Source organism: Mesorhizobium sp. CNPSo 4688 (assembly GCF_057784295.1).
This window is the reverse complement of sequence record NZ_JBWLUY010000003.1, coordinates 443,936-492,239: the sequence shown is the minus strand read 5'-3', so window position 1 is coordinate 492,239 and position 48,304 is coordinate 443,936. Positions and strand designations below refer to the sequence as shown.

Here is a 48,304-nt window from a genome sequence, read left to right as displayed (position 1 = left end):
CTTCTTGCCCAAACCATGTGGCGGCAACAGCGGTTCCACGATTTGCCATTCTGCTTCGCTCAGATCGTAGCGTGCCATCATCGCCTCCTAATCAAAGGCGTTGAATCACTGCTTCAATGGCCATGCAAGGGTTGAGTACGCGCCCTAGGGTCTCCGCGACGGAGCTTCGCTCCTGCTCCGCCCTAGGATGACGAAGCGATGAATCAGGCCGTCCGTTACTCGATCTTACTGGACCGCGCCCACCAGCACCTGCTGGCCACCGCGGATCGAAACCCAGCGGCCGGTGTTGTCGATCGCCTGCCGCTTGAGGAAGCGGTAGCCGGTGGCGTCCCAGATCTTCACCTTGTCGGTGAGATTGTCGAGGACGTAGTCGCCCTTGTCGGTGCGCACCGTCAGCACCGCATGGCCTTCGCCGTCCGGCTTGCGCACGACGGTGATCAGGAGATCGGCCAGCGACACGCCCGAGCGGGAGAGCTGGCGGCGCTTTTCCAGCACATAGTCCTCGCAATCGCCGACGCCCTTGTCGGGATAGGCCCAGACTTCGTCCTTGCCGTAAATGTCGTAGTCGCTCATCGGCTTGACGGCGGCGTTGATCCTTGACGTCACGTTGATCAGCTTGCGCATGAAGGCGTCGGTCATCGCAGCCGGGTTGAGATTGCTTGGCCGGATCGAGCATTCGCCCGGATTGGACTTGCAGAAATCATAATGGCCGATCGGCTGCGAGGTCATGCCGCCGGTCGCCATGGCGCCGCCCGCCGATGCCGGCGCCGCCCAGCATCCCAAAACCGCCAGCCCTGTTGCCGCACACAAGCGCAGCGTCCGTGCCATCGCTGAGGAAGTCATTGTCCCCGTTCGCCCTTGTTGTTAACGAAAGGTTAAAGGGGATTTACACTCCGTGTCAATTATGGGGGGAGCTAGATTCTCCGGCATGGTTACCCGCGCCCGCCCGACAGCGTCTATTGTGCAACAGAACGCCTCTGGCGTGCGAAGTCGCCCCGCTTTTGCAGGCAATGCACGCCGCCACAGCTGTATCGAGCCTCAACCCTTGGCGGAACGAACCAGCCTCGGCTTGACCGCCACACGGTTCTGGCGGCCGTAGCTGGTGATGAAATCGACAATGCGCGGCACGATTTCCGAGCGGAAACGCGAGCCGTTGAAGACGCCGTAATGGCCGACGGCCGGCTGCATGTAGTGGGCATGCCGGTCGGCCGGAATGTTGGGGCAGAGGTCGTGCGCGGCCTGGGTCTGGCCGAGCCCGGAAATGTCGTCGTTCTCGCCCTCGACCGTGAACAGCGCGACGTTGCGGATCGCCTTGGTGTCGACGATTTCGCCGCGATGCATCATCTCGCCCTTGGGCAGGGCATGGCGCACGAACACCGTGTCGACGGTCTGCAGATAAAACTCCGCCGTCAGGTCCATCACCGCCAGATATTCGTCGTAGAAGTCGCGGTGCTTCTCGGCATTGTCGCCGTCATGCTTGACCAGGTGCATGAAGAAGTCCTTGTGGGCGATGATGTGGCGGTCGAGGTTCATGCTCATGAAGCCCGACAGCTGCAGGAAGCCGGGATAGACCTCGCGGCCGAAGCCCGGCACCGGCCACGGCGCGTTCATGATGACGTTGTCGCGGAACCAGTCGATGCCCTTTTCCTTGGCCAGAAGGTTGACCGCGGTCGGGTTGCGGCGGGTATCGATCGGCCCGCCCATCAGCGTCATGGTCGAGGGGACGAAGGGATCGCCGCGTTTTTCCATCAGCGCCACCGCCGCCAGCACCGGCACCGAAGGCTGGCAAACCGCCATGACATGGGTGTCGGGTCCCAGCGCATGCAACATGTCGATGATGTAGTCGATATAGTCGTCGAGGTCGAAATGGCCGTCGGTCAGCGGCACCATGCGGGCATCGACCCAGTCGGTGATGTGCACGTCGGCATAGGGCAGCATCGCCTCGACCGTGCCGCGCAGCAGCGTCGCATAATGGCCCGACATCGGCGCGACGATCAGAAGCTTGGGGTCGGCCTTGCGCCCGGCAGGCACCGATCGTTCGAAGCGGGTGAGGTTGCAGAACGGCCGCGACCACACAGTCTTTTCGCTGACCTCGACGCTTTTCCAGTCGACCACGGTCTTGGTCAGGTCGAAATGCGGCTTGCCGTAGCGGCGCGTCGTGCGCTCGAAGAGTTCGGCGGTGGCAGCCACCGAGCGGCCCCACGGCGTGTGCGAAACCGGGTTGAGCGGGTTGGTGTAGAACAGCCGCACCGCATCGGCATAAAGCCGCGCGGGCTGCAGGGCGGCATGGTTCATTTCGTAGAGCTGGTAGAACATCAGGTACTCCGCAGCTGCCGTGATCGAAGGGACGACGGACAGCGCCGAGCCTTGAATGTCTCGCGCGGAGGTTAACAAGATATTGCTGCGATGCAATACGTCACGTGGCGTGACATATGCCGTTCTTTGGTCCAAGGCGTTGAGAATCCGCTTCGAACGGGGCCAGCCGGCTCAATGTGCAGCTGCGAAAGCCGCAGCTGTTGGATATACGGGGCAGGATGCGTCCGGCCCGGATGGGCCGGACCTGGACAGATTTAGACGCGCGCCATGCACACGGAAGTATGGCCGGAGCCGATGAAGCCGAGCTGGCCAGCGGCGCCCTTCGACAGGTCGAGCATGCGTCCCTTGATGAACGGGCCACGATCGTTGATGCGCACGATGACACTGCGGCCGTTGTTCTGGTTGGTCACCTTCAGCCTGGTGCCGAAGGGCAGGCTGCGATGCGCGGCGGTCATTGCCGACGGATTCATGCGCTCGCCATTGGCGGTCCGGGAGTGCAGCGCGTACCAGGAAGCACGGCCGCATTGGCCGGCGGCGGAGGAGGCGGATGCGCCGACCATCAGGCCAGCCGCTATCGTTACCGCGACAAGCGCGGTCTGGTTCTTCTTGTTCACTTGGGAGGCTCCTTTTACAGACCCCAGCCGGTAAGTGCTGAATAAGGCAGGAAATGCGGCAAGTGTCTGGCGGTTCCGTGGCGCTGGCACACGTTTGGAGTCACTGGGAAACAGTTTGTTAGGGATATTTCGCAGCCGGCTGCCGTATCGCTGGCGATATTTCGAGCGTCTTCACAGATGCCTTGAGCAAGACAAGACGTTATATTGCAAGTAAAAGAACACGCGATTGGACACCGTCCTTTCGCTCTTTCATCACGGCCATGGCGCAGTTGACAATCGACTTGGGAAAGGAATCTCGGCGATGAGACTGTTCAGGTATCTGCTGGCCCTGATTGTATTGGCCATCGGCGCGCTGTGGTCGCTGCAAGGCCTCGGCGTGGTCGGCGGCAGCTTCATGACCGGCCAGTCGCAATGGCTTTATATCGGCATCGTCACCATGCTGGTCGGCCTGCTTGGCCTCGGATGGGCGAGCCGCTCGCGGGGGTGAGTAGGGCCGCCACCGACGGTCTCTGACGCACGATCATTCGCGATTGGCGGGAGCCTCCCAACCTTCGTCATCCTAGGGCGGAGCAGCCGCGAAGCGGCGTCGCGAAGACCCTAGGATCCATGCCGTTGCATCGACCGAAGAATGCAGCGGGGCAGATTTCTGGACCGTGGCGGTGCTCAGGAGTCCCGGCATGGATCCCGGGGTCTGCGCCGCGTCGCTTCGCTCCTTGCTTCGCCCAGGATGACGAAGAAATGAGCCTTACTGCCAATCACCAAGCCATGTGGTTTCGACCGGCATCCACCAAAACCTTGCGCCGAATGAACTACCCGAACAGCTGGTCCAGAATCCTGCCTTCCAGGCGGGCGAGCTCGACGGAACCGCGCCGACGCGGCCGCGCCACCGGCACGTCGAGGTCGAGCGCGATCCGGCCTTGGTCGATCACCACCACCCGGTCGGCAAGCGCAACCGCCTCGGCGACGTCATGCGTGACCAGCACGGCGGTGAATTTCTGCTCGACCCAGATGCGCTCCAGAAGCTGCTGCATTTCGATCCGGGTCAGCGCGTCGAGTGCGCCGAGCGGCTCGTCCAGCGCCAGGATCTGCGGCTGGCCGATCAGCGCGCGCGCCAGCGCCACGCGCTGCTTCTGGCCGCCGGACAGCACCGACGGCCATTCGTCGGCGCGATCGGCAAGCCCGACCTGGCCCAGAATCTCGAGCGCGTGCCGCCTGGCGTCCGCACCGGCGGCGATGCCGGTCAGCCCGACCTCGACGTTCTTCACCACGCTGGCCCAGGGCAGCAGCCGCGGCTCCTGGAACATGAAGCGCGTGCGGCTGTGTCCCTGCTCGTCCGCGCCGAATGTCAGGGATCCGCCCGTCGGCCGGTCGAGCCCGGCCAGCAGCCGCAAAAGCGTGCTCTTGCCGCAGCCGCTCTTGCCGATGACGGCCACGAACTGTCGACCGGCACGTCGAGATCGATGCCGTCGAGCACGATCTTGTCGCCGAAGCGCTTCTCAACGCCGTTGAAGGCGAAGGCCCGCGGGCTTTCGATCGCTTGCGCCGGGCGTGACGGCTCCGGCGCGGCGACGAAGGAGCGGACGGCGGTGAGGCTGGCGGCGGGCATCGATACCTCAGGCGTTCTGGAAGGCGGGATGCCAGCCGAGCGACAGCCGCTCGAGCAGGCGGGCAAGGCTGTCGGCAAGCTTGCCGAGCAGCGCATAGATCAGGATCGACAGCACGACGACGTCGATGAGCAGGAATTCGCGCGCCTGCATGGCCATGTAGCCGAGACCGGAACTGGCCGAAATGGTTTCGGCGACAATCAGCGTCAGCCACATGATGCCAAGCGCATAGCGCAGGCCGACGAAGATCGCCGGCAGCGCGCCGGGCAGGATCACCTGAAAAAACAGCGCGCGGCGGTCCATGCCGTAGACCCGGCCCATCTCGACCAGCTGCGGGTCGACGCTCTGGATGCCGAGCAGCGTGTTGACGTAGATCGGGAAGAACACGCCGAGCGCCACCAGGAAGAGTTTTGCCTCTTCGTCGATGCCGAACCACAGGATGACCAGCGGGATCAGCGCCAGATGCGGAATGTTGCGGATCATCTGCAGCGTCGTGTCGGTCAGGCCGCGGCTCAGCGCCGACAGCCCATTGGCAAGGCCGAGCGCAAAGCCGATCGAGCCGCCAATGGCAAAGCCGGCCAGCGCGCGCGCCGTGCTGACGCCGATGTTTTGGATCAGCTCGCCCGACAGCGTCAGCCGCCAGAAGGCCTCGGCTACCGCGCTCGGCGCCGGCAACACATTGGCCGGCATGACGCCGCCACGGCTGGCTGCTTCCCAACCAACGATCACCAGCGCCGGCAACAGCCAGCCGATGCCGTTCTGTTTGACGCGCTGCGCAAAACTCATGACGAAGCCTGCAGGCGGTTGGCGCCGTGGAAGCCGACGGCGAATTCATTGGCGATGTTTTCATGCGCCTGCGCCCGTTTGGTCCCCAGCCCAAGCCGCGGGAACAAAAGCTCGGCGACGCGGTAGGCTTCCTCGAGATGCGGGTAGCCGGAGCCGATGATGGTGTCGATGCCGATCGCCTGGTATTCGCGGATGCGCTCGACGATCTGCTCCGGCGAGCCGACTAGGGCGGTGCCGGCGCCGCCGCGCACCAGGCCGACGCCGGCCCACAGATTGGGCGAAACCACCAGCTTGTCGCGGCGGCCGCCATGCAGTTCGGCCATGCGCCGCTGTCCCACGGAATCCATTTCCTTGGTGAAGCGCGCCTGGGCGTTTTCGATCTGCGCATCGGTGACGTGACTGATCAGCCGGTCGGCGGCGCGCCAGGCTTCGTCCTCGGTCTCGCGCACGATGAAGTGCAGCCGAATCCCGAAACGCAGTTTGCGACCGCGCCGTTCGGCCTTGTTGCGCGCAGCAGCCAGCTTCTCTGCCACCTGCGCCGGCGGTTCGCCCCAGGTCAGATACATGTCGACGAGATCGGCGGCGAGCTCCTGGCCTGCATCCGACGAGCCGCCGAAATAGAGCGGCGGCCGCTCCTGGCTCGGCAAAAGGTCGAGCCGGCCATTGTCGACACGGTAGTATTTGCCGTTGAAATTGATGCTCTGGCCCGACACCAACGCCCGCCAGATGGTCAGGAATTCCTGCGCCTGGGCATAGCGCTCGTCATGCGGCAGGAAGACGCCGTCGCCGGCAAGTTCGGTCGGATTGCCGCCGACCACGACATTGAGCAGCAGGCGGCCATTGCTCAGCCGGTCGAGCGCCGCGGTCTGGCGCGCCGCGAAGGTCGGCAGCGTCACGCCCGGTCGCAGCGCGACCAGGAATTTGAGCTTTTCGGTCAGCGCTGCAAGCCCGCTGGCGGTGATCCAGGAATCCTCGCAATTCTGCCCGGTCGGCAGCAGCACGCCGGGAAAGCCGAGCCGGTCGACGGCCTGTGCGATCTCCTTGAAGTAGGCGAATTCCGGCGGGCGCTGCTGCTGCTCGGAGCCGAGGTAGGAGCCGTCGCCATGCGTCGGAATGAACCAGAAGAAATCGAGCGGCCTGGCTTGCGGAGTGGCTGGAGCGGTCATGGCGACATCCTCAAAACGGAAACGGCAAAAGGCGCCGGACGTTTCCGCCCGGCGCCGCACGCGAAAAATCAATTGCCCGGTGCGGTCCAAACGGCGTCGGAGATGCGCACCGCATTCGGGATCAGCTTGAGCTTGTAGAAGCGGTCGGCGGTCGCCTGCTGGCCGGCGATGATATCGTCGGTGATCGGGAAGATGCCGAATTTGCTGCGCTTGGCGGCGATGGTCTGTGCGTCGAGCGGCACGCCGGTCACCTCATGCAGGGCCGCGGCCACCTTGTCGCGGTTCGCGTCCGCCCATTTGGCAGCCTCGCCGAGTGCCGCGATCGTCGTGGCGACGACCTCGGGATGCGCCTTGGCGAAATCCTTGTTGCCGAGAATATAGCTGTTGACCTTGAGCACGTCGCTGGAGCGGGCCAGCACACGCGGCTGGTAACGTGTTTCGGCGATGGCGAAGAACGGGTCCCACACCGCCCAGGCGTCGATCTGGTCGCTGGCAAAAGCGGCGGCGGCGTCCGCAGGGCTGAGATAGACCGGCGTGATCTGGTCGAAGCCGACGCCTGCCTTGTCCAGCGCGGCGACGAGAAGATTATGGGCGCTGGTGCCCTTGCCGACGCCGACGCGTTTGCCCTTGAGCTCGGCGAGCGACTGGATCGGCGATGCCGGCTTGACGAAGATCGCCTCGCCATCGCCATTGGAGGGCATTGCCGCGACGTAGACGATGTTGGCCCCGGCAGATTGTCCGAAGATCGGCGGCGCGTCGCCGGTGTAGCCGATATCGATGGCGCCGACATTGAGCGCCTCGACCAGCGGCGGACCTGCGGTGAATTCGACCCATTTCACCGTGACACCTTTGTCGCTCAGCGCCTTTTCGACAACCTGCTGTTGCCGGGCAATGACCGGCAGGCCGGTCTTCTGATAGCCGATGTTGAGCTGCTTCAGCTCCTGCGCCGAGGCGCCGAACGATAAGGCGGCACTGGCCGCCAAAAGGCCGAGGCCGAAAACGCGTCTGGTCAGGCTGAACATGATCCCTCGCTACGGACAGGCGCCGGAAAAACCGTGCGGCCGGTTGATTGAGGGATTAGGCTAGGTAGGTCTATAAATTTAGTAGAGAAACGATTTTGCGAGTTGGCGGTATGGGGCGGAAATATTTTCTGCGGTCGAGCGGAGACAGCCGGTGCCGGCCTCTTTCTCCCCGTTCACGGGGAGAAATGCCCGGCAGGGCAATGAGCGGCAGCGCTGAAGTTGGCGATCCGCGCCTGCGGCGAAACTATTACCCAGGCTGGCGCCGCCCCTCACCTGCCTGCCGGCATCCTCTCCCCGTATAGAGACGGGGAGAGGGGCGCTAATCGCCACCCCTCACTGCGACCAATACTCCCACGCCCAGTAAAACCCTTCGTCGCGCGGCGGCAGGCGGTCGCGTTCGGCGTCGAGTTGCACCGGCGCCGGCGATTTCGGCTGCGGCTGTGGCAATTGGTTATCTCGCCAGGCGAGCAGCCAGTTGCCGAGATGGGCGAACAGCACGGCGGTGGATTGGGTCATGTCATCACTCCTTCTGTTCCGGGATCGGTGGTCCCCGCGCTGCGAAGGGAAGCAGCCGGCCAAACCGGCGAGCCCTGTTGTCATTCGCGTCCCGCCCACGGAACCAGCTGACGCTCGATCCGGCGGATGATGAATTCCAGCACGAAGGCTATTGTCGCGATCACCAGAATACCCATCACCACGACATCGGTGACGAGGAACTGGGCGGCAGACTGGATCATGAAGCCGAGGCCGCGCGTTGCTGCCACCAGCTCGGCCGCGACCAGCGTCGACCAGCCGGCGCCGAGCGCGATTCGCAAGCCGGTCAGGATCGAAGGCAGCGCGCTGGGCAGGATGACATGGCGCACGACCTGGCGCTGCGTCGCGCCGAGGGAACGCGCCGCATCGATGCGTTCCTTCGAGACGCCGCGTACGCCCGATGCCGTCGACAGCGCCACCGGCGCCAGCATGGCGATGGCGATGACCAGGATCTTTGACGGCTCGCCGATGCCGAACCAGATGATGACCAGCGGCAGATAGGCGAGCGGCGGGATCGGCCGCAGGAATTCGAGCAGCGGATCGAAAATGCCGCGACCGATCGTCGAGATGCCGATGGCCAGACCAACAGGCACGCCGATGACGATGGCCGCGACCAGTGCCGCGAAGACGCGGCCGAGGCTGGCAACGATATGCTGGAGCAGCGTGGCGTCGACGAAGCCGTCGCGGGCGACGACAATGAATTTGGTCCACACGGCGGCGGGCGAGGGCAAAAACACCGGCGACACCAGCTGCAGGCGGGCCGACAGGGCCCATGCCGCCAGCACGACCAGAATGGTAACGGCGCTGACCGCGCGGGAAGAGATCCAGCTGCGTTTAGGCCGCGGCCGCGACCACGGCACCGAGATGGCATCGGTTTCGCCGGCCTTGACGGTCGGCCGCTCATTGTACGAGGTGACGCTCATGCCGCCTCTCCTTCGAAGATCGCATCGGTCAGTTCGCCGCGCGCCGCGGCAAAGGCAGGGTCGGCCTTGATGGAGCGGATGGGCTCGCCCGCGGCATAGCGCCGGCTGAAGCCGGTCTCGAATGTCCGCACCACATGGCCAGGTCCCGGCGCCAGCACGACAATGCTTGTGGCCAGCACCAGCGCCTCCTCGATGCCGTGCGTCACCATCAGCACGCCGACCTGGGCGGCTGTCCACAAATCGAGGAGCGTCGTCTGCATGCGCTCGCGCGTCAGCGCGTCGAGCGCACCGAGCGGTTCGTCGAGCAGCAGGAATTCCGGTTCGGCGGCGAGTGCACGGGCGAGGCCGACGCGCTGGCGCATGCCGCCGGACAATTCCCAGATGCGCTTGTCGCCGACGCCGTCGAGTTTCACCAGTCTGAGCAGCTCATCGGCGCGCCGTGCCCGTTCAGCCAGCGGCACGCCGCGCAGTCGGAGCGCAAAGGCGACGTTTTCGCGTGCCGTCAGCCAGGGAAACAAGGCATCGTTCTGGAACACCACGGCGCGGTCCGGGCCTGGGCCGGTGATCGGTGAGCCGCCGATGATGGCTACACCACGCGCGGGCTCGACCAGGCCGGCGGCGACATTGAGCAGCGAGGTCTTGCCGCAACCGGAGCGGCCGACCAGCACGATGAAATCGCCCTTGGCGACATCAATCGACACCCGCTCGACGGCCGGCTGGCCGTCATAGTGAACCGAGACCTTGTCTAGGACGAGATGGGACATGGAACAGGCTCCGAAAGAGATCAGCCTGCCCCGAAACCGCTCCTCGTTTAGCGGCTCCGGGACAGGCAACACGCGGCGTCAGGGAAGAAGAAACCGCGCGTGTTCAGAGCAATTCCAGGAAAAGTGTGAAGCGGTTTTCCGTCCGGAATTGCGTGAAAACGAAAATCAGTTCGAAGCCAAGGCTTCGGTGACGTATTTCGACGACACGTATTTCGAATAGTCCGGCAGCACGGCATCAATCTTGCCCTGCTCCTTGAGGAAGGCCGACGCCGCCTCGATCGCCTTGACCGTGCCGCCGCCGAGGAATTTGTCGGAAGCCTGCTCTTCCAGCGTCGGGAAGACGTAGCCCTTGAGCAGTTGCGGCACTTCTTCCAGCTTGGCCCCGGTGATCTTGGCGATCTTCGCCGCTTCCGGCGACGACACCGACCAGGCGTCCGGCTTGGCCAGGAACGCGGCATAGGATTCGCCGGTCACCTTGACGAAGTCGCGCACGGCTTCCGGGTTCTTGTCGGCGAAGTCGGTGCGCACGATCCAGGCGTCGAAGGTCGGCGCGCCCCAGGCGGCAACCTGCGAGGAATCCAGCACCACCTTGCCGGAGGTCTTGATCTGGCCGAGCGCCGGATCCCAGACATAGGCCGCGTCGATGTCGCCGCGGGCGAAGGCGGCGGCGATTTCCGGCGGCCTGAGGTTGAGGATCTCGACCGATTTCGGATCGACATTCTCGTGCTTCAGCGCCGCAAGCAGGCTGTAATGCGTGGTCGACACGAACGGCACCGCCACCTTCTTGCCTGCGAGGTCGGCGATCTTCTCGATGCCGGACCCGTTGCGGGCAACCAGCGCCTCGGATTCGCCGATCAGGCCGACGACGAAGATGGTTTGGATCGGCAGTTCCCGGCTGGCGGCTGCCGCCAGCGGGCTTGAGCCGACATAGCCGATATCGACCGAACCGGAGGCAACGGCGGCGATGACATCGGCGCCGGAATCGAATTTGCGCCAGTCGATCGTGGCCTTGGTCGCCTTTTCATAGGCGCCGTCGGCCTGCGCTACTTTCGAAGGTTCGACCACCGTCTGGTAGCCGATGGTGATCTTGAGATCCTGCGCCTGGGCCGGGCCGAGGAAGGCCGCACCCGCCAAGGCTGCCGACGACAGAAGGATAATGCGTCGCGAAATGCTGGACATGAAAGGCTCCATGAAATGAGAAAAACCGGATGCCTGTTCATAGTCAGCTAATTCTATCGTTCTTGTAGAGTTAAATCCTTCCAAGCAAGACGGGCTTGTTAGAAAAAAGCCACCGGCCGATACCCGTCAATGAACCGTGATACTCTACACGCGGCCGTGTAGAGCCGGCGCAAACCATCAATCCGCCGGCCCGGCTGGCCGGAAAGAGGCAGCTTTTCATGCTGGTACGCCTGACCCTGATCTGCAGCGGCGCAACGCCCGCCATGCGCAAGGGGTCGTTCCCCCTCGACGAGGCGCTGGAACCGCAATCCCTGGCGCTGGCGGCAACGAAGACCCTGCGCCGTGCCGACCGGGTCTGGACCAGCCCGGCGCTACGCGCCCGCCAGACCGCCGAGGCCATGGGGCTGCAGGCCTCGGTCGAGCCGCTGCTGTCCGAGCAGGATTTTGGCCGCTGGGCCGGCAAGGGTTTCGCGGAGGTGCAGGCGCTTGATCCCAACGGCGTCGCCGCCTGGCTCGGCGATGCCGAGGCCGCTCCGCATGGCGGCGAGTCGCTGGCCGATGTGGCGCGTCGCACCGCGAGCTTCTTAGACGACATGATTCGGACGAGCGGCCACACCATCGCCGTGACGCATGCCAGTGTCATCCGCGCGGCAATCGTCCATGTGCTGGGCGCGCCGCTTGCGGCCTGCCGCAGGATCGATGTCGAGCCGCTCAGCCTCACTGATTTGCGCAGCGACGGTCACCGCTGGATGCTGCGCTCGAGCGGCATACCGGTGGCCAAACCCGCCAAGTCTGACCAGTTGCAAGGCGACGGCGCCCAGTCCTGAGCGGAGGATTGGGCATTCGTCCTCGCCCATACCGATCTTGGTCCCCGACAGCGAACGAGATTGCGCGCAGCGCCTTAGCCGAGCAAATCCATGCTGCAAACAGCCGCTGATTTGAAAACACGTTCCGCCGGTTCGAGGGTAAGTATAGTAATCTTATCGACATTGAGGAATGGAGGAGACGATGCGCGGCCACTCTGCCACCATGATCGCTCGCGGCATCCGCCTGCCTTTGCGGCCCAGCCTGTGACCTTAACGGCACAAAGCCCTGCTAAAGTGGCCTCCGCGGCGTGAAAACACAGCAAAATCAAGGTTTCTCTGCTTGTATATCATGTCACTGGAATTTATCTGTCGAAGCAGCTTGCACGCGGCGGGGAGGCACGTCAGGCGTTTCGCAACCGATGGTTTCGAGCCATCGCCTGACAGGGAAGCGTTCGGTTTATGCTCACCAAAAAAGGCAAGTACGGCCTCAAGGCGCTGGTCCATCTGGCGCAACTGCCGGCCGGTCAGCTCGCCTTCGTCGGCGACATCGCCAGCGGCAACAACATCCCGAAGAAATTCCTCGACGCCATTCTCGGCGAATTGCGCAATGCCGGCTTCGTCCAGAGCCGCAAGGGCAAGGAAGGCGGCTATCGCCTGGCGCGCCCGGCTGACGAGATCAAGGTCGGCCATGTCGTGCGCGTGCTCGACGGACCGCTGGCACCCATCCCGTGCGCCAGCCGCACCCAGTATCAGCGCTGTGAAGACTGCAATGAGGCGACATGCCAAGTCCGACATCTGATGCTCGAGGTCCGGCAGGCCATCGCCGAGGTGCTCGACCAGCGCACGCTGGCCGAGATGCGCGACATCGTCCTCGACGACCTTACGGTCGCGAGCGACATCAACGGCCTGCCGTTGACGCAGAAGGTCCTCGCCTAATCCTGAGCGTGCGCACATGAGTGTCGGGCGCACCAATTCGATCATTGTTGTCGGCGGCGGCGCCAGCGGCGTCGTGCTTGCCGCGCATCTCCTCAAATCGCCCCACCCCGATCTGCGCGTGACGCTGATCGAAAAGCGTCCGCATTTCGGCCAGGGCATCGCCTATTCGACCCTCTTGTCGGCACATGTGCTCAATGTCAGCGCGGCAGGCATGAGCGCCTATGCCGACGATCCCGGCAATTTCTGGCGCTGGCTGCAGGCGCGCGGCCTGGTGAGCCAGGAGCAGACGCCGCAGACACCCTTCTACGCGCCGCGCAGCGTCTATGCCCGCTATCTCAAGGAACTTTTGGACGAACTCGAAGAGCGGGAAAAGGAAACCGGCCGCCTGCGCCTGATCCGCGAGGAGAGCCTGTCGATCTCTCCGACCTCTTCCGGCGTCGAGGTGGCGCTGGCCAACGGCACCAGCGTGGTGGCGCATCTCGCGGTGCTTGCCACCGGCCATGACGAACAGCCCGGCGCCGGCCAGGGCCACGCCATCCGCATGGGAACCGAGGCCGATACCGCGCTCGATCCCGACGCCAAAGTGCTGGTGCTGGGCACCGGTTTGAGCATGGTTGACGCCTTCCTGTCGCTCGAACAGCGTGGCCACAAGGGCGAGATCGTCGCCGTGTCGCGGCGCGGCCTGCTGCCGTCGCCGCACCGCAAGGGCAACCCGATCAAGCTCGACGTCGCCGACATTCCGCTCGGCACCCAATTGTCCTATTTCGTCAGCTGGTTCCGCGACCTGATCCGAGAAAACCAGAAAGCCGGCATCGACTGGCGCGACGTCGTCGATGGGCTCAGGCCCTTCAACCAGAAGATCTGGCAGAACTGGCCGTCCTCGGCCAAGCGCCGTTTCGTCGAGCATACCAAGGCCTGGTGGGATATCCACCGCCATCGCCTGGCGCCGGAGGTGCATGCCCGCGTCACCGAGGCGGTGCGCACCGGCCGCATCCGGCCCGTCGCCGGCCGTGTCGTCGGCATCGCGGCGGGCGATGGCTTCGCCGTCGACATCCAGTCGCGCCACACCCAGGCGCTGGAGACGCTCCAGGTCGCCCGCATCTATGACTGCACCGGTATCGCCAGGGACATCTCGACGACGTCGAACAACGTCGTGCGCTCGCTGGTCGACCGCGGCCTGGCGCGGCCGGACCCGCTGCGGCTCGGCCTCGATGTCTCAGCCAAATGCGAAATCATCGCCGGCGACGGCACGGCTTCAGCCAAGATACTCGCCGTCGGCCCGCTGACCCGCGGCACCTTCTTCGAGATCGACGCCATCCCGGATATTCGCGTGCAATGCGCGCGGCTGAGCAAGCAATTGCTGGGCTGAAGCAATTCCCGAAAAGACTATGAATCTGACAGATCCGTATTCGGCTCGACTCGAGAGTGCTTTCCGCGATCGCCCTATGGGCTACCCGGCGGCAGGCAAAAGAATGGCCGGTGTGGAGGATGCTTGGGTTGAAAGCGTGCCGCACCGGCCATCGCGGGATTAGGCTTGGATTTTGGGATCGTCGCCCCGCACTGGCAAAGCTACATATATATTAGCTGTATCTCAATTAAGACTGAAGTCCCTGCCGTAATGGGACGTCTGGACACCATTTCTGGGAAAGTGTGAGCGCTTTCGCCGGCCAAAGCGCGTTAGCGCTTACCAGGGAAGTGCGTCAAAAATCAAAGAGAGAGGGCGCGTTCAGCCGCCCAATGCCTCGCACACCAGGCGCGCGGTGACTGTTTCCCGGTCTCACAAGTCGACCGCGACGCCCGGCAACCGCTCGGGGAATTCCATTCCCCCTCTGGCCAGTTGATTGGCACGATCTACCTTCTTTCCGCCTGCAAACGGCTGGAAAAGAAGCTACGCTGCCGCTCTGCCCCCGAGGCGGTCGCTTGATCAGGGAGCTTTCATATGAGCGAGCACAAGATCGCTGCCTCAGGCAGCACCCCCTCGGAATCACGCCTGCGTCCGCCCTATGCCTCGGTCCTAGACCTCATCGGCCAGACGCCGGTGGTCGAATTGACCAAATTCGACACCGGAAAATGCCGGCTGTTCATCAAGCTTGAAAGCCAGAATCCCGGCGGCTCGATCAAGGACCGCATTGCGCTGTCGATGATCGCCGCTGCCGAGAAACAGGGCAAGCTGAAGCGCGGCGGAACGATTGTCGAGGCGACCGCGGGGAATACCGGCCTCGGCCTCGCCCAGGTCGGCATCCCCAAGGGCTACCGCATCATCCTCGTCGTGCCCGACAAGATGTCGCGCGAAAAGATCCAGCATCTGCGCGCGCTCGGCGCCGAAGTGCGCATGACGCGCTCCGATGTCGGCAAGGGCCATCCCGAATATTATCAGGACATGGCCGAGAAGATCGCGGCGGAAACGCCTGGCGCCTTCTACGCCAACCAGTTCGCCAACCCGGCCAACCCTCTTGCGCATGAGACCACCACCGGCCCGGAAATCTTTGCCCAGCTCGATGGCAACCTCGACGCCGTGGTCGTCGGCGTCGGCTCCGGCGGCACGCTGACCGGGCTTGGCCGCTACTTCGCGAAAGTCTCGCCGAAGACCGAAATGGTGCTGGCCGACCCGGTGGGATCGGTGCTGGCGCCGCTGATCAAGACCGGCAAGATGGAAGAGGCCGGCAGCTGGACCGTCGAAGGCATTGGCGAGGATTTCGTGCCGCCCAATGCCGACCTGTCGCTGGTCAAGAAGGCGTATTCCATCCCGGACAAGCAGAGCATGCTGGCCGTGCGCGATCTCTTGTCCAAGGAAGGCATTCTGGCCGGCTCATCCTCGGGCACGTTGTTGTCGGCGGCGCTGCGCTATTGCCGCGAGCAGACTGTTGCAAAACGCGTCGTCACCTTCGTCTGCGACAGCGGCAACAAATATCTGTCGAAGGTCTTCGACGATTTCTGGCTGGCCGAACAGGGCCTGGCCGAACAGGAGCAGCATGGCGATCTGCGCGACCTCGTCATGCGCTCGCACCGCACCGGCGACACCGTCTATGTCGGCCCGGACGAAAGCCTGCTCAACGCCTATGGCCGCATGCGCCGCTCCGATGTCTCGCAGCTGCCGGTGCTGAACAATGGCAAGCTGGTCGGCATCGTCGACGAAAGCGACATCCTGGCCAAGGTCGACGGCCCCTATGACGGCCGCTGGGACCGCTTCAACGCTCCCGTCCGCACCGCCATGACCTCCAATCTGCACACGCTGCAGGCCAGCCAGACGCTGGATGCGCTTTTGCCGGTGTTCGACCGCAACGAGGTCGCCATCATCTTCGATGGCGACGAGTTCGTCGGCCTGATAACCCGTATCGACCTGATCAACCATTTGAGGCGCGCGCGATGACTGCACACACCCCGACGGGCAAGAACCGCCTGGCCTTTTCGACCCGCACCATCCATGGCGGCCAGAGCCATGACCCGCTGACCGGCGCGGTGATGGTGCCGATCTACGCGACCTCGACCTATGGCCAGCAGTCGCCCGGCGTGCACAAGGGGTTCGAATACGCCCGCAGCCAGAACCCGACGCGCTTCGCCTTCGAGCGCGCGGTCGCCGATCTCGAAAGCGGCTCGGCCGCCTTTGCCTTCGCCTCCGGTCTGGCGGCGATCTCGACGGTGCTCGAACTGCTCGACAGCGGCGCCCATATCGTCGCCACCGACGACATCTATGGCGGCTCGTTCCGGCTGATGGAGCGGGTGCGCAAGCGCTCGGCCAATCTGCAGGTGAGCTTCGTCGACTTCACCGATCTGGCCGCCGTCGAAGCCGCCATCCGTCCGGAGACAAAACTGCTCTGGGTCGAGACGCCGACCAACCCGCTGTTGCGCATCGTCGACCTCGAAGGCGTTGCATCGCTGGCCAAGCGCAAGGGTGTTTTGACGGTCGCCGACAACACCTTCTGCAGCCCCTACATCCAGCGGCCGCTGGAACTCGGCATCGACATCGTCGTCCATTCGACGACCAAATATCTCAACGGCCATTCCGACATGGTCGGCGGCGTCGCGGTCGTCGGCGACAACAAGGATCTCGCCGCCCAGCTCAAATTCCTGCAGAACGCCATCGGCGCCATCTCCGGCCCGTTCGACAGTTTTCTGGCGCTGCGCGGCATCAAGACGCTGGCGCTCAGGATGGAGCGGCACTCGGCCAACGGCCTTAAGATCGCCAAGTGGCTGGAAGCCCGCAAGGACGTCCGCCGCGTCGTCTACCCCGGCCTGCCCAGCCATCCTCAGCACGCCATTGCCAAAAAGCAGATGCACGCCTTCGGTGGCATGATCTCGGTCGACCTCGACCGCGACCTCGCCGGCACCAAACGCTTCCTCGAACGCACGCAGCTGTTCACCCTGGCCGAAAGCCTCGGCGGCGTCGAAAGCCTGATCGAGCACCCGGCGCTGATGACGCATGGCTCGATTCCCGCGGAAAAGCGGGCCGCGATCGGCATCTCCGATTCGCTGGTGCGGTTGTCCGCCGGCATCGAGGATGGCGATGATCTGATCGCGGATCTGGATCAGGCTTTGCGGGGATAAACGAGCAGGATGCGCACCGATGTCTGACGTCGGCGGCGCTAGCCGGCGAGATTGATTTTGCCGATATGCTGGTTTCAGCGCGACGCGCCTAAAACCCAGACTCGCCCCCGTTAACACAATCGGAAGCCTTTGCTTAACCCTTCGCCGCTATGTCCCTTCCGGGGAGGCGTGACAGAGTGAGTGTGATGGACAACAGCCCCGAAAAGCGCAGCGAATGGCGCGCCATTTTTTATGTGCAGGCCCGCGTGGCCATCCTGTTCGTCCCGGTCGTCGCCAGCCTTCTGGTTATCGCCGCGCTTGCCGGCAACCAGCGCAATCCCGATGCCATCGACCGCACCGTCACCGGCTCCGTGCGATAGGCGCGTTCATAGCCCGGACAGCCATAGGACTCTCATGGGACGGATCCGGCGGTCTGTGCTAGGCTAATTGTCGCCTTCGGACGTTGCCAGATCCCCAATTGAGGTTCGTCATGAACGAAGCCGACTATGCGCTTGGCTATGCGGAGGCGGAATTGCGCCGCCTGACGACGCAAGCCCAACTGATCGATCCGATAACGCGACGGTTCCTCGAAGCTGCCGGAATAGGAAAGGGAATGCGCGTTCTCGACATCGGCAGCGGGGCGGGCGATGTCGCGTTTCTCTGTCGGGAAATGGTAGGGACGACCGGAGAGGTTGTCGGCACCGATGTTTCGGTTTCCTCTGTCGAACGGGCTGCGTTACGGACCAGGGAGGCCAATACAAGCCGGGTCTCATTCAGGCATGGCGATGCGGCCGAATTGAATTTTGAACAGCCATTCGACGCCGTGGTCGGTCGTTATGTTCTCCAGTTCATGCCTGACCCGGCACGTTCGCTCAGGCGCATCGTGCGCCATTTGCGACCCGGGGGGATCGTCGTATTCCATGAACTGGATTGGGATGGTGCCCGATCGTCTCCATCGTCGCCGACCTACGATCGAGTTTGCAACTGGCTCAGCCGGACAATCGAAGCAGCGGGCGCCCAAGCACGCCTTGGCACACGTCTCGCGTCAGTGTTCGAGGATGCTGGGTTGCCAGCACCGAACCTGAGACTGGAGGCGGTTATCGGTTCTGGGCCACGAGCACAGGAGGTCGCGCATCTCGTGACTGATCTCGTTGAGACGCAATTGCCAACCATGGAAAGGCTCGGAATTGCCGCATCCTCCGAAATCGGCCATCCGACGCTACTAGACCGCATTCTTTCCGAGGCTGGTCGGAGCGGCACACTGATGGGCCGTTCCGAGGTGGGGGCTTGGGCCACCAAACCGGATTAGAGCAATTCCAGGAAAAGTGTGTAACGGTTTTCCGTCCTTGCGTAAAAACAAATACTCTAGTCCGAGCGAGCCTCAACAGGCGCGGTGCGACGATGCACTGGGCGCCGCGTCAGAAAAACTTCGGGATCGGTCCGTTCTGCGGCGTCACGTCGCCGTCGAGATCGATGAACACCTCGTCGACAAAGCACCAGGCCCAGCCTTCCGGCGGGTCGTAGCCTTCGATGACCGGATGCTTGGTGGCATGAAAATGCTTGGTGGCGTGGCGGTTGGGCGAGTCGTCGCAGCAGCCGACATGGCCGCAGGTGCGGCAGAGCCTGAGATGCACCCACATCGAGCCGCTCTTCAGGCATTCTTCGCAGCCGAGCGCGCTCGGCGTCACTGTCTTGATGCCTGTCGTGTGTCTGCATTCATCCATCATGCTCTCCTGGCCAGTTCGGGCGCTGCTGCGCTGGTTCGCGCGAGATAGGCATGCAAGGCCGCCACCACCTGGGCGCCTTCGCCAACGGCGGCCGCCACCCGCTTGACCGAGCCGGAGCGCACGTCGCCGATGGCGAACACGCCGCTGCGGCTTGTCTCCATCAACCCCGCCGCGACGTCCGCGCCGGTGCGCACGAAACCCTTGGCGTCCAGCGCCACATTGCAGTCGGCCAGCCAGTCGGTGTTCGGGTCGGCGCCGATGAACAGGAAGAGATGCTGGATCGGGCGGGTCTCGACATCGCCGGTCGCCTGGTTGCGCCAGCTGAGCGCGGTGAGATTGCCGCCTTCGCCTTCCAGCGCCACGATCTCGGTCTCGCCCAGCACCTCGATGTTGGGCTGCGCCTCGATGCGCTCGACCAGGTAGCGCGACATGGTTTCCCTGAGGCCGCCACGGCGCGCCAGCATCGTTACCTTGCGCACCTGGCTGGCGAGATAGACCGCCGCCTGGCCCGCCGAATTGCCGGCGCCGACCAGCGCCACCTCCTGGCCCGCGCACAGCCGCGCCTCGATCGGCGAGGCCCAGTAATGCACCGAGGTGCCCTCGAACTCGGCCAGATTGGCGATGTCGAGGCGGCGGTAGCGCGCGCCGCTGGCGATCACCACGGTGCGCGCGCGCAGGTTCTCGCCGTCGCCGACGGCGAGCGTGTAGCCCTCGCTCGCGGCGCCGAGCAGCTTCGCCTCGTCGGGGATGACCATTTCGACGCCGAATTTCTGCGCCTGGTTGTAGGCGCGCGCCATCAGCGCCATGCCGGTAATCCCTGTGGGGAACCCGAGATAGTTTTCGATGCGCGCGGAGGCGCCGGCCTGGCCGCCGAAGGCGCGGCAATCGAGCACGATGGTCGACAGCCCTTCCGAGGCCGCATAGACCGCCGCCGCCAGCCCCGCCGGCCCGGCGCCGACTATGGCGACGTCATAGACGATGTCTGAGTCGATCGGCCGCAGCAGGCCGATGCAGCGGGCGAGTTCGGTTTCGCCCGGATTGTGCATCAGCTTGCCGTTGGGACAGAGCACGATCGGCAAATGGTGCGGGTCGACATGAAAATGCTCGATCAGTGTTTTGGCGCACGGATCGCTGTCGGAATCGAGCGCCCGGTGCGGCTGGCCGCTGCGCCGTAGAAAGCCTTGCAGCCGCAGCGTGTCGCCATTGCCGGCCGGGCCGATGACGATCGGCCCGCTGCTGCCGCTTTCGAGCAGACCGACACGGCGCAGGATCAGCGCCCGCATGATCCGCTCGCCGAGGCTGGCCTCCTGCACCATCAGGTCGCGCAGCCGCTGCGAGGGAATGACGAAGGCCTCGACCGGCTCCTTGGCTTCGGCATTGACCAGCGACGGCCGGCTCGAAAGCTGCGCCAGTTCGCCGATGAAATTGCCCGGACCATGGGTGACGATGGTCTCGCGCCGGCCAGGCCCGACATCCTGGGTGATGTCGACCGCGCCCGACAGGATGACGATCAGCCCCGGCGCCACACTGCCGGCGGTGACGATATGCTCGCCCGCTTCATAGGAACTCGCCTCGCCGAACCGGCGCATGCGTTCGATATCGGCCTCGGCCAGGATGGGAAACATCTGGTCGCGGCGGGTGACGCTGATCGGTTGGGCGGGTGGGGCCATGGGTGAGAGCGTAGCGTCATGGGCGCCGGGTTTGAAGCGGTTTATTGGCAGCCTGACCGGAAGGGCAGGTTTGGCCCCGCGACTTCGTCTGCAGGAGGAGCAACGCTCCTTCTAAGGCCAACTAGACCGGCCACCTAGGCAGCGTTGGCAGCTGAAGCGTCTACGGCAAGCTCGTCGACTTTCTGGGCGTGCTCGGCAGCTATGTTGACCAAAGCGGCAGCTGTTTCCTGGGGTGTCCACCCTTGAGCCAATGCCGCCGCCACCAGCTCTCCAAATGCGGCCTCCAATGCGACTTCACAATTGATCTCCCGATCTTGGCTGGTCTCGGACAGGATCGGCGCTTGAACGGATTGCGTCATAACTTTGCACCTCAAGTACCGGTCTTACCGGAGTCCAAAAAAGCTCAATATGGCGATGACGATAACAACAGCCCCAACGGCCCATATGATCCTGTTCACGACGGCTCTCCCTGTTCGCACCAAAACCTAAATCGCAGGCAAGCTCCGGCTTCGAACCGCGATCTCAAACAACAGTCAGACGTGCTCCGTGTTCCCAAAAAGTCCTGCCCATAGGACCATTGCTCGTTTTATCGGACTTACGTCCTATGCGGACGAAACACGCTCTGGGCTGCCGAACGAGGCTCGGAACGTCTCGTGACCAACAAGGGCGAGTGGCGCGTGCTTCCTTGGCTGACCGGACACGGGAGACCCGGGCGTCTCGAAGCCGCTCCGGTTCGGACTGAAGTCTTAACGCTTTACGACTGAATACCCTGAGCAGGAACAAAGGCTTACAGCCGCCGTTGCCTCTGGAGATAACCTCAGGGAGGAAGAAATGGCTGACGGACCAACTGTTGTGAATTCTGGAGGAGGCGCAGGAACGGCGGTAGCGATTGTTGTTGCAATCGTCGCCATCCTTACCCTGCTCTTTGTCACCGGCGTCATCAATCTCAATGGCGGCGGTGGACAAGACGTTAACGTGAAAGTCGACGTGCCCAAGGTCGAGGCGCCCGCCGCTGCTCCCAAGGCCGAGGCGCCTGCCTCTGCGCCCAAGGTTGAGGCACCTGCGCCCGCGCCGGCTCCAGCCCCGGCTCCTGCCTCCGGCGGTTGAGCCGATCGGCTGCGGCTCCAGCGCGGGAGGAGCGCTGGAGCCAGCTTCCACCAGGGAACAAGACAATGGATGATCCACACAACAGCGTATTGGAAGCTCGGTGGCTTCTTGCCGTGCCGGCTTCGGTGCTCTTCGCGGTCTTTTTGGCCGGCCTGATCCTGACCTGAAACAGCTTTTCAACGCTGACTGGCGCGCCGGGCAACTTGCCGTTAGCTGGTGCGAACAGGCCGCATGGCCCCGCGCTGCAAGGCAAACAGTGCGACGACGAGCGCGACGTTTACCAGCGCGAGGCCGAGCAGAACGGTCAGCAATCCGCGCTCACCTGTGTGCTGCAAAAGCAGCGCGCCGATCGAAGGCGCCGCGGCCTGGGCGATCAGACTCGGCATGGCGAGCCGGCCCATCAGCTTCGCGTAGCCGCTGGCGCCAAACAGGGCGAGCGGCAACGTGCCGCGCGCGATCGATTCCAGGCCGATGCCGGCACCGTAGAACACCAGGGCGACCGGCAGTACCGGCAGCCCGGTCCAGAGCGTCGCCACACCTATGACCACGAAGGTCACCGAGGCCAGTTTGGTCCAGATCGGATGGTGATAGCGCGCGATCATCATCTCGATGGCGCGGGCGCCGACCTGGGAAGGGCCGACCAGCGCGCCGAGGCCGACCGCCGCACCGAGCGCCAGGCCCGTCGATTGCAGCACGGTCAGCAGATGCACCGACAAGGTCGACGATATGACCGCCGACAGCGTGATGCTTGCCGCCAGCGTGGCCATCAGCGGCAGGCTGCGCGGCGCCAGGCCGGTTTCCGGCGCGACAGTCGTCTGCGTAGACACTTCGGCGGGAACGCCGCGCGGCAGGATGAGCAGATAGGCCGGCAATGCCACCACCAGCTGGATCGCCGCATAGACCAGGCACACGCCGCGCCAGCCGAACGCATCGAGCAGAAACGCCGAAATCGGCCAGCACACCGTGCTGGCGAAGCCGCCAAACAGCGTCAGGCTGGTGATGGTCGAGCGGGCGCTGCGCCCATACAGCCGTCCGAGCGTGCTGAAGGCGGCGTCATAAAGGCCGGCGCCCATACCGAAACCCATGATCAGCCAGCCGGCGACGAAGACGGCCAGCGTCGGCGACATGGCCACCACCGCCTGGCCAATGCCGAGGCAAACGGCGCTGAAGGCGAGCGTCATGCGGCCACCGTGGCGTTCGATCGCGGCACCGACATACGGCGATATCAGGCCCGCGACCAAGAGCCCGAGCGACAGGCTGCCGATCACCCAGGGAAAGGGCCAGCCGGTCTGGGCCGACACGGCAGGGCCAATGACGGCCGGCAGATAGTAGGAGGAGCCCCATGCCATGATTTGCATGAGGCCGAGGGTCGTGACGATGACAGGACGACTTGGGATTGCAGGCGGTTCCGCTCAGGCGTGCTCCCGGCAAGCGCTCGGAGCGGCTATCGTCGGTGCCTTCACGAGCCCGTCAAAGCCCGCTATTTCTGACCACTCAAGAGGAAAGATCTGATGCGCATCGCCGTGTTTGATGACAATGAGGCAAGGCTTCATGTGCAGGCCCTTGCCGAGATGCTGACCCAGAGCGTCGAAGACGGCGCGCTCGTTGGCTTCGTGCTTCCTTTCGACGAGCCTCAGGCGCTGGCACATTGGGAGGATGTTTTCCGTTCGGTGAGGGAAGGCGAACGGCTTCTCATCTGTGCCGATATCGACGGCCGTGTCGTCGGCACGGTTCAACTTTATCTCTCGCCGGAGCCGAACGCGCCGCACCGGGCCGAGGTCTACAAACTCCTCGTTCACCGCGACTTCCAGCGGCAAGGCATCGGTCTCGCTCTCATGCAGGCTGTCGAGCGTGAGGCCATCAGCAGAAAACGGTCCTTGCTTCTCCTCGATACGGTCGAGGGAGGGGCCAGCGAGCGACTCTACAGGCGGCTCGACTGGCACGAGGTCGGCTCTGTCCCGCATCACTTTGTCGACCCGCATGGCCGGCCGAAAGTCTCTATCTATTTCATGAAGCATCTGCCGCTTTAGGCTTCGCATGCCGGCCGTCGATGGTGGCAGCGAGCTCACGCGGCAACGCCGCAACCGCACCCAACCTTGCCGACAGCTTTTGCCTCGGCATCGGCGACACAGCAGGCATCCGCCTCCTTTGCTGCCGGGCCGCCGCAACAGCCTTTTGAGGCATCGCCAAGTGCAGAAGACGGCACCGTACAGACGCCGGTTTCCGGCAGTACGAGTTGCACTGCATCGGCGGAAACCATGTCGCCGGCAAGCGCGGCGGCGACGGAGCGGACCTGCTCATAACCCGTCAGCAGCAGGAAGGTTGGCGCCCTGCCATAGCTCTTGATGCCGACCGTGTAGAAATCGGGCTCGGGATGGCTGAGCTCGCGGTGGCCATGCGGCGGCACATCACCGCAGGAATGCTCGTTGGGATCTATGAGTGGCCCCAGCGCCTTGACGCCTTCAAGCCACGGATCGAGGTCGAGCCGAAGCTCCCTGGTCAGCGAGAGATCGGGCCGCTGCCCGGTTGCGGCGATGATGCGGTCGACAGGGCCGACCTGACGCAAACCGCCTGCGGTCTCGCCTTCGACGATCAGACGATTTTCTTGCGCACGGATGGCGACGGTCGCAAATCCTGTTACCAGCGAGACGCGGCCACTTTCCGCCAGTTCGCGAACATCGGCACCAAGCTCGCCGCGCGCCGGCAAAGCATCGGCATCGCCGCCGCCATAGATGCGCACCAGGTCGGTGCTGCGCGTCACCCAGATGGACGCGGTGCCGGGCTCGGCCTCGGCCAGTCTGGCGAGGTCGAGCAAGGCATTGGCGGCCGAGTGCCCCGAACCGGCAACCAGCGTCGTGCGTCCGGCGTAAAGAGCGCGGTCACGGCCGAGAATATCAGGGATGCCATAGGCGATACGGCCCGCATTCTCTGCCTCGCCTTCGGCCGCGATTCCGCCGGCACCGAGCGGATTGGGCATCTGCCAGGTGCCGGAGGCATCGATGACGGCGCGGGCGCTGTCTCGCCTTGTGCCATTGGCCGTTTCGACCACCAGCATGAAGGGCCGCGTGCCGCGTGCGTTGCTCAGCACCTTGTCGGCGCCCCAGCGCGAGATGCCGACGACGCGGGCGCCGGTTTCGATCACCGGCGTCAGTCCCGGCAGAGCCGCAAGCGGCTCCAGGTAGTGCTCGACCAGCTCGCCAGCGGTGGGGAATGCCTCGGGCTCCGGCCTGTGCCAGCCATGGGCCTCGAGCAATTTTCTCGCCGCGTGATCGATGCAATAGCGCCAGGGGGTGAACACTCTGACATGGCCCCAATCCCTGAGGTTGGACGCAACGCCGCTGCCCGACTCATAGACCTTCACCGGCAGGCCCTGTTCCAAAAGGTGGACCGCTGCCGCCAACCCAACCGGACCGGCGCCGATGACGGCAATGGGCAGATCGCTTTGCGGGGTCATTTCTATACCTTCCATCATTCCGGGATTATCGAAATAACAAGCAAAAAATTACGCGGCCACGTCTCCGGTGGCGGGAGTGCAGGCGGCATCGGCACAGCATTCGTCGGCGAGGAAACCGATCAGATCCTGCATGATGGGATAGTTGGCGCGGCAGATCAGCGTCGTCGCCTGCCGCTCCTGAGTCACCAGGCCGGTCAGGATCAGCCGGTGCAGGTGATGCGACAAGGTCGAGGCAGCGATGCCGAGACTCTCCTGCAGATAGCCGACCGGCCTGCCGGCTGCCCCGGCCCTGACCAGCGTGCGATAGAGGTTCAGCCGCGTCGGATTGCCCAGCGCTTCGAGCTGTTTTGCTGCTTGTTCGAGTTTCATGGAAATACAATACGCCAGTGACCGAGGCCGTCAAGTGTTATTTCGACTGCCATCGAAATAACACGCTACTCAGATGACGCGCTTGCCCTCGGCATCGATGACGACCTCACCGTCCTCCTTTGTGAAGGCGCCGATCTGCGGATTTGGAAGGATGTCGAGGACGGCTTCCGACGGCCGCGCCAGCACGACGCCGAGCGGCGTCACCACGATCGGCCGGTTGATCAGGATCGGATGCGCCAGCATGAAATCGAGAATTTCGTCGTCGCTCCATTTGGGATCGCCGAGGTTGAGCTCGGCATAGGGGGTACCCTTCTCGCGCAGCAAGTCGCGCGGTGTCATCCCCATCGCCGCAATCAGTTCGACGAGCTTTTCGCGCGACGGCGGCGTCTTGAGATATTCGATCACCTCCGGTTCTTCGCCGGACTGACGGATGATCGCCAGCGTGTTGCGTGACGTCCCGCAATCGGGATTGTGATAGATGGTGATGGTCATTGCGCAGCTTTCATCTCTGGCTCGGGTTTGGGTACTGAAAGCAGCCAGCCGGCCAGCGCCATGGCGAGCAGCGCGCCAAGCAGTTCGGCGACGATGAAGGCCGGGACATCGAGCGGCCGGATGCCAGCAAAAGTGTTGGACAAGGCACGCGCGATGGCGACGGCCGGATTGGCAAACGAGGTCGAGGCGGTGAACCAATAGGCCGATGTGATGTAGAGCCCGACCAGCCACGGAATGGCGTCGCTTCGAAAACGCAGGCCGGCGAGGATGGTGAAGACAAGGCCAAAGGCGGCCGCGATCTCCGCGATCCACTGGCCGCTTCCGGCCCTCATGGTCTGGGAGATTTGCAGGATCGGCAGGTCGAACATGGCGTGCGCCAGGAAAGTACCTGCGATGCCGCCCGTGATTTGGGCGATGACGTAAGCGACAGCCGCTTTTGTCTGGATTTCCCGTCGCAAGGCAAAGACCAGCGTCACCGCCGGATTGAAATGCGCCCCGGAAATCGGCCCAAGAATGGTGATCAGCACCACCAGCATAGCGCCCGTCGGGATCGTGTTGCCGAGGAGCGAAAGCGCCACGTCGTCGGTCAGGCGATCGGCCATGATGCCCGAACCGACAACCGCGGCAACCAGCATGGCGGTCCCGAGTGCTTCGGCGACAAGGCGTCGTGACAAATCAGTGGCCATGCTGTTCAGCCTGCCTTGGGGTGATTGCGACCGATCTCATCCAGCCGCTTCTGCAAGGCAAGCTTGTCGATTGTGTTCATCGGCAGGCTTACGAAGATTGAAATCCTGTTGTTGAGCATGCGGTAGGCATCGGCGAATGCCAGGTGCTTTTCAGCATCCGTGCCCTCGACGGCTGCGGGATCGGGCACCCCCCAATGCGCCGTCATCGGCTGGCCGGGCCATACGGGACAGGATTCATTGGCTGCGTTGTCGCAGACCGTGAAAACGAAATTCATCTCAGGTGCGCCCGGCACCGCAAATTCCTCCCAGTCCTTCGAACGGGCAAAGGAGGTGTCGTGGTTGAGGGTCTTTAGAAGCTGCAGCGCATAGGGATGGACCGCACCCTTCGGATGGGAACCGGCGGAAAAGGCCTTGAACCTGCCGGCGCCGAGACGGTTCAGGATCGCCTCCGCGAGGATCGACCGCGCCGAATTACCGGTGCACAGAAACAACACGTTGTAAATCTGATCGCTCATTGCTTCCTCCCCAGCCATTTGCCGGCCTAACACTTGCAAGTCACCGCCTGGATTGCCGGCTGGCAAAGCTCCGGGGCACCGTTGCAGCAATCCTCCATGAGGTAAGCAAGCAAGTCGCGAAAACCGGTCATGTCGGCGACATAGCGAATGGTGCGCCCCTCGCGCTCGGCGCGGACCAGCCCGGCATGGCCAAGTATCTTCAGATGCGCCGACATGGTGTTCTGGACGATGCCTAGGCGCGATGCGACCTCGCCGGCTGGCACGCCTTCAGCGCCGGCCCGAACCAGCAGTCGGAAAACCTCCAGCCTTGTGTCCTGGCCAAGTGCCGCAAGCGCGAGAAGGGCGGTCTCTTTGTCCACGTATCCATAAATCCAGATTTATCGTCCTGTAGCCAAGGCGCATGACATTTGGATGACATTCAGCAAATCGGATCGATCGTTGGCTAGACAGCTTTTGGCGAGGACAGACTACATCTGCGACGGCAAGATTGCGCCTGCAAGCTGGGTCACCAAAGCAACAAAAAAGCCCGGACGAACCGGGCTTTTTTGTCAGGCGTCTCAACCACGCTAGGCGGTTCGAAACGGGAATTTGGTGCCCAGAAGAGGACTCGAACCTCCACTCCTTGCGGAACACGGACCTGAACCGTGCGCGTCTACCAATTCCGCCATCTGGGCTGGTGCGGGCTCATGTAAGCGGGCAAGCGACGGGTGTCAACGCGCTTTTTTCGACGGGCCGCCGCTTGCCGGCTTAGTTCCCGCCGTTGGCGCTGCCCCTCACCTGCCTGCCGGCATCCTCTCCCCGTATAGTCACGGGGAGAGGGGTCGCTGTTATCGACGATTTCGCCAATCGCCAACGTCGCAAGAAGAGCGCCGAGGCTGCGCAGGCAGGGCAATGAGGGGCAGCGCCGACTTGGCAAATGAAGGCCGAAGCCTCAGCCTTCCAGCACGTCCTTCGACGCCACGGTGGAATCGGCGTTGAGCTTGTAGATCACCGGCACGCCGGTGCCGAGTTCCAGCTTGACGATCTCCTCGCCGCTCTTGCCGTCCAGCGCCATGATCAGCGCGCGCAGCGAATTGCCGTGCGCTGCGACCAGCACCGTGCCGCCCCTCAGCACATGCGACTGCATGTCGTGGAGATAGTACGGCCAGACGCGGGCGCCGGTGTCCTTCAGGCTTTCGCCGCCAGGCGGCGGCACGTCGTAGGAGCGGCGCCAGATGTGCACCTGCTCCTCGCCCCACTTCTTGCGCGCGTCGTCCTTGTTGAGGCCGGAGAGATCGCCATAGTCGCGCTCGTTCAGCGCCTGGTCGCGGATCGTCTCCAAATCACTCTGGCCGACGGCGTCGAGAATGTGCTGGCAGGTCTTTTGCGCCCGGATCAGCGCCGAGGTGAAGGCGATGTCGAATTTCAGGCCGCGCGCCTTGAGCTTCGCACCGGCTTCCTTGGCCTCCTTGTGGCCCTGCTCGGTCAGGTCGACATCGCGCCAGCCGGTGAACAGGTTCTTCAGGTTCCATTCGCTCTGGCCGTGGCGCACGAGCACGAGAGTTCGCGACATGTTTGCTCCTTCAAAATTATGGATATTTCAGGCTAGGCCCAGCACGTCCCGCATCGAATACAGTCCAGGCTTCTTCGCGCGAGCCCAAAGCGCCGCCTTCACAGCACCGCGGGCAAAGATCGCGCGGTCCTCGGCGTGATGCGAAAGCGTGATGCGCTCGCCGGTGCCGGCCAGGATCACGCTGTGGTCGCCGACCACCGAGCCGCCGCGCAAGCTGGCAAAGCCGATCGTTCCAGGCTTGCGCACGCCGGTATGGCCGTCGCGCGCGCGCGCATCGTTGCCGGCAAGCGCAATACCGCGTCCCGCCGCCGCCGCTTCGCCGAGCAGCAAGGCGGTGCCTGACGGCGCGTCGACCTTGTGCTTGTGGTGCATTTCGAGGATCTCGATGTCGAAATCGTCGGCGTCGAGCGCGCGCGCCGCTTGTTCCACCAGCACTGCCAGCAGATTGACGCCGAGGCTCATATTGCCGGATTTGACGATCGTCGCGTGGCGCGCCGCGGCTTCGATCTTGGCGTTGTCTTCCGCCGAACAGCCGGTTGTGCCGATGACATGGGCAATGCGCGCCTGCGCGGCGTAGCCGGCGAATTCGACGGTAGCGGCCGGAGCGGTGAAATCGAGCACGCCGTCGGCCTTGGCGAACACCGGCAGCGGGTCGTCTGAGATCGTCACATTGATGGTGCCGATGCCGGCAAGTTCGCCTGCGTCCTTGCCGAGATAGGGCGATCCGGCGCGTTCGACCGCGCCGACCACGTGCGCGCCGGGGATCGAATGGATGGCGCGGATCAGCGTCTGGCCCATGCGGCCGGCCGCCCCCACCACAACCAGGCCCATGTCGCCGGATTCGCTCATACGGTCCTCCCCAACACCTTCTTTCCACGCGAACGCGGCAGCGGAGTTTGGATTGGCTTGGCGTCGTCGACAAGCCCCAGCCCCTTCTTGCCCTGCACGCGGTGGAAGCGGGCATAGACGCTGTGCGGATCGGCCATCAGCGAGGCGTGGGTGCCTTCCTCGACCAGCCGGCCCTGCTCCATGACGATGATGTGGTCGGCATTGACCACGGTCGACAGACGGTGCGCGATCACGATGGTGGTGCGGCCGGCCATGACGTGGGTGAGCGCTTCCTGGACGCGGGCTTCGGCCTCGTTGTCGAGCGCCGAGGTCGCCTCGTCGAGCAGCAGTATCGGTGCGTTGCGCACGATGGCGCGAGCGATCGAGACGCGCTGGCGCTGGCCGCCCGACAGCGTCGCACCGCTTTCGCCGACCGGCGTGTCGTAGCCTTGCGGCTGCTGGCGGATGAAGTCGTCGGCCGCGGCCTGGATCGCCGCCTGCTCGATCTCGGCGTCGGTGGCCGAAAGCCGGCCATACCTGATGTTGTCGCGGATGGTGCCTTCGAACAGATAGGGCGACTGCGAGACATAGGCGATCGAGCTGCGCAGCGAGTGTTTGGTGACTTTGGAAATGTCCTGGCCGTCGATCTCGATCGTGCCTGCATCGACATCGTAAAAACGCTGCAGCAGCGCCACCAGCGTCGTCTTGCCGGCGCCCGAGGCGCCGACAATGGCCGTCATCTTGCCGGCGGCGGCGGTAAAGCTCAGATCCCGCAGCACCGGCACTTCCTCGACATAGCGGAACGACACGTTGTTGAACCGCACGGCGCCGGTGGTGAAATGCGCCTCTGCGGCGCCTGGCGCGTCGCCCTGCTTCGGCTCGCGGTCGAGCAGCTCGTAGATCATGCGCGCATTGACCAGCGCCCGCTCCATCGAGACCTGCATGCGCGCCAGACGTCGCGCCGGGTCATAGGCCAGGATCAGCGCGGTGATGAACGAAAACACCGCGCCCGGTGGCTGCCCGAGCACCAGTGCCCGATAGCCGGAATAACCGATGACCGCGGTCACCGCGAGGCCGGCCAGCATGTCGGAAATCGGCGACAGCCGTTCCGAGACGCGGGCGATCTTGTTGCTGCGCTGTTCGGCGCTGGCGGCGAGGTCGCCGATGCGGCGCGATAGCTCCTCCTCCATGGTGAAGGCCTTGACGATGGCGATGCCTTGCGTGGCCTCCTGCACGGCCCCGATCAGCCGGGAATTGATCAGCACCGATTCCCGGTTGATCTTGCGTACCCGGCGCGTGATGTAGACGACGGCCCAGATCAGCGGCGGTCCGATCAGCAGTGAACTCAACGACAGCACCGGATCCTGGTAAATCATGACGCCGACAAGGCCGACCAGCGTGACGGCGTCGCGGGTGATCGAGACGATGGTCAACGACAAAAGGTCGCGAATACCGCCGACATTCTCATTGACCTGCGCCGCCAGCCGGCCCGAACGCGTGTCGTTGAAGAAGTCGACGCCGAGCTTCATCAGATGATCGAAGATGCGTCTCTGGTAGCGCGCCACCAGATTGTTGCCGATCGTGGCCAGCGCCACCGCCTGGCCGTAGCCGGCGAAGCCGCGGATCATGAAGGCGCCCATGAAACCGGCGCAGATCCACAAGACGGCGCCGCCCTGCCGTTCGTAGAAGATCTGGTTGACCATCGGCGCCATGATCCAGGCGCTGAAGGCCGTCGTGCCCGAAACCAGCAGCGAACAGACGATGGCGACGGCATAGTGCCAGTGATAGTCGCGGCTGTTTTCAGCCAGGATGCGGCGCAGCACCGCCGAGACCTCGGTCGGCCGCACCTTCAATCTGTTTGGGCTTTGAAGTGTCAAATCTGCAGCGCTTCGTCGGTTTCCTGGGTAGAGCGGGCCGGAATTCGGCCCCCTCTTAGCGCCCCGGCTACGGCTTGCCTATGGCGAAACTTCGTCGCGGCCGGGATCGCAGCTCGAAACAGCCCCAGGGGAAGGCAAGCGGATTACGCCCGCCAGCGCCGCCCCGCGGTCTGGACACCGAACAGCGACGGGTTGCGGGCATAGGCGGCGAGGCCGAGAAGGGCTGCCAGCGGGTGGGTGATGACATAGACCGGCATCGAGGCCATCAGCGCGCTGTGCGGCGCCTTGTCCTCGAAGGCGGCGCGGAAATTGCCTTCCTTCAGCGCCGGCACGATCTTTTGCGCGATGCCGCCGGTCAAAAACACGCCGCCGCGGCTCATGAACACCAGCGCGAGATCGCCGGCGGTGCGGCCGAGACAGGTGACGAACAGCGCCAGCGCTTCCTCGGCGACCGCATCGGTCTTGGCCAGCGCCGCCCCGGTGATTTCGGCCGGCGTGGTGAAGGGGAAAGGCTTTCCGTCGGCCTTGGCCACCGCCCTATAGACATTGACCAGGCCGCGCCCGCACAGGATCTGCTCGCCCGAAATGCGGCCTTCGAGCTTCTCGATATGCGGGAACACCTCGAAATCGCGGGCTGTGCGCGGCCCGATATCCATATGGCCGCCCTCGCCCGGCACCGGTATCCAATGGTTGAGCGCATGCACCAGCCCGGCGACGCCGAGCCCGGTGCCGGGGCCGAGCACGACGCGTCCGGCATTCTCCTCCGGCGTGCCGCCGCCGATCCTTTCCATATGCTCTTCGCCGAGCGCCACGACGGCCAGCGCCTGCGCCTCGAAATCGTTGAGCACGACGATGTCGCTCAGGCCCAGATTGGAAAACATCTGCTTCGGCTTCACCACCCAGGGACAGTTGGTGAGCGGGATCTCGTCGCCATCAACCGGCCCGGCGATCGCCAGCACCGCCGAATTCGGCCGCACCGACGAGCGGTCGAGCACCGCCGCCCGGATCGCCTCGTCGATGGTGTTGAAATTGGCCGTCTGCACAATCTGCGGCTCGCCGGCTTCCGAATTCGCGTCGAGCACGATCGAAAAGCGCGCATTGGTGCCGCCGATATCGCCGATCAGCACTGGAAACCGCAACGCTGCGTCGTCGTCGCCTGACATGCTCTTGATCGTCCCCTTTGCGACGCCGTTGCGCCCGTTTCAATCGATTGACTAGCGCATGACCCAGGAAAGGGGAAGCGTCAGGTCGCCTTTACTGTCCGACGTTTGCCGGCGGCCGTCGCCTCGGCAGGGGAATGCCGATTTCCGGCGTCGCGGTGAAGGCGTTAGCGGCGCTTGGCAGGCCCGCCGCGTTGCCGTTGATGGGCGGCAAAGGCGCATCAGGTTCGGGCGCCCTGGCCGCGATAGGCATGCCGCCGCCGCGATAGGTGACGGCTTCCGCCGAGTCGGCATCGGGCTGGTCGAGCACGAACTGGCATTGTTTCGGCAGGTTCGCCATCGTCATCACGTCGCGTGCCTTGGGCGCGTCCGGGTTCTTGTTGGGCCTCCACGGCTCCTCGGTGAACCACCAGGCCAGCGGCTTGCCGCAGCCGTCATCGTCTGGCGTCGCTTCCTGTCCCTTGCAGTTGGGCGAGCCCGGCTGGCAGCCGATACGGATGTGGAAATGATAGTCATGGCCCCAGAACGGCCGGATCTTGCGCAGCCAGGAACGGTCGCCGGTGACGGTGTCGCAAAGCTTCTTCTTGATGCCGGGATTGACCAGGATGCGCTCGACTTCCGGATAGCTTGCCGCACGCTTCAGAAGTTGCGTGTGCATCGGCTTCCACAGCCTGTCCTTCACCAGATGCGTCTTGTCGTCGACCATCAGCGTGGCGCTGATGTTTTCGCGCTCCTGGGTCGTGAGCCTGCGGTCGGGCATCGGCGTCAGCCAGATGTCGGCATCGAGGCCGATCTGGTGCGAGGCGTGCCCGGTCAGCATCGGCCCGCCGCGTGGCTGCGAAATGTCGCCGATCAACAGGCCCGGCCAGCCGTCGGCGGCGGCATCGCGCGACAGTTTCTCGATCAGCGCGATCATTGTTGGGTGGCCCCAGCGGCGGTTGCGCGACGGGCGCATCACCTCCCAGTTCTGCCCATCCATCGGAATGGCGACACCGCCGGTGAAGCAGCCCTTGGAGTAGAAGCCGAAGGATTGCGCTGCAGCCACCGCCGGCAGCTTCTTGGCGCCAAACAGGTCTTTTGCCCGCGGCTCGGCCGTGATTGCACCCGCCACCAATCCGGCCAGTGCCACAATCGCCAGCGCCGCCGTCAGGAACGGCCGTCTGCCGGGCAAGGATCGCATCGAAATCGTCATAAGCCCCCTCTGCAACAGGCCGCGCAACTCGGCGAATCATACCACGCCCGGCGCCGCGTTTCGATTATCCACCCTTGATCGGGCTGCGCGGCTCGCCATCGCGCCAGCTCCCGTCGGCCCACATCCGGTCGAATGCCTGGCGGTAGTCCGGAAAGCGGAACCGATAGCCCACCGCCTTGATCGCCGTGTTGGCGACGCGCTTGTTCTCGCCATAGAAGGACCGCGCCATGGGCGAAAGTTGGGCGGTCTCGAAAGGAATTTCCGGCGGCGGCTCGATGCCCATCAGTGAAGCGGCATAGGTGACGACATCCTGCGGCGGCGCCGGCTCGTCATCGGTTACGTTGAAAATGCCACCTGTATTGCCGCCGATGAGGTGCCACAGCGCACCGGCAATGTCGTCGCAATGGATGCGGTTGAACACCTGGTCGGGCTTGACCAGCCGCCTGGCCGTGCCGTTTTCCAGATTGACCAGCGCATTGCGGCCCGGCCCGTAAATGCCGGAAAGCCGCAGGATAGCCACCGGCTTGCCGATCTCGCGGCCAAGCTCCAGCCAGCCCTGCTCGGCCGCCACCCGCATTGCCGAGCGCTTCGACACCGGCCGGCAAGCGGCCGTCTCGTCGACCCAGGCGCCGTCATAATTGCCGTAGACACCGACGGTCGAGAGATAGCCGATCCATTCTAGAGCCGGCATCTGCGCCACGATTGCGGCGCGGGCGGCTATCAATACCGGATCGCCGGCCTCTTCGGGGGCAACGGAGATGACCAGGTGGGTGGTTTTCTCCAGCGCGTCGCTGATCTCGGGTGTCAGTGCGCCATCGAACAGCAGTGGCGCAATGCCGGCCTGTTTGAGTGATTCGAATTTTTCCGGCGAACGCGTGGTTCCGAAAATCGTCGCCGTCTCCTCGTTGGCCCGGGCAAAGGCTTTCCCGGAATAGCCGGCACCGAAGATGAAGACCTGCTTTTCGCTCATGCATGCGCCTCTGTTGGCAATGCGGACAGCCATTCGTCGCGCACTGTCGCGTCGGTTTCGGTTTTCCAGCCGATGGCCGCCAGCTCGCTGAATTCAGCCTGCGGCACCAGCCGCGCCAGCGCCCACACCGCCGCACCGCGCACCAGCGGCGAGGCATCGCCGAGCAAGGCACGCGCCGGGCCGGCCAGCGAAACATCCCCGGAATTGCCGGCGGCGATCAGCACATTGCGGACAAAGCGGTCGCGGCCGATGCGCTTGATCGGCGAGCCGGAGAAGAAAGACCGGAACGTGGCATCGTCCAGCTGCAACAGATCCGCCAGCGGCGGCTCGCGCAGTTCGTCGCGCGCGGCGAGTTTTGCCTCCGAGGCGGCTCGCGCAAACTTGTTCCACGGGCAGGCGGCCAGGCAATCGTCGCAACCGTAGATGCGGTTGCCGATCTTTTCGCGGAATTCGTGCGGGATCGGCCCCTTATTCTCGATGGTCAGGTAGGAAATGCAGCGCCGGGCATCGAGCCGGTAGGGCGCCGGAAAGGCATCGGTCGGGCAGGCATCGAGACAGGCGCGGCAGGAGCCGCAATGGTCCTCTTCGGCCGCGTCGGGCTCAAGCTCGGCGGTGGTGAAGATGGTGCCGAGAAACAGCCACGAGCCATGCTCGCGGCTGACCAGATTGGTGTGCTTGCCTTGCCAGCCGAGCCCGGCGGCCTCGGCCAGCGGCTTTTCCATCACCGGCGCGGTATCGACGAACACTTTGACGTCGCCGCCGGCCCGCGCCACGATCTTGCCGGCGATCTCCTTCAGCCGGCCCTTCATCACCTCGTGATAGTCGCGGTTCTGCGCATAGACCGAGATCGCGCCGCGGTCGCGCCTTCCCTGCAATGCGCGCGGATCGTGGTCCGGGCCGTAATTCATCGCCAGCACGATGATCGAGCGCACGTCCGGCCACAGCATCGAGGGTTCGCTGCGGCGCGCGAGCGTCTCCGCGATCCAGTCCATCGAGCCATGAAAACCGTCGGCGACGAATTCGGCCAATCTGGCCGGCGCCAGCGGGATCGCGTTGGGAGAGGTGACCGCAACCGCATCGAAGCCGGCACGCCGCGCCTCTGCGTCGATCAGCGCGCGCAGGGTTTCGCGTTTAGAAGTCGAGGTCCGCATAATGCGACACCGGCGACAGGCCGCGCACCCGGTCGGAGAGCAGCGGCCGGAAGGATGGCCGCGATTTCACCCGCGTGTACCATTCGCGCGCCGCGGCATGCTCGCGCCAGTCGATCTCGCCGAGATAATCCAGCACCGACAGCGTCGCCGCGGCTGCCAGGTCGGCATAGGTGACCTTGCTGCCGGCCAGCCAGTGGCGGGTGCCGGCCAGCCAATTGGTATATTTCATATGCTGGCGGATGTTGGCGCGCGCCGCGCGGATCGCGCCCGAATCGGGCGAGCCGCCGCCCGCCGTTTCCGGCATGATAGGCTTCAGCACGCGTTCGCGCACCAGGTGCCGCGTTACCTCGCTCTCGGCCTTGTTGAGGTACCAGTCGGTCAGCCGGCGGATCTCGGCACGTTCCATTGGGTCTTCGGCGAACAGCCGCTTGTCGCGCTTCAGGACGCCGCGCGTCTCGTCAAGATATTCCGCGATCACAATGGCGCCGACGATCGGCACGTCGCCCTCGGCAAGCAGGATCGGCAAGGTCCCGGCTGGGTTCAGCGCCAGGAACTCCTTGCGCCGTGTCCACGGTTTTTCCTCGATCAGCGCCAGCTCCTCGCCATACTCGCCAAAGGCGAGGCGAACGAAGCGGCAGGCGGCGAACATCGGGTGATGGAAAAGCGTCAGCATGGTCCCGCGATAATTAAGCGCACTGGCGAATCGCAGGGCGCACCGGTAAGTCTTGGCGGCCCGTCATGCGGCCGTCACGGTGTTGCGACCTATAGGGGGACTTCCGCGCCGTGACAAGCAAGCCATTTGCAAGCCGTCTCCTTCCGTCACTTGAATGCCGAGGTTGCCATGGATAGCCACACCATTGTCGAAGCCCTGCTGCTCGGCCTGCTGGAGGGGCTGACAGAGTTCATACCGGTCTCTTCCACCGGCCATATCCTGCTTGCCGGCCATTTCCTCGGCTTCCATTCCACAGGCAAGGCGTTCGAGATCCTGATCCAGCTCGGCGCAATCCTGGCGATCCTCAGCGTCTATTTCCGCCGCCTGTGGCAAATGCTGCTCGACCTGCCGCATGACCGGCTGACGCGGCATTTCGTCCTCGGCATCCTGATCGCCTTCCTGCCGGCGGCCATCATCGGCGCGCTGGCGCATGATTTCATCAAGACCATCCTGTTCGAATCGCCGCGGCTGATCTGCATCATGCTGATCATCGGCGGCGTCGTGCTGCTGGCGGTCGACCGCATGAAGCTGCAACCGGTCTACCGCGACGTCGAACGCTTCCCGACAAGGCTTTATCTGCAGATCGGCCTGTTCCAGTGCCTGTCGCTGATCCCCGGCACGTCGCGCTCCGGTTCGACCATCGTCGGCGCCCTGCTGCTGGGCGTCGACAAGCGCGCGGCGGCGGAATTCTCGTTCTTCCTCGCCATCCCGACCATGGTCGGCGCCTTCGCCTTCGACCTGTTCAAGAACCGCAACGTGCTGACCACGGCCGACCTGCCGATCATCGCCATCGGCTTCGTCGCTGCCTTCGTCACCGCGCTGATCGTCGTCCGCTTCCTGCTCGATTACGTCTCACGCAACGGCTACGCGCTGTTCGGCTGGTGGCGCCTGGTGGTGGGCGGTGTGGGCCTGGTGGCGTTGATGATCTGGGGTTGAGCGTCAAACCAACGCCCGCGGTCGGTGCACGCCAGCCGCCCCAGTCAGATTATTCTGCCCTTGTTTTGGATATTGATTAGCGTGAGCTTTTCGTTTCGAAGCCAAAAGGCAATCGTTAGGAATCCCGTCACTTTAGGGTAGCTATCCAAGCAAGTGAGGACTCCGTCCGCGCAAGTGTGATTCACAAAATCGACGCTAAATACATAACCCGCTGGAATGATCTGGTCTTCATGTGGGTTTGAGATAATCATCTCAAGATATGGCGTCTCTATTCCCGGGAACAATTGAGATTCGAGGTAAAATATTACCTCGCTCTTGCTGGAACCAATGGGTAGACCTCGAGAAATAATGTCCTTGGCCTTTTCTACGCTCCAGCCTTTTCGTACCAGTGCGGAAATTTGATCTCGGGCTGTCGTCATCTGTACACCACTCTTGGCTTCAACTCCGCCCATAAAACGCATTCTCGACGTGCACCGGCCAGCGCCAAGGCAGCACCGCCACCATGTCGAAACGCATAGACAATCTGCCATAGTCCGGCTGCCGCGACAGCCAGATGTCGGCGGCGCCCTCGATGCGGCGTTCCGATTCATGGCCGATCGCCTCCATCGCTTCCATCAGCGTGCGCCGCGCCTTGACCTCGACGAACAGCACGAGGTCGCCGCGCCTTGCGATCAGGTCGATCTCGCCGAATTTTGTGCGATGACGTCGCGCGAGTATCCGGTAGCCTTTCAGCATCAGCGCCGCCGCCGCCAGCCATTCGCCGCGATGGCCGCGCCGATAGGCCTTTTGGCGGCTGGCGCTCGGACGCTCAGCCACCTTCGCCTTCTCCACCGGCATCCCTGAGTTCAAGCAGCCGCCGATACAGAGCCTGTTTCTGCCCGCCGGTCATTTTCGCCGCTTCCGCCGCAGCCTTGGAGGCCGGCATTTCGGCGGCCAACGACAGCAGCAGCCGGTCGATGTCGGCGGGTTGGTCGGCCTTTACCTCGGCGGGGCCGACGCAGATGACGATCTCGCCCTTCGGCGTGTCGGCCGCCGCATAATGGTCGGCCAGCGCGGCAAGCGTGCCGGTGCGCATCTCCTCGAACGTCTTGGTCAGCTCGCGGCCGATAGCGGCTTTCCGCTCACCGCCCAGCGCTTCGACCATGGCGACCAGCGTCTCGGCCAGCCGGCGCGGCGATTCGAAGAAGATCAGCGTCGCCGGCACCGCCTTGAAGGTCTCAAGTTTGGTCAGCCGCTGCCCTGATTTCACCGGCAGAAAACCGGCAAACAGGAAAGCGTCCGAGGGCAGGCCCGACGCCGTCAGCGCCGCAAGCGGCGCCGAAGGTCCGGGGATCGGCACGACGCGCAGGCCGCGCTCCAGCGCCTCGCCGACCAGCCGGTAGCCGGGATCGGAGATCAGCGGTGTGCCGGCGTCGGAGATCAGCGCCACGCTCTGCCCGGCCTCGAGTGCCGCGATCAATTTTGGTCCGGCTTCGCCGGCATTGTGCTCGTGATAGGCGGTGGTGCGCCGCCGAATGCCGTAGCGGTCGAGCAGCACGCGCGAGACGCGGGTGTCCTCGCAGGCGACGATGTCGGCGGCGGCCAGTGTTTCCAAGGCGCGCAGCGTGATGTCGGCGAGATTGCCGATCGGCGTCGCCACCAGATACAGCGCCGGCTCCAGCGGCCGCGCCGGCATCTCGGTCTGGCCGATCACATAGCTGCGTTTTTCGACGGTCACCGCTCATTCTCCGTTCAGCCCTGTTTGGCACGGCGCAGGCCGGGTTGCAAAACGCCCGGCGTCGCGCCCCAAATCTCACGCGGAAGTAATCCGGCCGCCATGTCTTTGCCATAGTGGGGAACGAAACCGTGGCCAGCGGATTGAATGCCTGAGTCTCTTGAGGAGGAGGACAGGATGGACAGCCTGAAACTGCAGGACGTTTTCGAGCCCTACTATGCCGGCCGCAACCGCGTGCCCGCGACGCGTGAGCAATCCGCCGAAGCCCGCCACGAAGCTATCCGCAGGGAAGCCGGAAAGCGGCTTCTGCGCCGTGTGCTCGCCGAGGCCCGCAACGAAATCGAGACCGACACCGAAAGTACGACGGAGCACTGACCGGACGATGCCCAATCGCTTCGATATCTTCATCACCCGTCTTGAAACCAAGAGCGCCAGAGAAGGCGTGCCGCCGCATCCGATGAACGACCAGCACAGCGTCCGCCGCGACAAGGCCGACGCCAAGCCGGCCCGACCCGGCGACGCGCATGCCGAAAAGGACCGCGGCAAGCGCCGCTTCAAGCACGACGCTTAGTTTGTCGATCGGTCCGGCATCCCCGCCTTTGTCATCCTAGGGCGAAGCAAGGAGCGAAGCGACGCGGCGCAGACCCTAGAATCCATGCCGTGACGCCTGCCGAAGGATGCGGCAGCGCAGAATTCTAAACCGTTGCAACGCCTTAGCCTCGCGGCATGGATCCTCGGGTCAAGCCCGAGGATGACGATCGCGTAGGCGTGGAACGCCCAACGACATCGGTCAGCCCAGGTACCTCTGGACCCTCACCTCCAGCAATCGCATCAACTCCGGGTCCATGAATTCATAATCGTCCGGAATATCGAGGCAGATCACCCGCGCCTTCTTCAGGCTCGCCTTGAATTTCTTCTGCAGCTTGGTGCGGTGCGCCTTTTCCATGACGAAGATGATATCGGCCCAGGCCACGAGCTCGTGCGTCAGCGGCGTGTCGGCATCGTGATTGGTGCCCGCCGAGGCGACCTCGATATTCCTGCTTTTTGAAAACACCTGCTCGGCGGTCGGGCTGCGCAAGCGATTCTGGCTGCAGACGAAGAGGACGTTCTTCACCGACTACTCATCCCAGATATTACGCTGATTTTTGCTGAGAGGGATGTACTGATCAAATGTGAGTCCATTCAGATCAAACTCGAGCAACTCATCCTTGGCGATCCCGCGAAGCGTATTTCCGATATATGTTATGAAACTGAGGACAACGCTGAACTCGCTCAAGTGGGTCAATTTTAGTTTCGACGTGACCGTTGCGTTCCTGATGAAAATCGCCTGAGCCTCAAAGAGGTCGTCATGCTCTGGAGATCTCAAGATTTCGGTCAATCCAAACTCGAACACATCGTCCGTGTTCAATGTCATCAAGGTCTCGTGGATCAGGAACTTCATCGAAGGACTCATCTCGGATGCGGCGCTGCTCGCCCTCGGCTCAACAAGCCGAACCTCTAGCATCCTTGCTCAGGCCGATAAATCGTCCACACAGACCAGCCACTTGGCCCGCTTACCTCGCCAGATCCGCCACCACGGCATCGAGCACGATCATGCCAGCCGGCGTGGCGCGCAGCCTTGCATTGCCGATCGGCGCCACCAGCCCCTCGCCCTGCAGCACCGCCAGCCGCGCGCTGGACAGGCCGCGCCCCGAAAACGCCTCGTAGCGGGTAAGGTCGATGCCTTCAGCGAGCCTGAGCCCCATCAACAGGAACTCGTCGGCCTCCTCCGAACGCGTCAAGACTTCGCCGCCGGTGACGCCATGGCCCTTGGCCTCGACCAGATTGGCCCAGGTCTCCGGCATCCGCTCGGCGATGGTGACGGTTCGGCGGCCGTTCTCGATGAAGCGGCCATGCGCCCCCGGCCCGACGCCGACATATTCGCCATAGCGCCAGTAGGTCAGATTGTGCCGGCTCTCGGCGCCCGGCCTGGCGTGGTTGGAAATCTCATAAGCCGGCAAACCGTGCGCTGCGGTCACTTCCTGCGTCAGCGCATAGAGGTCGGCCGCTCGGTCATTGTCGGGAATGGTGAATTTGTGCGCCGCGTGCAATGCGTGGAAAGGCGTGCCTTCCTCGATGGTCAGCTGGTAGAGCGACAGATGGTCGGCGGCGTGGCCAATCGCCTGTTCGAGCTCCGCCTGCCAGGCGTCCAGCGTCTGGCCGGGACGGGCATAGATCAGGTCGAAGGAAAGCCGCGGAAAAATCTCACGCGCCAGCCCGATGGCATGCAGTGCTTCCTCGACATTGTGCAGCCGGCCGAGAAAACGCAAATCCTTGTCGTTCAGCGCCTGCACGCCGAGCGACACCCGGTTGACGCCGGCCGCGCGATAGCCGCGAAAACGCTCGGCCTCGACTGAGGACGGATTGGCTTCCAGCGTCACCTCGATGCCATCGGGCACCGTCCAGTTCTTCGCCACCGCATCAAGCACCGCCGCCACCGTCTGCGGCTGCATCAGCGACGGCGTGCCGCCGCCGAGAAAAATGCTGGTCACTTCGCGCGGCCCGGTGCGCTCGCGCATATGCTTCAGCTCGGTCTCGAAGGCGCGGGCAAAGCGCTCCTGGTCGACCGGCTGGTGGCGGACATGGCTGTTGAAGTCGCAATACGGGCATTTGGCCGCGCAGAACGGCCAGTGGACATAGACGCCGAAGCCCGGGCTGCGGTGCAGCGGCATCAGGCTGAGCCTAACCTGGCGCGGGCGAATCTCTGGAAAGCTCGGGCGCGGTGCGACAGCGCCGTTGGCTGGCCGGGCTTCCAGCCATGCTTTTCCTCGGCGCTCATCTCGCCGAACGTCTTGTCGAAACCGTCAGGCAGGAACACCGGGTCGTAGCCGAAACCGAGTTCGCCGCGAGGCGGCCAGACCAGCGTTCCCTCGGCCTCGCCGCGATAATATTCGGCCTCGCCATCTGGGAAGGCGAGGCAGATGACGGCGACGAAGCGGCCCTTGCGCTGCGCCGGCTGGGCGGCGCCGACCTCCTGCAAGGCCACTTCGGTGCGCTGCATGGCCATGCCGAAGTCACGCGTGCCTTCCGGGGTTTCGGCCCAGTTGGCGGTGTAGACGCCGGGTGCGCCGTCGAGCGCGTCGACGCACAGGCCCGAATCGTCCGACAGCGCCGGCAGGCCGGTGGCTTTAGCCGCCGCAAAAGCCTTGATGTAGGCGTTTTCCTCGAAGGTGGTGCCGGTCTCGTCCGGTTCCGGCAGGCCATAGTCCTTGGCCGACTTCGCCTCGAAGCCGAACGGACCCATCAAATCGCCGAATTCGCGCAGCTTGCCCGCATTGTGGCTGGCGACGACGATCTTTTTTCCATCGAGAGAATGCATCAAAGGCCCCAGATCCGTGGCTCGGCGAATTCGATCGAATTGCCCGAGGGGTCGCGTATGTAGATCGAACGCCCGCCCTGCGGCCATTCGAATTCGCTTTCGATGGCGATGTTTTTCGCCTCAAGCTGCGCCTTCCAACGCCCGAGTTCATCGGCGCTTGCGGCGAAGCAGAGATGGCCCTCGCCGACTGTGCCATGCGGCGGCACTTTCAGCCGCGCATCCGGCGCCGGTGGGATTTTGGTCGCCTCGGCGTTGAAGATCAGCAAAACGCCGGCGCCACAGCGGAAGAAGACATGGCGGCCGTCGACCTTGCCGAGGACCTCGAGGCCGAGGACGTCACTGTAGAACGCTTCGGCGGCGGCGAGGTCGGTGACGTAAAGAGCCGATTCAAGGACAGCGGAAGGTTTCATTGAAAGCTTATGCCACAGCCATCTGCTGCAAACTCACCAACCTTTGAATGCCCTTCTTGGCCAGACCCATCAGCTCCGCGAACTGCCCTTCGGAGAAAGGCTCGCCCTCGGCGGTGCCCTGGATCTCGACGATGCCGCCCTTGCCGGTCATGACGAAATTGGCGTCGGTGCCGGCCGACGAATCCTCGATATAGTCAAGATCGATGACCGGCTGGCCGTCATAGATGCCGCAGGAAATCGCCGCGACATGGTCTTTCAGCACTTTGGCAACGCTGGCCATCTGCCGTGCTTCCATCCAGCGCAGGCAATCATAGAGCGCCACCCAGCCGCCGGTGATCGAGGCCGTGCGGGTGCCGCCATCGGCCTGGAGGACATCGCAGTCGACAGTGATCTGCTGTTCGCCCAGTGCCTGCAAATCAACCACGGCGCGCAGCGAACGGCCGATCAGCCGCTGGATCTCCAGCGTGCGACCGCCTTGCTTGCCGGCCGAGGCTTCGCGGCGCATGCGTTCGCCGGTCGAGCGCGGCAGCATGCCGTATTCAGCCGTCACCCAGCCCTTGCCGGAATTGCGCATCCAGCCCGGCACCTTTTCCTCCAGGCTCGCCGTGCACAGAACATGCGTGTCGCCGAATTTTACCAGGCACGAGCCTTCGGCGTGTTTGGACACGCCGCGCTCGAAGGAGATGGCGCGCATTTCGTCGGCTTGGCGTTTGGAGGGGCGCATCGAGGCCTCTTTCTGTTCTTTTTGCGGTTGCGTCGGCGGCTTGTAGACGCATGCAGCCCATGGCGCAAAGGAAAATGGCCGCAAACGCGGCACCGTGACCGCATACGGCATTGGGCGATCGCAAGAGCGACGCCGCTGACCGCAAACGCGGCGGCGGGCGATCTGGAACAGACGTCGCTGACCGCAAGTGCGGCAGCGGGTTGCGCAGGGGCGAGGGAAGTCTATATCCTTTAGGCGGAGGTTTTTGGCCCGAATGACCAAGGCAGTCACCGAACCCAGTCTGCTGGCACCCGCGCTGCAGTCGCTCGACATGCGCTCGCGCGACATTTTCCGGCGCATCGTCGATTCCTATCTGAAGGACGGTGAGCCTGTGGGATCGCGCAGCCTGTCGCGTATCCTGCCATCGTCGCTGTCGCCGGCCACCATCCGCAATGTGATGAGCGACCTCGAACATCTCGGCCTGATCTATGCCCCGCACATCTCGGCCGGGCGCCTGCCGACGCAGACCGGCCTGCGCTTCTTCGTCGATGCCTTCATGGAGCTCGGCGATCTCTCCGACGAGGAACGCCGCGTCATCGAGGCGCAGGTGCGCGCCTCCGGCTCGGGCGCGACGCTGGAACACATGCTAACCGAGGCCAGCCAGATGCTGTCGGGCATGTCGCGCGGCGCCGGCCTGGTGCTGGCCACCAAGAACGAGGTGGCGCTGAAGCACATCGAGTTCATCCAGCTTGAGCCGACCAAGGCGCTGGCCGTGATGGTGTCGCAGAACGGCGATGTCGAGAACCGCGTCGTCGACCTGCCGGCCGGCATCACCGTCTCGCAGCTGCACGAAGCCTCCAACTTTCTAAACGCCCATATCAGGGGCCGCACGCTGGCCGAGGCGCGCATCGAGATCGCCCGCATCAAGGACGAGACCAGGGCGGCCCTCGACACGCTGTCGCAGGATCTCGTCGAAAAAGGCCTGGCGGTGTGGGCGGGCGCCGACAGCGGCCTGCCGGCGCGTCTCATCGTGCGCGGCCGCGCCAATCTGCTCGAAAACGTCACCGCCCAGGCAGACATCGAATTGCTCAGGCACCTGTTCGAGGACCTGGAAACGCAGGACGGGCTGATCCAGCTGCTCGACCTCGCCGAGGACGGCCCCGGCGTGCGCATCTTCATCGGCTCGGAAAACAAGCTGTTTTCGCTCTCCGGCTCGTCGCTGGTGGTGGCGCCCTACCGCGACAAGGACGCCCGGGTCGTCGGCGCGCTTGGCGTCATTGGCCCGACCAGGCTGAATTATGCCCGCATCGTGCCAATGGTCGACTACACTGCCCAATTGATTACCCGGATGTTGAGGTAAGTCCAAGCCGGCATCACCGCAAAGGAGGGCGCAGAATGGCGCTTGAATCGTTCAAGGCCCAGATCAGTCTGCTGCTCGAGGAAATGGTCAACCAGCCCGAGGACGAGCACGAAATCCAGGAGCAACTGCGCGAAAAACTCCGCGAAATGCGCGCCATGGGCCTGCCGCTGCCGGACGATCTCGTCGCGCTGGAAAAGCGGCTCGACGACGATCTCGACGTCGAGGAAGAAGACAGCTGACGGGTTCCCCGTATCTGCGTGCGCGACCTTCATTTTTTTGATGCGCCCGCCCATTATCTGCTGATGCAGCAGCCGGGCGCGGCGTGAATTCGAGGAGGACAGCATGATCCGGATTGCCGGCTTCGCGAGCCTTGCCCTGCTTATGGCCACCAGTGCCTACGCTCAGCAAGCCGATCAACCGCTGCTGACCGGCAAGGACGCTTTCGGCGACTGGAAGGCGGACAAACCGGGCGTGCGCCGGCTGATCAAGCCGCAGGACCTGCAGGCGCCCTTTGTCACCGAATCCGCATCCAATGGCCCCGGCGTGTCGGAGAGGCCCGAAGGCGCCAATCCAGTTGTGCTGCCGGGTTTTGCAGCGGAGCTTATCGCCTCCGGTATCGCCAACCCGCGCGTCGTTCGCGTTGCTCCGAATGGCGACCTGTTTGTTGCCAACAGCAACGACGACGAGATACGCGTTTATCGTCTCGGAAAGGGTAGCGCAAAACCCGTCCAGAAAGCGATCTTTGCCAGCAACCTGAGCCGACCCTACGGCATCGCCTTCTATCCACCGGGCGACAAGCCGCAGTGGGTCTATGTCGCCAATACCGATAGCGTGGTGCGCTTCGCCTATCGCGACGGCGATCTGAAAGCCTCCGGTGAACCGGAGACGATTGTCACCGGCATTCCCTCGGGCGGCCACTGGACTCGCGACATCGCCTTCTCGCCCGACGGCAAGACCCTTTATGTCTCGGTCGGCTCCGAATCGAATATCGCCGAGGGCATGGGGAAGGAACCGCGCGGCGGCCTCGACGCCTGGATCAAATCCATGCCTTCAGGTGCTGCCTGGGGCGAGGAGGACGGCCGCGCCGATGTGCTGGCCTTCGACCCCGATGGCAAGAATGGCCGCATCGTTGCCACCGGCCTGCGCAATTGTTCTGGCCTGACCGTGCAGCCGGCGACCGGCGCGCTGTGGTGCGTCGTCAACGAGCGCGACTCGCTCGGCGACAACATTCCGTTCGAATTCGCAACCACCGTGAAGGACGGCGCCTTCTACGGTTGGCCTTGGTACTACATCGGCAACAATGAGGATCCGCGCCGCAAGGGTGAGCGCCCAGACCTTGCCGGCAAGGCGACCATCCCCGACGTGCTGATGCAGGCGCATTCTGCGCCGCTCAACATCGTCTTCTATGAGGGGGGCAATTTCCCGGCCGAGTACAAGGGCGATGCTTTCGTTGCCCTGCACGGGTCCTGGAACCGCGGCGTGCGCACGGGCTACAAGGTGGTGCGACTGAAATTCAAGGATGGCAAGCCGACCGGCGAGTATGAGGATTTCGTCACCGGCTTCGTCATTTCCAATGACTCCGTCTGGGGCCGGCCTGTCGGCGTCGCGGTGGCCAAAGACGGCGCGCTCATCCTCACCGAGGATGCCAGCGGCACCATCTGGCGCATCACTCATGTCGACGGGCCTTCCTGAGCCCATTGGTTTGGCAAAGAGCTGCCCCAGTGCACGTCCCGATGTATCGCCTTGGGATAGGTATGGATCACCTCGGCCGATGAGACGCGGTCGTCGAAACCAGTATCCCTGAGATTGAAGAGGCCGACCGAGCCGAAGGACTTCTTCGCCCCTTGCGCGAAGCGGCTGTCGCTGAAATCGTGTTCGTAGAGTGTCACCGTGACGTGACCGTCATTGAGCTTCGGCACGTAAACACTGCTGATCGTGTCGTTCGCGACGCCCAGCTGGTTGACGTTGAAGCGATAGACGTCCTGCACCATGCGCCGGGCCGCATTGCCGTTGATCATCCAGTATTCGCGGCGCGATGCGCGGTTCTGGTCGTCAAGCTTGAGCGCTGCCTTGCGGCCAAGCCCGAGCCAGTGCTCGAACACCATCACATTGGCGCCCCAGGGGTAGGGATAATTGGACTTGTCGACGATGCGCCGCACGCCGGTGTCGGGGATCTCATTGGTGTCGACATAGTCCAGCCATTGCAGCTGGAATGAGGCTTCCACGTTGAGGTCGCTGTTGCGCGGATCGGATGCAACGATGCGCCAGTCGGAAACCGGAGGATACTTGGTGTCGAGGTCGATGTAGAACTCGCCCTTGGCGGTATCGTCGGGGTTCGGGGAGGCGCGCTCCAACGCCACCAGCCGCACCTTGAAGCGGTTGTTGACGACCAGCGGATAGATCATCGGACGAACGGGATGAGCGCCGGGGTTCCGGCTGTCGGAAAAGTAGCCAGGCGCCGGGGCGATATCGCTTGCGCCCTTGTCGAACAGGCTGAAGGCCTGCCGCCCCTCGAACCACAGATACCATTCCAGCTCGTGCCCACGCGCCTCGGAACAGGGCTTCCATTGCATAAGCTGGATGTGAAGTCGTTTCGCTAGCATGGGCAGCTCCTGTCGGTGTAGCAGCGCAAGAACGCAGGGATTGCAATGTGCGCTGGGGCGGCTGGGGGATAGCCGCTCTCCCACGGCGCGTAAGTGAACCATCTCTCGTTTTCGGCCGTGCCCTGACGACCGTCCGACCCTGCTGGCGCAATCGAATCCGTTTTACCCCTGCCGGCTTTCATGGCATCAGGGGCCGTTCACGGGGTGCAACCGTCATGACCCTCACCGGCTTTCTCGCCTACAGCGCCGCAGTCGGCATCGCCGCCGCCATTCCCGGCCCTGGCGTCACCGCGCTGGTGGCGCGGGCGCTGGGTTCCGGCTTCCGCTCGTCCCTGGCCATGTCCTTCGGACTGATGCTCGGCGACCTCATTTATCTCACCGCCGTGGTGCTCGGCCTTGCCTTTGTCGCGCAGACCTTCGGCATGGTCTTCCTCGCCATCAAATGGCTGGGCGTCGCCTATCTCGCCTTCCTCGGCTGGCGGTTCTGGACCGCCGGCATCACGCCCGAAACGGTCGAGGCCAGGAAGGGCAAGGGTGGTCTGGTATCGAGCTTCCTTGCCGGCCTGACCGTCACGCTCGGCAAC

The 48,304-nt window shown here is 63.9% G+C and carries 57 protein-coding genes and 1 tRNA gene (1 of these 58 only partly in view); 17 read left to right on the top strand and 41 right to left on the bottom strand.

Going from position 1 to position 48,304, the window contains the following annotated elements; translation table 11 throughout:
* Window positions 1-225: 225 nt before the first annotated feature.
* From AC04SH_RS08135 to AC04SH_RS08125, 3 genes are all read right to left on the bottom strand, one after another.
* The gene (locus AC04SH_RS08135) at window positions 226-843 is read right to left on the bottom strand and encodes a transglutaminase-like cysteine peptidase (protein WP_488574620.1); all 618 of its coding nucleotides are present in this window, start codon (window positions 841-843) and stop codon (window positions 226-228) included.
* A gap of 195 nt (window positions 844-1,038) precedes the next feature.
* Complete coding sequence (locus AC04SH_RS08130; protein ID WP_488574619.1) at window positions 1,039-2,316, bottom strand: polyhydroxyalkanoate depolymerase; 1,278 nt, start codon at window positions 2,314-2,316, stop codon at window positions 1,039-1,041.
* A 254-nt stretch (window positions 2,317-2,570) separates the two neighbouring features.
* Window positions 2,571-2,876, bottom strand: a complete 306-nt coding sequence (locus tag AC04SH_RS08125; RefSeq protein WP_477232473.1) for a septal ring lytic transglycosylase RlpA family protein — start codon at window positions 2,874-2,876, stop codon at window positions 2,571-2,573.
* A 355-nt stretch (window positions 2,877-3,231) separates the two neighbouring features.
* Between AC04SH_RS08125 and AC04SH_RS08120 the strand changes: the two genes are divergently transcribed.
* A complete protein-coding gene (locus tag AC04SH_RS08120) occupies window positions 3,232-3,417 on the top strand; it encodes a hypothetical protein (RefSeq protein ID WP_162711955.1) in 186 nt (61 codons plus the stop codon).
* A 322-nt stretch (window positions 3,418-3,739) separates the two neighbouring features.
* On the opposite strand, the gene AC04SH_RS08115 is transcribed toward AC04SH_RS08120, so the two are convergent.
* The 9 genes from AC04SH_RS08115 to tauA all read right to left on the bottom strand — a co-directional run bounded on the left by AC04SH_RS08115 (window position 3,740) and on the right by tauA (window position 10,908).
* Complete coding sequence (locus AC04SH_RS08115) at window positions 3,740-4,363, bottom strand: ATP-binding cassette domain-containing protein (RefSeq protein WP_488574618.1); 624 nt, start codon at window positions 4,361-4,363, stop codon at window positions 3,740-3,742.
* Window positions 4,276-4,536 carry a hypothetical protein gene (locus AC04SH_RS08110; RefSeq protein ID WP_488574617.1) on the bottom strand — a complete coding sequence of 87 codons (261 nt, stop codon included), beginning with the start codon at window positions 4,534-4,536 and terminating at the stop codon, window positions 4,276-4,278. Before AC04SH_RS08110 ends, AC04SH_RS08115 begins: the two co-directional genes overlap by 88 nt.
* 7 nt (window positions 4,537-4,543) lie before the next feature.
* Entirely contained in the window at window positions 4,544-5,320 is a 777-nt protein-coding gene (locus AC04SH_RS08105; RefSeq protein ID WP_488574616.1) for an ABC transporter permease subunit, read from the bottom strand.
* Window positions 5,317-6,486 carry an FMNH2-dependent alkanesulfonate monooxygenase gene (ssuD, locus tag AC04SH_RS08100; RefSeq protein ID WP_488574615.1) on the bottom strand — a complete coding sequence of 390 codons (1,170 nt, stop codon included), beginning with the start codon at window positions 6,484-6,486 and terminating at the stop codon, window positions 5,317-5,319. The genes AC04SH_RS08105 and ssuD overlap by 4 nt, the downstream gene beginning before the upstream one ends.
* Before the next feature lie 68 nt (window positions 6,487-6,554).
* Complete coding sequence (locus AC04SH_RS08095) at window positions 6,555-7,508, bottom strand: sulfonate ABC transporter substrate-binding protein (RefSeq protein ID WP_488574614.1); 954 nt, start codon at window positions 7,506-7,508, stop codon at window positions 6,555-6,557.
* A gap of 333 nt (window positions 7,509-7,841) precedes the next feature.
* Window positions 7,842-8,024, bottom strand: a complete 183-nt coding sequence (locus AC04SH_RS08090; RefSeq protein WP_203277380.1) for a hypothetical protein — start codon at window positions 8,022-8,024, stop codon at window positions 7,842-7,844.
* A gap of 80 nt (window positions 8,025-8,104) precedes the next feature.
* Window positions 8,105-8,965: an ABC transporter permease subunit gene (locus tag AC04SH_RS08085; protein ID WP_203277381.1), complete on the bottom strand. Its 861-nt coding sequence runs from the start codon at window positions 8,963-8,965 to the stop codon at window positions 8,105-8,107.
* The gene (locus AC04SH_RS08080; protein ID WP_488574613.1) at window positions 8,962-9,729 is read right to left on the bottom strand and encodes a taurine ABC transporter ATP-binding protein; all 768 of its coding nucleotides are present in this window, start codon (window positions 9,727-9,729) and stop codon (window positions 8,962-8,964) included. The genes AC04SH_RS08085 and AC04SH_RS08080 overlap by 4 nt, the downstream gene beginning before the upstream one ends.
* Before the next feature lie 165 nt (window positions 9,730-9,894).
* Window positions 9,895-10,908 (bottom strand): taurine ABC transporter substrate-binding protein, encoded by a 1,014-nt coding sequence (tauA, locus tag AC04SH_RS08075; protein ID WP_488574612.1) that lies wholly within the window; start codon window positions 10,906-10,908, stop codon window positions 9,895-9,897.
* A gap of 218 nt (window positions 10,909-11,126) precedes the next feature.
* Between tauA and AC04SH_RS08070 the strand changes: the two genes are divergently transcribed.
* The 7 genes from AC04SH_RS08070 (at window position 11,127) to AC04SH_RS08040 (ending at window position 18,483) form a co-directional block, all read left to right on the top strand.
* Window positions 11,127-11,735 (top strand): histidine phosphatase family protein, encoded by a 609-nt coding sequence (locus tag AC04SH_RS08070; RefSeq protein ID WP_488574611.1) that lies wholly within the window; start codon window positions 11,127-11,129, stop codon window positions 11,733-11,735.
* Window positions 11,736-12,173: 438 nt separating this feature from the next.
* Complete coding sequence (locus tag AC04SH_RS08065; protein WP_477232337.1) at window positions 12,174-12,650, top strand: RrF2 family transcriptional regulator; 477 nt, start codon at window positions 12,174-12,176, stop codon at window positions 12,648-12,650.
* Between the two features lie 16 nt (window positions 12,651-12,666).
* Window positions 12,667-14,019 carry an FAD/NAD(P)-binding protein gene (locus tag AC04SH_RS08060; protein ID WP_488574610.1) on the top strand — a complete coding sequence of 451 codons (1,353 nt, stop codon included), beginning with the start codon at window positions 12,667-12,669 and terminating at the stop codon, window positions 14,017-14,019.
* A gap of 570 nt (window positions 14,020-14,589) precedes the next feature.
* The gene (locus tag AC04SH_RS08055) at window positions 14,590-16,020 is read left to right on the top strand and encodes a pyridoxal-phosphate dependent enzyme (RefSeq protein WP_488574609.1); all 1,431 of its coding nucleotides are present in this window, start codon (window positions 14,590-14,592) and stop codon (window positions 16,018-16,020) included.
* Window positions 16,017-17,195: a cystathionine gamma-synthase gene (locus tag AC04SH_RS08050; protein ID WP_488574608.1), complete on the top strand. Its 1,179-nt coding sequence runs from the start codon at window positions 16,017-16,019 to the stop codon at window positions 17,193-17,195. Before AC04SH_RS08055 ends, AC04SH_RS08050 begins: the two co-directional genes overlap by 4 nt.
* A 176-nt stretch (window positions 17,196-17,371) precedes the next feature.
* Window positions 17,372-17,554 (top strand): hypothetical protein, encoded by a 183-nt coding sequence (locus AC04SH_RS08045; protein ID WP_477344567.1) that lies wholly within the window; start codon window positions 17,372-17,374, stop codon window positions 17,552-17,554.
* 110 nt (window positions 17,555-17,664) lie between these two features.
* Window positions 17,665-18,483: a class I SAM-dependent methyltransferase gene (locus AC04SH_RS08040; protein ID WP_488574607.1), complete on the top strand. Its 819-nt coding sequence runs from the start codon at window positions 17,665-17,667 to the stop codon at window positions 18,481-18,483.
* Window positions 18,484-18,592: 109 nt separating this feature from the next.
* On the opposite strand, the gene AC04SH_RS08035 is transcribed toward AC04SH_RS08040, so the two are convergent.
* From AC04SH_RS08035 to AC04SH_RS08025, 3 genes are all read right to left on the bottom strand, one after another.
* Window positions 18,593-18,901, bottom strand: coding sequence for a UBP-type zinc finger domain-containing protein (locus AC04SH_RS08035; protein WP_162711954.1), 309 nt, complete (start codon window positions 18,899-18,901; stop codon window positions 18,593-18,595).
* Window positions 18,898-20,571, bottom strand: a complete 1,674-nt coding sequence (locus AC04SH_RS08030; protein ID WP_488574606.1) for an FAD-dependent oxidoreductase — start codon at window positions 20,569-20,571, stop codon at window positions 18,898-18,900. Before AC04SH_RS08030 ends, AC04SH_RS08035 begins: the two co-directional genes overlap by 4 nt.
* A gap of 134 nt (window positions 20,572-20,705) precedes the next feature.
* Window positions 20,706-20,930 (bottom strand): hypothetical protein, encoded by a 225-nt coding sequence (locus AC04SH_RS08025; protein ID WP_477232331.1) that lies wholly within the window; start codon window positions 20,928-20,930, stop codon window positions 20,706-20,708.
* Between the two features lie 472 nt (window positions 20,931-21,402).
* Between AC04SH_RS08025 and AC04SH_RS08020 the strand changes: the two genes are divergently transcribed.
* Window positions 21,403-21,678 carry a hypothetical protein gene (locus tag AC04SH_RS08020; RefSeq protein ID WP_488574605.1) on the top strand — a complete coding sequence of 92 codons (276 nt, stop codon included), beginning with the start codon at window positions 21,403-21,405 and terminating at the stop codon, window positions 21,676-21,678.
* A 209-nt stretch (window positions 21,679-21,887) separates the two neighbouring features.
* On the opposite strand, the gene AC04SH_RS08015 is transcribed toward AC04SH_RS08020, so the two are convergent.
* Window positions 21,888-23,036, bottom strand: coding sequence for an MFS transporter (locus AC04SH_RS08015; protein ID WP_488574604.1), 1,149 nt, complete (start codon window positions 23,034-23,036; stop codon window positions 21,888-21,890).
* A 153-nt stretch (window positions 23,037-23,189) separates the two neighbouring features.
* On the opposite strand from AC04SH_RS08015, the gene AC04SH_RS08010 reads away from it, so the two are divergent.
* Complete coding sequence (locus AC04SH_RS08010) at window positions 23,190-23,708, top strand: GNAT family N-acetyltransferase (RefSeq protein WP_488574603.1); 519 nt, start codon at window positions 23,190-23,192, stop codon at window positions 23,706-23,708.
* Between the two features lie 35 nt (window positions 23,709-23,743).
* Here the strand turns inward: AC04SH_RS08010 and AC04SH_RS08005 are convergent, their stop codons facing one another.
* From AC04SH_RS08005 to AC04SH_RS07935, 15 genes are all read right to left on the bottom strand, one after another.
* Window positions 23,744-25,132, bottom strand: coding sequence for an NAD(P)-binding protein (locus AC04SH_RS08005; protein ID WP_488574602.1), 1,389 nt, complete (start codon window positions 25,130-25,132; stop codon window positions 23,744-23,746).
* A 48-nt stretch (window positions 25,133-25,180) separates the two neighbouring features.
* Window positions 25,181-25,501, bottom strand: coding sequence for an ArsR/SmtB family transcription factor (locus AC04SH_RS08000; protein ID WP_477232327.1), 321 nt, complete (start codon window positions 25,499-25,501; stop codon window positions 25,181-25,183).
* A 69-nt stretch (window positions 25,502-25,570) separates the two neighbouring features.
* Entirely contained in the window at window positions 25,571-25,993 is a 423-nt protein-coding gene (arsC, locus tag AC04SH_RS07995; RefSeq protein WP_488574601.1) for an arsenate reductase (glutaredoxin), read from the bottom strand.
* Window positions 25,990-26,679, bottom strand: a complete 690-nt coding sequence (locus AC04SH_RS07990; RefSeq protein ID WP_488574600.1) for an aquaporin — start codon at window positions 26,677-26,679, stop codon at window positions 25,990-25,992. The genes arsC and AC04SH_RS07990 overlap by 4 nt, the downstream gene beginning before the upstream one ends.
* Before the next feature lie 5 nt (window positions 26,680-26,684).
* Complete coding sequence (locus AC04SH_RS07985; protein WP_488574599.1) at window positions 26,685-27,194, bottom strand: arsenate reductase ArsC; 510 nt, start codon at window positions 27,192-27,194, stop codon at window positions 26,685-26,687.
* Window positions 27,195-27,220: 26 nt separating this feature from the next.
* Window positions 27,221-27,553: an ArsR/SmtB family transcription factor gene (locus AC04SH_RS07980; protein ID WP_477232323.1), complete on the bottom strand. Its 333-nt coding sequence runs from the start codon at window positions 27,551-27,553 to the stop codon at window positions 27,221-27,223.
* Window positions 27,554-27,783: 230 nt separating this feature from the next.
* Window positions 27,784-27,868: transfer RNA gene (locus AC04SH_RS07975), tRNA-Leu, on the bottom strand.
* Window positions 27,869-28,125: 257 nt separating this feature from the next.
* Entirely contained in the window at window positions 28,126-28,746 is a 621-nt protein-coding gene (locus tag AC04SH_RS07970; RefSeq protein WP_488574598.1) for a 2,3-bisphosphoglycerate-dependent phosphoglycerate mutase, read from the bottom strand.
* A 27-nt stretch (window positions 28,747-28,773) separates the two neighbouring features.
* Complete coding sequence (gene dapB / locus AC04SH_RS07965) at window positions 28,774-29,595, bottom strand: 4-hydroxy-tetrahydrodipicolinate reductase (protein WP_488574597.1); 822 nt, start codon at window positions 29,593-29,595, stop codon at window positions 28,774-28,776.
* Entirely contained in the window at window positions 29,592-31,451 is a 1,860-nt protein-coding gene (locus AC04SH_RS07960; protein ID WP_488574596.1) for an ABC transporter ATP-binding protein, read from the bottom strand. Before AC04SH_RS07960 ends, dapB begins: the two co-directional genes overlap by 4 nt.
* A gap of 143 nt (window positions 31,452-31,594) precedes the next feature.
* Window positions 31,595-32,623 carry a glucokinase gene (locus AC04SH_RS07955; RefSeq protein WP_488574638.1) on the bottom strand — a complete coding sequence of 343 codons (1,029 nt, stop codon included), beginning with the start codon at window positions 32,621-32,623 and terminating at the stop codon, window positions 31,595-31,597.
* An 82-nt stretch (window positions 32,624-32,705) separates the two neighbouring features.
* On the bottom strand, window positions 32,706-33,803 hold the full coding sequence (gene mepA / locus AC04SH_RS07950; RefSeq protein ID WP_488574595.1) for a penicillin-insensitive murein endopeptidase: 1,098 nt from the start codon (window positions 33,801-33,803) through the stop codon (window positions 32,706-32,708).
* Between the two features lie 64 nt (window positions 33,804-33,867).
* Window positions 33,868-34,773 carry an SDR family oxidoreductase gene (locus AC04SH_RS07945; RefSeq protein WP_488574594.1) on the bottom strand — a complete coding sequence of 302 codons (906 nt, stop codon included), beginning with the start codon at window positions 34,771-34,773 and terminating at the stop codon, window positions 33,868-33,870.
* A complete protein-coding gene (gene queG / locus AC04SH_RS07940; protein ID WP_488574593.1) occupies window positions 34,770-35,924 on the bottom strand; it encodes a tRNA epoxyqueuosine(34) reductase QueG in 1,155 nt (384 codons plus the stop codon). The genes AC04SH_RS07945 and queG overlap by 4 nt, the downstream gene beginning before the upstream one ends.
* The gene (locus AC04SH_RS07935; protein ID WP_488574592.1) at window positions 35,905-36,597 is read right to left on the bottom strand and encodes a glutathione S-transferase family protein; all 693 of its coding nucleotides are present in this window, start codon (window positions 36,595-36,597) and stop codon (window positions 35,905-35,907) included. Before AC04SH_RS07935 ends, queG begins: the two co-directional genes overlap by 20 nt.
* Before the next feature lie 168 nt (window positions 36,598-36,765).
* Between AC04SH_RS07935 and AC04SH_RS07930 the strand changes: the two genes are divergently transcribed.
* Window positions 36,766-37,572, top strand: a complete 807-nt coding sequence (locus AC04SH_RS07930; protein WP_488574591.1) for an undecaprenyl-diphosphate phosphatase — start codon at window positions 36,766-36,768, stop codon at window positions 37,570-37,572.
* Window positions 37,573-37,616: 44 nt separating this feature from the next.
* Here the strand turns inward: AC04SH_RS07930 and AC04SH_RS07925 are convergent, their stop codons facing one another.
* From AC04SH_RS07925 to rsmI, 3 genes are read right to left on the bottom strand one after another with little or no spacing between them, the layout of a single operon-like run.
* Window positions 37,617-38,024 carry a hypothetical protein gene (locus tag AC04SH_RS07925; RefSeq protein ID WP_488574590.1) on the bottom strand — a complete coding sequence of 136 codons (408 nt, stop codon included), beginning with the start codon at window positions 38,022-38,024 and terminating at the stop codon, window positions 37,617-37,619.
* A complete protein-coding gene (locus AC04SH_RS07920; protein ID WP_477287023.1) occupies window positions 38,011-38,388 on the bottom strand; it encodes a YraN family protein in 378 nt (125 codons plus the stop codon). Before AC04SH_RS07920 ends, AC04SH_RS07925 begins: the two co-directional genes overlap by 14 nt.
* Window positions 38,381-39,247 (bottom strand): 16S rRNA (cytidine(1402)-2'-O)-methyltransferase, encoded by an 867-nt coding sequence (gene rsmI, locus AC04SH_RS07915; protein ID WP_488574637.1) that lies wholly within the window; start codon window positions 39,245-39,247, stop codon window positions 38,381-38,383. Before rsmI ends, AC04SH_RS07920 begins: the two co-directional genes overlap by 8 nt.
* Window positions 39,248-39,463: 216 nt before the next feature.
* On the opposite strand from rsmI, the gene AC04SH_RS07910 reads away from it, so the two are divergent.
* Both AC04SH_RS07910 and AC04SH_RS07905 read left to right on the top strand, forming a co-directional pair.
* Window positions 39,464-39,661 (top strand): hypothetical protein, encoded by a 198-nt coding sequence (locus AC04SH_RS07910; protein WP_488574589.1) that lies wholly within the window; start codon window positions 39,464-39,466, stop codon window positions 39,659-39,661.
* Window positions 39,662-39,668: 7 nt separating this feature from the next.
* The gene (locus tag AC04SH_RS07905) at window positions 39,669-39,857 is read left to right on the top strand and encodes a hypothetical protein (protein WP_192258691.1); all 189 of its coding nucleotides are present in this window, start codon (window positions 39,669-39,671) and stop codon (window positions 39,855-39,857) included.
* A 219-nt stretch (window positions 39,858-40,076) separates the two neighbouring features.
* Here AC04SH_RS07905 and AC04SH_RS07900 read toward each other — a convergent pair whose 3' ends face one another.
* From AC04SH_RS07900 to rph, 6 genes are all read right to left on the bottom strand, one after another.
* The gene (locus AC04SH_RS07900) at window positions 40,077-40,400 is read right to left on the bottom strand and encodes a low molecular weight protein tyrosine phosphatase family protein (RefSeq protein ID WP_488574588.1); all 324 of its coding nucleotides are present in this window, start codon (window positions 40,398-40,400) and stop codon (window positions 40,077-40,079) included.
* Window positions 40,401-40,403: 3 nt separating this feature from the next.
* Window positions 40,404-40,727, bottom strand: coding sequence for a hypothetical protein (locus tag AC04SH_RS07895; RefSeq protein WP_488574587.1), 324 nt, complete (start codon window positions 40,725-40,727; stop codon window positions 40,404-40,406).
* Between the two features lie 112 nt (window positions 40,728-40,839).
* The gene (gene hemW, locus AC04SH_RS07890) at window positions 40,840-41,997 is read right to left on the bottom strand and encodes a radical SAM family heme chaperone HemW (RefSeq protein ID WP_488574586.1); all 1,158 of its coding nucleotides are present in this window, start codon (window positions 41,995-41,997) and stop codon (window positions 40,840-40,842) included.
* Entirely contained in the window at window positions 41,997-42,644 is a 648-nt protein-coding gene (gene rdgB / locus AC04SH_RS07885) for an RdgB/HAM1 family non-canonical purine NTP pyrophosphatase (protein ID WP_488574585.1), read from the bottom strand. The genes hemW and rdgB overlap by 1 nt, the downstream gene beginning before the upstream one ends.
* Window positions 42,644-43,054, bottom strand: a complete 411-nt coding sequence (locus tag AC04SH_RS07880) for a VOC family protein (protein ID WP_488574584.1) — start codon at window positions 43,052-43,054, stop codon at window positions 42,644-42,646. The genes rdgB and AC04SH_RS07880 overlap by 1 nt, the downstream gene beginning before the upstream one ends.
* Window positions 43,055-43,061: 7 nt before the next feature.
* Window positions 43,062-43,778, bottom strand: coding sequence for a ribonuclease PH (gene rph / locus AC04SH_RS07875; protein ID WP_488574583.1), 717 nt, complete (start codon window positions 43,776-43,778; stop codon window positions 43,062-43,064).
* A 253-nt stretch (window positions 43,779-44,031) separates the two neighbouring features.
* On the opposite strand from rph, the gene hrcA reads away from it, so the two are divergent.
* From hrcA to AC04SH_RS07860, 3 genes are all read left to right on the top strand, one after another.
* Window positions 44,032-45,117 carry a heat-inducible transcriptional repressor HrcA gene (gene hrcA, locus AC04SH_RS07870; RefSeq protein ID WP_112559112.1) on the top strand — a complete coding sequence of 362 codons (1,086 nt, stop codon included), beginning with the start codon at window positions 44,032-44,034 and terminating at the stop codon, window positions 45,115-45,117.
* Window positions 45,118-45,152: 35 nt separating this feature from the next.
* Window positions 45,153-45,356, top strand: coding sequence for a hypothetical protein (locus tag AC04SH_RS07865; RefSeq protein ID WP_192258685.1), 204 nt, complete (start codon window positions 45,153-45,155; stop codon window positions 45,354-45,356).
* 103 nt (window positions 45,357-45,459) lie between these two features.
* The gene (locus tag AC04SH_RS07860) at window positions 45,460-46,809 is read left to right on the top strand and encodes a PQQ-dependent sugar dehydrogenase (protein WP_488574582.1); all 1,350 of its coding nucleotides are present in this window, start codon (window positions 45,460-45,462) and stop codon (window positions 46,807-46,809) included.
* Here the strand turns inward: AC04SH_RS07860 and AC04SH_RS07855 are convergent.
* Complete coding sequence (locus tag AC04SH_RS07855) at window positions 46,788-47,720, bottom strand: hypothetical protein (RefSeq protein WP_488574581.1); 933 nt, start codon at window positions 47,718-47,720, stop codon at window positions 46,788-46,790. The two genes, AC04SH_RS07860 and AC04SH_RS07855, sit on opposite strands and share 22 nt — an antisense overlap.
* A 215-nt stretch (window positions 47,721-47,935) precedes the next feature.
* On the opposite strand from AC04SH_RS07855, the gene AC04SH_RS07850 reads away from it, so the two are divergent.
* Window positions 47,936-48,304, top strand: partial view of a LysE family translocator gene (locus AC04SH_RS07850; RefSeq protein WP_488574580.1) — the 5' portion only. It continues 249 nt past the right edge of the window; only the first 369 of its 618 coding nucleotides appear in the window; its start codon is at window positions 47,936-47,938; its stop codon lies beyond the right edge, outside the window.

Coding starts and splice junctions, on each gene's coding strand:
- rdgB (WP_488574585.1), bottom strand. CDS start 42,644: ATGCATTCTCTCGATGGAAAAAAGATCGTCGTCGCCAGCCACAATGCG.
- AC04SH_RS08130 (WP_488574619.1), bottom strand. CDS start 2,316: ATGTTCTACCAGCTCTACGAAATGAACCATGCCGCCCTGCAGCCCGCG.
- AC04SH_RS08095 (WP_488574614.1), bottom strand. CDS start 7,508: ATGTTCAGCCTGACCAGACGCGTTTTCGGCCTCGGCCTTTTGGCGGCC.
- hemW (WP_488574586.1), bottom strand. CDS start 41,997: ATGCCGCTGCACCGCAGCCCGGGCTTCGGCGTCTATGTCCACTGGCCG.
- AC04SH_RS08055 (WP_488574609.1), top strand. CDS start 14,590: ATGAGCGAGCACAAGATCGCTGCCTCAGGCAGCACCCCCTCGGAATCA.
- AC04SH_RS08105 (WP_488574616.1), bottom strand. CDS start 5,320: ATGAGTTTTGCGCAGCGCGTCAAACAGAACGGCATCGGCTGGCTGTTG.
- AC04SH_RS07865 (WP_192258685.1), top strand. CDS start 45,153: ATGGCGCTTGAATCGTTCAAGGCCCAGATCAGTCTGCTGCTCGAGGAA.
- ssuD (WP_488574615.1), bottom strand. CDS start 6,486: ATGACCGCTCCAGCCACTCCGCAAGCCAGGCCGCTCGATTTCTTCTGG.
- AC04SH_RS07905 (WP_192258691.1), top strand. CDS start 39,669: ATGCCCAATCGCTTCGATATCTTCATCACCCGTCTTGAAACCAAGAGC.
- AC04SH_RS07935 (WP_488574592.1), bottom strand. CDS start 36,597: ATGCTGACGCTTTTCCATCACCCGATGTTCGCCGCCTGCCGCTTCGTT.
- AC04SH_RS08050 (WP_488574608.1), top strand. CDS start 16,017: ATGACTGCACACACCCCGACGGGCAAGAACCGCCTGGCCTTTTCGACC.
- AC04SH_RS08030 (WP_488574606.1), bottom strand. CDS start 20,571: ATGGCCCCACCCGCCCAACCGATCAGCGTCACCCGCCGCGACCAGATG.
- AC04SH_RS07990 (WP_488574600.1), bottom strand. CDS start 26,679: ATGGCCACTGATTTGTCACGACGCCTTGTCGCCGAAGCACTCGGGACC.
- AC04SH_RS08015 (WP_488574604.1), bottom strand. CDS start 23,036: ATGCAAATCATGGCATGGGGCTCCTCCTACTATCTGCCGGCCGTCATT.
- AC04SH_RS07860 (WP_488574582.1), top strand. CDS start 45,460: ATGATCCGGATTGCCGGCTTCGCGAGCCTTGCCCTGCTTATGGCCACC.
- AC04SH_RS08040 (WP_488574607.1), top strand. CDS start 17,665: ATGAACGAAGCCGACTATGCGCTTGGCTATGCGGAGGCGGAATTGCGC.
- AC04SH_RS07930 (WP_488574591.1), top strand. CDS start 36,766: ATGGATAGCCACACCATTGTCGAAGCCCTGCTGCTCGGCCTGCTGGAG.
- AC04SH_RS07925 (WP_488574590.1), bottom strand. CDS start 38,024: ATGGGCGGAGTTGAAGCCAAGAGTGGTGTACAGATGACGACAGCCCGA.
- tauA (WP_488574612.1), bottom strand. CDS start 10,908: ATGTCCAGCATTTCGCGACGCATTATCCTTCTGTCGTCGGCAGCCTTG.
- AC04SH_RS08125 (WP_477232473.1), bottom strand. CDS start 2,876: ATGGTCGGCGCATCCGCCTCCTCCGCCGCCGGCCAATGCGGCCGTGCT.
- queG (WP_488574593.1), bottom strand. CDS start 35,924: ATGCGGACCTCGACTTCTAAACGCGAAACCCTGCGCGCGCTGATCGAC.
- rph (WP_488574583.1), bottom strand. CDS start 43,778: ATGCGCCCCTCCAAACGCCAAGCCGACGAAATGCGCGCCATCTCCTTC.
- AC04SH_RS08010 (WP_488574603.1), top strand. CDS start 23,190: ATGCGCATCGCCGTGTTTGATGACAATGAGGCAAGGCTTCATGTGCAG.
- AC04SH_RS08085 (WP_203277381.1), bottom strand. CDS start 8,965: ATGAGCGTCACCTCGTACAATGAGCGGCCGACCGTCAAGGCCGGCGAA.
- AC04SH_RS07855 (WP_488574581.1), bottom strand. CDS start 47,720: ATGCTAGCGAAACGACTTCACATCCAGCTTATGCAATGGAAGCCCTGT.
- AC04SH_RS08005 (WP_488574602.1), bottom strand. CDS start 25,132: ATGACCCCGCAAAGCGATCTGCCCATTGCCGTCATCGGCGCCGGTCCG.
- arsC (WP_488574601.1), bottom strand. CDS start 25,993: ATGACCATCACCATCTATCACAATCCCGATTGCGGGACGTCACGCAAC.
- mepA (WP_488574595.1), bottom strand. CDS start 33,803: ATGACGATTTCGATGCGATCCTTGCCCGGCAGACGGCCGTTCCTGACG.
- AC04SH_RS08135 (WP_488574620.1), bottom strand. CDS start 843: ATGACTTCCTCAGCGATGGCACGGACGCTGCGCTTGTGTGCGGCAACA.
- AC04SH_RS08090 (WP_203277380.1), bottom strand. CDS start 8,024: ATGACCCAATCCACCGCCGTGCTGTTCGCCCATCTCGGCAACTGGCTG.
- AC04SH_RS08035 (WP_162711954.1), bottom strand. CDS start 18,901: ATGATGGATGAATGCAGACACACGACAGGCATCAAGACAGTGACGCCG.
- AC04SH_RS08070 (WP_488574611.1), top strand. CDS start 11,127: ATGCTGGTACGCCTGACCCTGATCTGCAGCGGCGCAACGCCCGCCATG.
- AC04SH_RS07985 (WP_488574599.1), bottom strand. CDS start 27,194: ATGAGCGATCAGATTTACAACGTGTTGTTTCTGTGCACCGGTAATTCG.
- rsmI (WP_488574637.1), bottom strand. CDS start 39,247: ATGCCGGCGCGGCCGCTGGAGCCGGCGCTGTATCTGGTGGCGACGCCG.
- AC04SH_RS07945 (WP_488574594.1), bottom strand. CDS start 34,773: ATGAGCGAAAAGCAGGTCTTCATCTTCGGTGCCGGCTATTCCGGGAAA.
- AC04SH_RS07970 (WP_488574598.1), bottom strand. CDS start 28,746: ATGTCGCGAACTCTCGTGCTCGTGCGCCACGGCCAGAGCGAATGGAAC.
- AC04SH_RS08060 (WP_488574610.1), top strand. CDS start 12,667: ATGAGTGTCGGGCGCACCAATTCGATCATTGTTGTCGGCGGCGGCGCC.
- AC04SH_RS08065 (WP_477232337.1), top strand. CDS start 12,174: ATGCTCACCAAAAAAGGCAAGTACGGCCTCAAGGCGCTGGTCCATCTG.
- AC04SH_RS07895 (WP_488574587.1), bottom strand. CDS start 40,727: ATGAAGTTCCTGATCCACGAGACCTTGATGACATTGAACACGGACGAT.
- AC04SH_RS08110 (WP_488574617.1), bottom strand. CDS start 4,536: ATGCCCGCCGCCAGCCTCACCGCCGTCCGCTCCTTCGTCGCCGCGCCG.
- AC04SH_RS08080 (WP_488574613.1), bottom strand. CDS start 9,729: ATGTCCCATCTCGTCCTAGACAAGGTCTCGGTTCACTATGACGGCCAG.
- hrcA (WP_112559112.1), top strand. CDS start 44,032: ATGACCAAGGCAGTCACCGAACCCAGTCTGCTGGCACCCGCGCTGCAG.
- AC04SH_RS07880 (WP_488574584.1), bottom strand. CDS start 43,054: ATGAAACCTTCCGCTGTCCTTGAATCGGCTCTTTACGTCACCGACCTC.
- AC04SH_RS08025 (WP_477232331.1), bottom strand. CDS start 20,930: ATGACGCAATCCGTTCAAGCGCCGATCCTGTCCGAGACCAGCCAAGAT.
- AC04SH_RS08000 (WP_477232327.1), bottom strand. CDS start 25,501: ATGAAACTCGAACAAGCAGCAAAACAGCTCGAAGCGCTGGGCAATCCG.
- dapB (WP_488574597.1), bottom strand. CDS start 29,595: ATGAGCGAATCCGGCGACATGGGCCTGGTTGTGGTGGGGGCGGCCGGC.
- AC04SH_RS07910 (WP_488574589.1), top strand. CDS start 39,464: ATGGACAGCCTGAAACTGCAGGACGTTTTCGAGCCCTACTATGCCGGC.
- AC04SH_RS08020 (WP_488574605.1), top strand. CDS start 21,403: ATGGCTGACGGACCAACTGTTGTGAATTCTGGAGGAGGCGCAGGAACG.
- AC04SH_RS08120 (WP_162711955.1), top strand. CDS start 3,232: ATGAGACTGTTCAGGTATCTGCTGGCCCTGATTGTATTGGCCATCGGC.